Raw genomic sequence first — 56,450 nt, forward strand, 5'->3', positions numbered from 1 at the left:
GCCACCCACAAAGGTCGAGCCAAACCCGAAAGGGTCCTGCAGATAGAATGACGATTGCAGTGCCCAGCCCGCAGGCCAGTAGAAAAAGATGGCGATGATCATTAACTGCGGCAGCAGTAGCGCCACAGGCAGCCAGATATTGTCGAAGCCCGCACGTTTCATTGAGTGGTCCAGTAAGAAAAAGAGCGATGGCCGCGCCGTGACAGCGCGACCATCCCTGGGGGTGATACGGGTGCTTAGCCCTGGGTCTTGGCGAAGCGGGCCAGCAGTTCGTTGGCTTCCTCTTCGATGGTTTTGAACGCGGTTTCCACGTCAGTCTCACCTGTCAGGATACGGCCATATTCGCGGTTCATGATGTCGCGGATCTGAACGTAAAAGCCCATGCGGTAACCCTTGGTGTTGTCGCCCGCCTTGTCTTGTAGCTGGTTGACGCCAACTTCGGCAGCCGGGTAACGGTCATAGTGGCCGTCTTTCTTGGCAACTTCATAAGCGGCCTCGGTGATCGGCACGTAACCGGTTTCCTGATGCCAGAAATACTGGGTTTCAGGCGCGGTCAGGAAGCGGAAGAATTCGGCCGTGGCTTTGTTCTCCTCGTCCGATTGGCCGGACATGGCAAACAGAGCGGCACCACCGATGAAGGTCTGTGTGGGCTCGGCGGTCACTGCTTCCCAATAGGGCAACTCGGTCGCGCTGAATTCGAACGGCAGATCTTTCTGCAGCAGGCCGCCGAACGAGCCCGAAGAACCCAGCCACATGGCAACTTTGCCTTCCTCGAACGGCTTGGCGTTGTCGCCCCAGCCGGTGCCGTACCATTCGAACAGACCGTCGTCTTTCCACTCGGACACAGCGGTGAAATGCGCTTTGATCGCGTCGTTGTTCACCAAAATCTGCGTGTCGGTGCCGTCATAGCCGTTGTTGTTGGTCGCAAACGGCAGGTTGTGGCGCGACATGAAGTTTTCGGTGAAGATCCAGGGCAGGTGCGACTGGCTTAGCGCGATGTAGCCTGCGTCTTTCAGCGCGGGGGCGGTTGTCGCTTGGAACTCTTCCCAGGTTTTCGGCGGGGTAACGCCTGCCGCTTCCAGCGCGTCCACGTTGTAGTACAGGATCGGCGTGGAAGAGTTGAAGGGCATGCCGATCATCTTGCCGTCGCTGTCGGCATAGAAATAACGCACACCGGCGATATAGTCGTTGATGTCGAAGTCGACGCCATTGTTGGCCAGAAGGTCCTGAACCGGGATGGTTGCGCCCTTGGCTCCGATTACGGTCGCGGCACCGGCGTCGAACACCTGCATGACGTTGGGCTGTTCGCCCGCGCGGAAGGCGGCGATACCTGCGGTCAGGGTTTCTTCGTAGCTGCCTTTATAGACCGGAGTGATCTTGTATTCGTCTTGCGAGGCGTTGAAATCCTCGGCCAGTTTATTGACGGTTTCGCCCAGCTGGCCGCCCATGGCGTGCCACCATGTGATCTCGGTTTCGGCAAAGGCCGCGGTCGCGGAAAACGCGACAGCCGCAGCGGTTGCGCAGAATGTCAGGTTGGTCATGTCTCTCTCCGGTTTGGTGGTTGCCGCGCTTGCGGCCAACACACCAGTTCGCGGGGCTGGTGCCCCTTGCAGCATAAAAAAGCAGAGCAAACGGACACGGTCCGCTTGCGAATGCACAGTGTGTGCACACGTGGTCACATACGCAGTTCCTGTGACAGTTCGGTGAAAGATTTATTGCAATATTGACAAATTATATGGAAACGGAGGACAGCTTGGGGGTGGCTGACGACAACAGTAAACCTGCCGAAAGGCCCCGCCGTGTAACGGCGCAAACCGTCGCTGACGCCGCCGGGGTTTCGCGGTCTGCCGTGTCGCGCGCGTTTACTCCGGGCGCGTATCTTGATGCGGGTAAGCGGCGGAAAATTCAAGAAATTGCGACACATATGGGGTATCAACCAAATGCGTTGGCCGCAGGGTTGAAGGGCGGACGCTCGCATCTTGTGGCGGTGTTTATTGGCAATATGCGCAGCGCGTATGACTCGGAATTCGTGCATCGCTTGGTCGGTCGATTGAATGCTTTGAACAAGTGGCCGGTCCTGATTGATGGCGAAGATGATCGGGCCGGCTCCGCCATCGACCAGGTGCTCCGCTACCCGCTGGACGCTTTGATTCTGCGCGGCGGCAGTATGCCTGAGTCGTTAGTGACGCAATGCAGTAAATTCGGCGTCCCAATGATCTCATCAGGGCGCATCGTAGATGCATTGGGCGTAGACAATGTATGCTGCAGAAACGCGCGAGGTATGCAGATAGCGACTCGGGTTTTGGTTGATCGCGGTCGTCAACGATTTGGCTATATCGCGGGCGCAACAGGGTTTGGGTCCTCCGCTGACCGCAAAGCTGGCGTGATGCAAGCGCTGGGGGATGCCGGTCTTTCTTTGGTGGCAGAAGAGGTCGGAGAGTTCACAGTTGAAGCAGGATACCGTGCAGCGATGAGGATGCTTGAAGCCCACCAGCTGGACACGTTGATTTGCGCCAATGACGCAAGCGCCATCGGTGCCCTGACAGCGGCGCGAGAACTTGGCTTGGATGTTCCGGGATCTTTATCGATTGTAGGCTTCGATGACATTGAAATGGCGGGCTGGCCTATGTTTAATCTCAGCACAGTAAACAATCCAATTGACGAGGCTGTCGAGCAGGTCATCTGGCTGCTAGAGCGGCGTCTCGCCGACCCGGCAAAAGAAAGTGAGACAGTGTTGATTGACCCCTTCTTCGTTCCGCGCGGGACACACTGAAACGTGTGGGAAGAAATGGTAGCGGAGGTCCGTCTTGGACACAAACCCCACACATTAACACTCTGTAAAATATGCGTGCCGTGACCTTCAAGGGGTAAGCCGAAAGGTCAATTGTCGTAGCGGTGCCCTGACTGGCGAATTCGATCAAAAGAAATTCGCCTTCACCGGGGTGCTCTGCGTTGAAGGCTGTCGCTATTGCGGCAAGGGGAACGTCTTACATAGCCTCCAAGGTATGCTGGAGGCCATTTCGAATGTGATCTTCCAACAGCCTCTTCGCCGTGTCGGCGTCTCTGGCCAGCGCGGCATCGAACATGCCCTTGTGCTCCTTGACCGCCTCTTCGCCGCGATAAGTCAGCACAAGCATCTGATACCGCAAGTACTTGTCGTAGATGATGGAGTGCAGAGACAGAAGGTTTTTGGAGTTGCAGGCCGCGATCATCGCTTGGTGAAACTCCCAATCATATCGTTTCCAGGTTTCTTTCTCGGACTCGTCGCCCTTGAGAAGCTGCTGTTCCATCAGGTGCAGTTTGTGGTGTGCGGCAACGAGGTTGCCTTCCCAATCCGTGTCGCCATTCGCAATGGACAATTCCAACGCGTGGCATTCCAACAGGACCCGCAGCTCTGAAATCTCGGTCAGGTCTTCTCGTGAAACTGGTGTGACCAGGAAACCCCGTTGCTCGGGAGCTTCGACAAATCCGTCGCTGGCGAGCCTGTTCAGCGTTTCACGAAGTGTCGAAAGGCTTGCCGAGTAGCGTTCCTTCAAGGCGTCCAGCTTCAGTTTGGAGCCGGGTTGCAGCTCCCCGAAGATGATATCCCGCTTGATGCGCTGATAGGTGCTTGCACCTATCGTAGACGGCTGTTTCGCCATGCGTTTCACCCGATATTATCAGTTTCCTCGTTCAATTAGCATTTTTCAGAGACATCAGCAATCCAAACTGATGTATGGTAAAAATAAAAATATCATACATTATTGCGGAATCGCGAAAACCCCAATACGGTCGTGGCCAAGTTGGGCAAAGCAGCCCGATCGCAATCATCGGTTTCGGGATTTTCCGGACCCTCCGGAAGGAAGCAAAGTGTCTAAGAACTTTCGCATTGCCATTGTCGGCATTGGCCTTGTTGGACGCCGCCACGCAGACGCTATACGAGCGTTGCGCCATGTTGATCTCGTCGCGGTGGTCGACCCCAGCGATGAAGGTCGTGCTTACGCCGTTGAGCATGGGGTCGCATGTTTCGAAACCCTCGAGGAAATGTTTGCAAATCAGACGCCGGACGGAGCTGTTCTTGCGACCCCGACCACGCTTCATGTTGAACAAGGCCTCACGTGTGTTCGACATGGTTGTCCCCTTCTTGTCGAAAAACCGATCGCCGTGGAAGCCACCGCTGCACTTGAGCTTGTTCAAGCAGCGGAGAAGGCCAATGTGCCACTGATGGTCGGACATCATCGTCGACACAATCCTCTGATCCGGTCGGCTAAGGAAGCCATTGTCGGCGGGAAGATTGGCGATGTGCGCGCTGTCCATGCGAATTGCTGGTTCTATAAGCCAGACGAGTATTTTGATGCTGCGCCCTGGCGAAAGAAACCAGGTGCAGGGCCCATCTCAGTCAATCTGGTCCACGACGTCGATCTTCTGCGGTATTTGGCCGGAGAAGTCGTGACCGTTCAGGCTCAGTCGGCTGCATCGCAGCGGGGCTACGACAACGAAGATGTTGCCGGTGCTCTGTTGACGTTCGAAAGCGGAGCGATAGGGACCATAAGTGTGTCCGACAGCATCGTTGCTCCATGGAGCTGGGAGATGACGTCTCAGGAATATCCAATCTATCCTTCAACCACTGAGAGTAGCTACATGATAGGTGGCTCTCATGGTTCGTTGTCCGTTCCCGATCTTCGATTGTGGAGTTACCAGAGTGAGCAAAGGGACTGGTGGACGCCAATCTCATCAACCGCGCTGAAGAAGGGTGCCTCTGACCCTCTGGTCAATCAGCTTAGGCACTTTGTTGAAGTAGCTCGGCACGAAGCAGATCCGATTGTGTCTGGATGGGAAGGTTTTAGAACGCTTCAAGTTATTGAAGCTATTCAGAATTCCTGCAGGGCTGGCGAGACTGTTAGGATAAGAAGCCTTCAGGAAACGCAGCAGCAGAGATTGCAGGTAATGAAAAATATCTGATATTTTGTAAAAAATCTTGCAAAATGTCCAAAATAGGTCAAAACTCAGAATCGGAATAATGCATCATGATGTCTCAGGGAGGAGCAAAGTGATTACCAAACTTACCCGCCGGGCTGCTGTATCAGCCCTGGTTGCAACCGGTGTCCTGTTTAGCGCAACAAGCGGTGCGTTGGCGGAAGACAAAGTGCAACTTCGCCTCGCCACATCAGGATCGGAGACCGACCAGCGCTCGGTCGCTATGGCCGAGGTTTTCGCGCCCATGGTCGCTGATTTCGCAAGTTATGAGCCCAGCTATAACGGCACCATTTTCGCTCAGGGTACTGAGCTGGATGCCATCAGCCGGGGTAACCTGGAAATGTCGATTACCTCGGCGCAGGAACTGGCACAGTTCTTCCCCGAGTTTTCGATCTTTACCGCAGGCTATGTCCACCAGGACGCCGCGCATCAGGTGGCTGTCTTCAATGATCCCTTGATGGATGCCTTCAAGCAAAAAGCCGAAGAAGAGCTGGGCGTCAAACTGCTGTCGGTCATGTATCTGGGCCGTCGTCAGGTGAACCTGCGCCAACCCAAGGATGAACTGACCGTCAGCACTCCGGCTGATCTGGAAGGTGTGAACCTGCGGATGCCGGGCACAGATGCGTGGCAGTTCCTTGGCAAAGCGCTGGGTGCCGCCCCGACACCAATGGCGTTCTCAGAGGTTTACACAGCTCTGTCGACCGGTGCCGTTGACGGTCAGGACAACCCATTGCCGACCGTGGTTGATGCCAAGTTTTACGAAGTGACCAATCAGATCATCCTGACATCGCACTTGGTCGACTTGAACTATATCGCCATCGGCAAAGAGGTTTGGGACGGGCTGACACCGGAACAGCAAGCCAAGGTTCAGGAAGCTGCGGACGCAGCAGCTGAATCAGGCCGCCAGAAGCAGCTTCAGAAAGAAGAGGACCTTGTCAGTTTCCTAAAAGAGCAGGGCATGGAGGTCTACGAGCCCGACCTGGCGGCGTTCCGCGATCGGGTACAGTCGATGTATCTGGACAGCGAGTTCGCCGGATCATGGCCGGACGGCGTTCTGGAGCAGATCAACGCCCTGGGCAACTAAGTTCGTCTACACAAGGGAGGGAGAACCACAATGAAAGGCTTCATAAAGGGGTTCTCCCGACTGACCGAAGCGATTGCCGGCGGGATGCTGGCGGCAATCTTCCTGATCTTCCTTCTCCAAATTCTTCTGCGGTACTTCTTTACCCCCGCTGGCTGGACGCTTGAACTCATCGGCATCCTCTGGGTCTGGGTGATCTTTTTTAGCTGCGCCTTCATCGTGCGCGAGAGGGATCACGTGAAGTTCGACATCATCTATCTTTCGGTGCCGATGCGCGTGCGTCAGGTCTTTGCGATGCTGGCGGCCGCGGCGATTGTGGTCGGGATGCTCTACAGTTTCCTGCCGACGTGGGACTACATCGACTGGATGAAAATCCGCAAAACCTCGACTGTGCGCAATCCGTTCTCGGGTGAGAAGATACCGCTGCGCACAGTATTCTCGATTTACGCGGTATTCATGTTGGTCGTCGCAGCGCGCTACGCTTGGCTATTCTTCGACGTCATGCGCAATGGCCCCCCAAAGACAGAGTTGGAACTGGTTGTTGGCTACAACGTGGTTGACGACCATCCACGTGTCGACGTCGAAGAGGACGAGGAAGTTAAGAAATGAGTTTTGAACTTCTTTCCTGCCTGCTCGCTCTCTTTCTTCTGGCAGGCATCGGGACACCTATTGGCTATTCCATCCTATTGGCCTCATTAGTGTACCTGGGCACGGCCGGATTGGACGTCGCACTCGCAGGCGAGAAGATCCTGCAGGGCTTCTACAAAAGCACGATCCTGCTTGCCGTGCCGTTGTTCATCGTCGCCGCGAATATCATGAATGCTGGTTCGATCACGGACCGTCTGCTGAACTTCTGCGTAGCCGCTGTCGGTCGTTTCAAGGGCGGCCTCGGGCACGTCAACGTGGTAGCGTCCCTGATCTTTTCCGGTATGTCCGGCTCGGCTGTCGCGGATGCCGCGGGGATCGGCAAGATCATCATTGAGATGATGACCAAGGATGGCCGCTACAGCCGAGGTTATGCTGCTGCTATTACCGCGGCGTCGGCGACGATTGGCCCGATCATTCCGCCCTCGATCCCAATGGTTTTGTACGCGCTCGTTTCCAAGGCCTCCATCGGATCTCTGTTCTTAGCCGGTATTCTGCCGGGCCTGATCATGGGCGTCGTCCTCATGGCGATGAACTACTATCTGGCCGGAAAGCGGAACTTTGCATTGGAAGAACCTGTTCCTCTGCGCGAATTGCCGGCTAAAACCGCCAACGCGTTTCCGGCACTGCTGATGCCCGCAATCCTGCTGTACGGTATATATGGCGGCGTCACCACTCCGACCGAAGCCGCCGCAGTTGCTGCATTCTACGCTCTGCTACTGGCAGCGTTGTTCTACCGCGCGCTGACCTTCCGTGGCCTTTATCAAGTGTTCGTCGACAGCGCGCGCTCCTCCGCCGCCGTCGGGGTGGTCATTGGTGGCGCGTTCATTCTGAACTTCATCGTCATTCAGGAACAGATTCCACAGTCGATCTCGGCACTGCTGGAGGGTTCGGATGTTAGCCCGATTGTATTCCTGATCCTCGTAAACCTGCTGATCCTCGCGCTGGGATGCGTGTTAGACGCAACAACGATCATCCTGGTGATCGTGCCTCTGTTCATTCCAACCTGCGAAGCGCTCGGGATTGATCTGGTGCATTTCGGAGTGCTGGTCGTCGTGAACTCAATGATCGGTTTGATCACGCCGCCCTATGGCATTCTACTCTTTGTGATCAACGCCGTGACGGACATTCCGCTGCGCGAAATCATCTCCGAAATCTGGGCCTTCCTCGCGGTTCTCATCTTCGCCTTGGTGATAATGATGCTGATGCCGGATCTGGTCCTGTGGTTGCCGCGTATGTTTGGATATCAGGGATAATGTGCCTGTCGGTTTCGACAACGTCGATCCCCGGTGATCTGGCTGAAAAGCTGAGTGCTATCGCTGACGCGGGATTCGGGGGTGTCGAATTACACGAACCGGATTTGACCGCTTTTGACGGACCGCCATCGCAAGTCCGCAAGATTGCATCGGACCTCGGCCTGAAGATATGCCTGTTACAACCCTTCCATAATATTGAAGGCCAGCCCGAAGCCGGACGTGAGCGCGCCTTTGATCGACTGAAGCGCAAACTCGACCTGATGAGCGAGCTGGGAACGGAATTGCTGCTTATCGGGTCTGCCTTCGAGGTCGATGTCGCTGCGACCGAAGAACAGGTAATCGCAGATCTTGGCGAGGCGGCCCAAATCGCTAAAGAAATGGGGATGCGTCTGGCCTATATGGGCTTGCCATGGTCGGATCTTATTCACTCGGATGAACAGGCGTTAGGCGTCGTTGATGCTGTCGACAGCCCTAATCTGGGGTTGGCTTTGAATTCCTTCTTCTCGCTTGCCGACGGATCCAAACCAGCCCGCCTTCGGGACATTCCCGGAGAGCGGCTGTTCCATGTGCAACTGTCCGATGCACCCCGGCTTGAGATGGATATACGTCGGCTCAAGCGGCACTTTGGGCTTCTGCCGGGGCTTGGGTCGCTGAACCTTGCGGGCTTCGTTCGCGTGTTGTCCCGCGCCGGATACAAAGGGTCTTGGTCGGTTGCACGCGTCAACGAAGCAGCTCCTCAACCCGGTGGCCGAACACTGGCCCGAGACAGCTACAGGTCGCTGGTGAACCTCCTGGATGAGGTATCCCGGACCGAGCCGGGAACCGATTTCGGCATCCCGGACCTGCCGGAACGCGTCTATGCGTCAGGCTTCGAATTCGTCGAATTTACAGCCGACGAAACAAGCGGCGCGCAGCTGGCAGATATGTTGTCAGCAATGTGTTTTCGAATGGAGCGAAAACACGTATCCAAGTCCGTCGAGCTGTGGCGGCAGGGCGCGATAAACATCGTTGTGAATACCGAAAAGGAAGGATTTGCCCATTCGGCGTTCCTGGGTCACGGCCCCTCCGTTTGTGACATGGGGTTGCGTGTCAAAGATGCGGATCAGACGGTTCAGCGGGCGACCGCGTTGGGCGCGCCGAATTTCTCACAACCGGTGGGAACAGGGGAACTGGATATCCCGGCCATTCGGGGCGTTGGTGGCAACGTCGTTCATTTCATCGATGAGAAATCCGATCTCCATCGGGTATGGGACATTGAGTTCGAGCCGGTTGCGAAAACCAAAGCCACCCAACCTGCCGGTCTGCGTCGTATCGACCATCTGGCCCAGACGATGCGTCACGATGAGATGCAAAGCTGGCTACTCTACTACATTTCGACTTTCGAGATGGCAAAATCCCCTATCGTGAACGTCGCCGACCCGTCTGGTGTCGTGCAAAGCCAGGCTATCGAAAGTCCCGAAGGCGAAGTGCGCTTAAACCTGAATGGGGCAGTTGGGCGTCGAACACTGGCGGCGTCATTCCTTGAAGATGGCTTTGGGGCTGGTGTTCAGCACATTGCCTTCCAGTCGGATGATATTTTTGAAACTTCAGCCCAGTTGCTCAAGTCTGGCTTTCCCAGCCTGTCCATCCCGGAGAACTACTACGCTGATCTGCAAGCGACATTCGGATTGGATGACGATTTGGTCGCCCAATTGCGCAGGGGGAACATTCTCTACGATCGGGCGGCGGGTGCTGAGTATTTTCAGATATACAGCCGCCCCATCTTTAACGGCTTCTTCTTCGAAATTGTTGAACGCCGTATGGGCTATGCCGGTTATGGCGCGCGCAATGCACCCATTCGCCTTGCTGCGCAAAGCAAAACCCAGCCGGTGAAAGAGGTGCAGACGCAATGACCGCGCAGACGACAGACGATGAGCGCGCCGTTCGCCAATGGTGGCGTACCTCCATCATCGACATGAAACCCGGACAGATCTCTTTTCGTGGCAACGCCATAGAGGACCTGATCGGAAACGTATCTTTCCCGCAGATGATCTGGCTTATGGTGCGGGGCGATCTACCCAGCGACGCGCAAGCGCGCCTGTTCGAAGCCGCTTTGGTCGCAGGCGTGGATCACGGCCCACAGGCTCCCTCAATCGCGGCTGCGCGTATGGCCGCCACCTGCGGGGTAGGTCTCAATAACGCGATGGCGACTGCGGTGAACATGCTGGGCGACGTGCACGGCGGGGCAGGAGAGCAGTGTGCAGAGCTGTACTATGATATCGCAGCTCGCATGGATTGCGGAGCATCGTTGAATGACGCAGTGAAGGACGGTTTGGACAGCTGGCGCGAGACCTATGGCAAGATCGTCTCGGGCTTTGGTCACAGGTTTCACAAACCTGTCGATCCACGCGCACCCCGATTGATGCAACTTGTTCGAGATGCGGCGGCAGAATGCACAGTTTCTGGCCGGTTTGCCGATATCGGAGAAGAGGTTCAAGCCGAACTCGGTCGTCAACGAGGCGGTCGGCCAATTGCCATGAATATTGACGGCGCGACAGCTGTGATCTTCTGCGAACTTGGCTTTCCTGCGCCCTTGTCGCGAGGGCTGTTCTGCCTGTCCCGCTCGGTCGGAATACTCGCTCACGCTTGGGAACAGATGAACCAGGGTGGCCGCAACAAAGGGCCGATGCCCCCTAATTACTTACCCCTCTACGAAGACAGGAATGATGACACGTGAGACATCGAAATCCTTCCGGGTCGGCCTTATCGGCTGTGGTCGTATCAGCGATATTTATCTAAAAACACTATCCAAATTCTCAAACGTTGAGGTCGTGGCTTGCGCAAGCCTTGACCCTTCGGAAAGCCGCACCAAGGCAGATCAATACGGTATCGCCAAGGCCTGTGCGCCAGATGGGGTGTTTGACGATCCGACGATTGACTGCGTTCTGAATCTGACAATTCCGGCGGCGCATGCCGAAATCAGCCTGCGTGCGTTGGAGGCGGGCAAGCACGTCTATTCCGAGAAGCCGCTGGTTATGGATCGAACGGATGGTAAGACGATTCTGCACATGGCCTCTGAAAAGGGGCTGCTGGTCGGTTGCGCACCCGACACATTTCTGGGCGGTCGTTGGCAAACCGTTCGGCGCTTGATCGATGAGGGTGCCATTGGCAAACCGACAGGGGTTTTTGCCCATGTCGGTACCCACGGGACGGAACGCCACCATCCCAACCCGGATTTCTACTACCAGGCCGGTGGCGGGCCCTTGCTGGACCTTGGGCCATATTACCTGACCGCCATGGTTTGCTGCCTTGGTCCGGTTGACCGGGTCGCCGGAATGGCTCGGCGCACGTTCGACAAAAGGATGATCGAAAACGGCCCTCGCAACGGTGAATGGATGGATGTCGAGGTCGACACGCATTCCCTAAGCCTGCTGCAGTTCTCTTCCGGGGCTATAGGGTCGATGACCATGAGCTTTGACGTCTGGGATAGCGAAACGCCGCGGTTCGAGATCTACGGTGAAAAAGGCACCATCAGCATCCCAGACCCTGACCCGGTACATGGTGCCAACATCTTTCAGGGGGATGTCTGGCTGAAAACGCGGGAGACCTCGCGCTGGTCTCATCAGCCGCGCCCATCCGGTCGCGAAGGCTGGCAGGTGGTCGTCAACAAACACGGGTTCAATGAGGACAGCCGTGGTCTCGGCCTTTTGGATCTGGCCCTGGCGGCGCAAGAAGGACGCCAACCCCGTGCAAGTGGAGCGCTCGCCTACCACGTTTTCGAGGTCATGGACGCGATCGAACGGGCACCAAAATTTGGCGCCTATCAGACGATAGAAAGCCGTTGCGCGGCTCCGGAGCCTTTGCCGGTCGATTTCCTTAACGATGAGAGGAAGGAATTGGTTCATGCCGATTGAGACACTCGACTTTGCTCAGCCATTCTTTCGCGTCCAGCACATAACTGACGAGCGCAGAATTTCTATCGAGGGTCGCGCCATCGTCCTTAACCTTGGGGGGCGAAATCTCTCTGTCGAGGATCAGACCATTGCACCGCTTTCCTCTGTGATCGTGCAAGACAGCACGCTTAGCGGCGTGGAACGTGCAGTCATTGTCCACGATTTCGACGCCCATGCCGATGACAACGAGTTGTTCGCATGGGTGAAAGATACATGGCCATCTGCTTTTGATGTTCGCCAAGAGGAGCGTTTACGCGGTGTCAGCCACTACATGTCGCCAAAGGTCTTTGTGGGTAACGTTGGGCTGACCATGTACCATTCCGGCTCGGTGCCGCTGAATGTCGGATTGCACAAGGATCATCCGTTCTGCCCGGTACCGGGGTTTCGCGAAGTGCATACACAAATCGTAGGCTTTGGGAAAATGCAGCAATGCCGTGAGCGGGATGTTGAATCCCTTTACCTCGAAGAATTCATGGCCCCCGGCACGACGCACAAACCGATGTATGACGCCGAAGGCAACTATCCCTGGCATCAGTACGAGACGATTACCCCCAGCATTTTCATGGCGGTGGAAATGCTGCCGGAAGGCGTACGGGTCCCGGAAATGGAGATTCAGAATGGCTGAGAGACTTTTTTCCGAAGACCTGAACTTTGACGGACCTTTCCCCCGATTGTCTCGCCGTTTGCGGCTGGGTGTTGTTGGCGGCGGACGTATCTCTGTCACGCAGGCAACGGCCGCGCGGATGACCGACCGGTGGGAGGTCGTCGCAGGAGCGCTCAGTTCTGACGCCATGCGAAGCAAGGCGCGCGGGGCCGAGTGGTTCCTGCCGGCCGACCGGTGCTATGCGTCCTTCGACGAGATGGCAAAGGCCGAGGCGGCACGCCCGGATGGCGTAGATGCCGTCATGATCACCACCCCGAACCACGTTCATTTCGAAGCGGCCAAAGCCTTTCTGGAGGCGGGCATTGACGTGCTGTGCGATAAGCCCCTGACCAACGAAGTCGCGGAGGCCGAAGGGATTGAGGAGATTACCGCGCGCACGGGACACATCTTTGCTGTCGGCTATGCGATGTCATGTTTTCCAGTAATCCGTCAGGCCAAACAAATCGTGGCGGAAGGCGGCATCGGTAAAATCAACCAAATCCACGTCGAGTTCATGCAAGACTGGATGACGCCCGATGATGTGGCTGATGCGCCCCACGTCAAATGGCGGCTGGACCCAAAGATTTCTGGTCCGACCAGCTGTGTCGGCGATATCGGCACCCATGCCGCGCATCTCGCCAGTTTTGTCTCGGGCCTGCCCTTGACCGACCTACGGGCTGAGTTTCATGTCTGCGGCGCGCCAAAGCCTTTGGAAGACACAGCATTCATGTTCACCCGCTATCAAAACGAGGTTCCGGGAACCCTGATGGCGACACGCCTTGCCCCCGGGAATCGGGGAGGGTTGCGGTTGCGCATATTCGGGAACGAAGGAGGTCTCGAGTGGGACCTGGAGAATTCGGAACAGCTGAAGTTCAATCGGTTCGGTGAGCCGGATCGTATCATCAGCCGAGGTCACGGGCATGGCATCGGCCCCGGCGCAGAACGTCTAATCCGGACCGCGCGCGGCTTCCCAGAAGGGATTATCGAAGCCTGGGCCAACCTCTATACGGAATTTGCTATGGCCGTAGCCGCGCGTCGGGATGGCGTTACCGTTCCGGATGATTGGCTTACTTATCCCAGTGTCGAACAAGGTGCAGATGGCGTCCGGTTTATTGAAGCCTCCGTGCGCTCTCACCAGTCCGGAGGTGACTGGGTCACTCTCTAAGGCTCTGCCAACAAGAATGAAAAACACGCCCGGGCAGTTGCCCGGGCGCTTTCATTTCCTGCTCAGTATTAAAAGTTGATATTTTAAAAAATATCAGATATTTTTTACTACGTGTGATGAATTTGAGATTCGCAGACACGTGGAGCTGCCGTTCATGGTGAAACCCGAAGAGGCTGGCGCAAGCCCCTCTCTCTATTCCTTGGCGCATCTGACGCTGATTGGCTGTACGCCGCCCGAGTTGGTCTATATCGCAGCGCGGGCCGGTTACGATGCCGTCAGCCCCCGCTTCATTCCGATGCATGTGCCCGGTGAATTCACTCAATCTCCAATCGACAAGGCACAGGTGCATGCCACCAAAACTGCTCTCTCTACCACTGGCTTGAAAGTCCTCGATGTCGAACTTGCGCGCATCACAGAAGATGTCGATCCGCGCAGTTTTGAGCCTTCTCTTGAGATCGGTGGGGAATTGGGTGCCAAGCGCATGATCATGAGCGCGTGGACCAATACCCGCGATGATCGTGACTTCCTGATCGACGTCTATTCGGAAACCTGCGAACTGGCGGCACCCTACGGGCTAACAGTGGACCTGGAGTTCCCAAGCTTTTCCCGCCTTCGTACTCTGGATGAGGCGCTTGACATTGTCCGCGCCTCCGATCAGCCGAATGGCGGTATTCTGGTTGATACGCTTTATCTGCATCTCAGCCGCGTGGATTTGGGAGAGTTGCTACACGTCCCCTCGGACCTGTTTCACTTCCTGCATATCTCTGATTGCCTGCCCGGCATCGCCGATACGCGTGAGGGCATGATCCAACTGGCCCGCGATGCGCGGCTATATCCCGGTGAGGGATGGATCGATTTCACCGGCATCATCGAACGGATGCCGCCCGTCGACTATTCCATCGAACTGCCCAACCAAAGCCGCGTTGCCGAGTTGGGATATGAAGAACACGCGCGTCGCTGTCTCAGCCACGCCAAGCGAACATTTGGCGAGGCGCGGTCACAGCGTCGTATGCCCGATGCTACAATTCCAAAACACCAAGAGGATCATCATGGGCAAAGAGCTCACTGAAAACGACCGCAACATGGCGGCAGATATGCTGGCACGCGCCCGCGCTGCCATGGCCGAGATCGAGGATTGGGATCAGGACAGGCTGGACCGCCTGTCTCAGGCCATTGCGTGGTATGCCGGTAATGAGAAAACCTTCACGCGTCTGGCTCAACAAGGCGTGGATGAGAGCGGTATCGGAGATCGCGAAGGCCGCCCAGCGAAGCGCTTCAAGATTCACATGGTGCTGCGAGATGTCTTGCGCACACCCTCGACCGGCATCGTCGAGGTTGATGAGGAAAAAGGTCTGGTGAAATATGCCAAACCTGCTGGCGTCATCGCATCCCTGATCCCAATGACTAACCCAGCGATGACACCACCGGTGACCGGCGTTTCCGCCGCCAACGCCCGGAATGCCGTCATTTTCAGCCCGCACCCGCGAACCGCTCATACGACCTTCGAAATGGTCGAGGTTATGCGTGCAGCTTGTCGTGCTGCCGGTGCCCCCGAGGACTTGTTTCAATCCATTCGCAAACCCTCGATCCCATTGACGCAACATCTGATGGAGATCTGCGACTTGACTTTGGCGACGGGCGGCAAACCCATGGTCAAAGCGGCGTACAGTTCAGGGCGTCCAGCCTATGGTGTCGGCGCAGGCAATTCATCCATTGTCATTGATGAGACTGCCGATCTGGATATCGCCGCGCAGAATACCCGTATTTCAAAGACCTCCGACTTTGGGTCGGGCTGCTCGGCCGACGGCAACATCATCATCCAGCGCTCAGTTTACGACGATATGGTCAAGGCGCTTCAAGCCGAGGGAGGCTACCTGTGTTCGGATGAAGAGAAGGCCATGCTCGAAGCGGCCATGTGGGATGAAAAGGGAAACCGTACGTTTCCGACCATTGCCTGTCCGCCGCAGCAAACGGCCAAGGTCGCCGGTTTTAGCATCCCCGAAGATCGCAAGTTTCTGATGGTTGAAAATCAGGGGCAAATCGGGCCGCAGCACAAGTTCTCCAAGGAAAAACTGACCACGCTGATGGCGCTTTATCACTTCGAAACGTTCGATGATGCGCTGGAAACGGTCAGCCAGATCTACAACACCGGGGGCAAGGGCCATTCCTGCGGCATCTACAGCCACAATGACGATCACATCGACCGGTTGGCGCGTCTGGCTCCGGTCAGCCGTATGATGGTGCGACAGCCTCAATCCAAGGCCAATGCGGGTGCCTGGACAAATGGCATGCCTATGACCAGCAGCCTGGGCTGCGGCATCTGGGGCGGCAACATCACCAACGAAAACGTCACCATGAAACACATGATGAACTACACCTGGGTCAGTCGTCCGATCCCTGAGGATCGCCCCTCGGAGCCGGACCTGTTCGGTGAGTTCTACGGACAGGAGGTCGCGTGATGGACGGAGCGAAACTGGACGGCAAAACCGTTGCCGAACATATCGTTGACTTTCTCGAACGCCGTGAGGTCAAGCACGTTTTCGGCCTGTGCGGGCACACGAACATTGCGGTTCTGGCTGCGCTGGCGGAAAGTCCCATCGATTTCGTCACAGTACGACACGAACAAATCGCCAGCCACGCGGCGGATGCATATGCCCGCGTGACGGGCAAGGCCTCGGTGGTGCTGTCCCATCTCTCCCCGGGGCTGACCAATTGCGCCACCGGGGTCGCCAACGCCGCACTGGACTGTATCCCGATGGTCGTGATCGCGGGTGACATTCCCACGCATTACTACGGTAAACATCCGCATCAGGAAGTGAACCTGCATGCAGACGCAGCCCAATGGGAGATTTACCGACCCTTCGTGAAGCGCGCGTGGCGCGTGGATCGCGCCGACCTGATGGCCGAGATTCTGGAGAAGGCGTTTCACCTCGCGGAAAGCGGTCAGCCTGGCCCCGTGTTGGTCAATGTGCCGATGGACATCTTCTCGGAAGTCATCCCGTCGGACAGCTTTGATCGTATTCTCGGTAACACGAACGCGCTCAAGAAACCATCGATCGACGACAAAACCGCGCGTGAGATTGTCGAGGCACTTGCTAAGGCCGAAAACCCAGTAGCTTATGTCGGAGGTGGTATTCTTCTGGCACAGGCCAGCGAGGAGTTGCGAGAATTTGTTGAACATATGGGCCTTCCAGTCGCGCATTCCCTGATGGGTAAAGGCGCGTTGCGAGACGACCATCCGCTTGTGCTGGGAATGACCGGGTTTTGGGGCACCGAATTGGTCAACCAGTCCTGCTTGAATGCGGACTACATCTTTGCCGTGGGCACTCGGTTCAAAGAGGCTGATTGTTCAAGTTGGTACCCTGGCTACACGTTCAACATTCCCGGATCGAAGGTCATTCATATCGACATTGAGCCGCAGGAGATCGGTCGGAACTATCCCACCGAGATCGGAGTCTTTGCTGACGCCAAGGCCGCTTTGTGCGTCCTCAACCGGGTCGCCCGCGAGATGTATCCGGACGGCTTCAAGCGCCCCACGCTGGAGCAGAAAATCGCTGGCTTCCGGACGGACTTCAAAGCGCGCAACGAGGAAATGGCGACTTCATCGGCCTTTCCAATGATGCCCGAGCGTATTCTGGCAGATACCCGCAAGGCACTGCCCGAGGATGCCATCATCACAACGGACGTTGGGTGGAACAAGAACGGTGTCGGGCAACAGTTCGACATTTTGACGCCGGGTTCAATCCTGACCCCCGGCGGGTTCGCGACGATGGGTTTCGGTCCTCCGGGCGCGATCGGCGCGAAACTGGCGGCACCTGATCGCATTGTCCTCAGTCTGGTGGGCGATGGTGGCTTCGGTCAAAACCCGTCGATGCTCGCGACTGCCGTCGAACTCGATCTGGGCATCATCTGGCTGGTTATGAACAACAACGCCTTCGGAACTATCGCCGGCCTTCAAAAAGCGCACTACGGTCTGACCTATGGAACGACGTTCCCCGGATCAGCCGCCGCACCCGCAAACGGACCGGGCTATGCCGACATAGCGCGAGCCTACGGCGCGGAAGGGCACAGACTCAGCGCTGCTGACGAGTTGTTGCCTGCATTGGAAGCGGCAATCGCCAGCGGCAAACCAACCGTGCTGGATGTGCCAATGATCAACAACCCGACACCAACGACCGGTCATTGGAACATCCTGGACATTTATTCGCCGGACAAGGATGTTTCTCACGTCGCGACCTGACGATACTGAGCGCGGTAAGCCGCGCCAGTTTTTTTCTTTCAATAGGCCCAAGTCAGCCAAACCTTCTGAGAGCGTGCAGTGCCTCAAGAAGATCTAACTGGGTTTACAGCCCTAACAGCTCTCGATCTGAGTCGCGTGAGATACTTTCGTGCAGAAGCTTGAGCAACCGATCAGCTTTGTCTCTCTCAATTTCCTCGAGAAGCTTCAAAACAGCAGCGCCATAGATAATCTTTTTGCGCGTTTCATCGCGACGCCGTTGTTTGCTCGCCCGGGCCTGAAGGTCTCTGAGCCTCACGCGCGCCTGCTCGATTTGTTGATCCAGATCCGCCATTTCGTCCTCCCTTACTTGAAGTGGTCGAACAGGAAATGCGGCCCGGATCCCGGCTTCGCCACTCGGGCGCGAAAATGTGGCTCCGCCAAGCCGCCGTGTGAGCGGCCGTCCGCATGCCCGCTGGGCAATGCGCGCAGTTACGCAAACTTGGGGTTTGCCTGCGCGCCTGCCGCGGGCTTTTTTGTGCGGAGATCGGGTTGGTGCCCGATGTCCTTTACATGATACACCCCGCCAGCAGACTCGAAGTCATCCTGCATTCTCGTGCCGACGGTCGCTCCGCCGTCAAATCCGCCGCTTACACCGCGCGCACCACCTTCCGGGATGCGCGGGTTGGACGACGGTTTTCGCCGGGCAGAAAGGGTGGCCTCCTGTCGCATGAATTGATCAACTGGACAGGAAACGCCGAGGAGCTCTGGAACGCAGCCGAGCATTCTGAGCGCCGAAGGAATGCAAGAGTCATCCGCGAACTGCGCCCATCCTTGCCACGCGAGCTACCGCTTCTCGAGCAGGTTGGGCTTGTCCGCGGCTTTTGCCTCTGGCTTCGCGATGAATACGGCGTTGCCGTTCAAGCCGACATTCACGCGCCGCGTTTCTTGTGCCCTGAGGAAGAGAAACGGCACAGCGCGGGCAAACTCGAACTGACGCGAGAAGACTACGAGCAGAGGCTCTTCAATCCATCGAAGACCAACCTGAATTTCCACGCCCACATCCTGATGACGACGCGGAAGGTTGATAGGATCACTGGCGATTTTGGTGAGAAAACGCGTGTTCTTGACGACAGAACCTCAGGCCCCGGAGAAATCAAGCGTATCCGCGGAGAATGGGAAAAGCGGACCAACGCGGCCCTGCGCAAGATTGGCTCCCACGCGCGGGTTGATCTTCGTTCGTATGCCGAGATGGTCGAGACAGGCGATGCACCGCAAGGCCTGGCAAGACAAGATCATGTCGGGCCACGCAGATCCGCCAGGTCGCGCCGCAGACTGCAAGAAAGCGGAAACGACGACACAGTTGCCGGAGTGCGGCGCCAGGCTGTCCAAGAACACAATTCAACACTCTGGCACTCGTGGTTGCAGCTGCGCGCCCTGGAGCGTCAGAGAGACGACCTCGAAGCGGAGCGTATCGCGCGGGTGAGAGAGGCTGCCCGCAAGAAAACGGCCAGCGATGAGAAACGTCGAATGCTGGAGGCGAGATCCGAGCGCGAAGTGAAAGCAGCGCTGGAAGCTTCGTCGCAAATAGAATGTCTCAGAACTGAGACAGCATACCAGCAAGCGGTGCGATGGGCGACAGAAGGCATAGACGCCGATCCATCAGATATCCTCGATGAGGAATTCTCCTCTGATGTCGACCTTGAGGCGTATCACCCACCTCAGCTCCAGCGGAATGATCGGGTTTCCAACATACCGCGTGTAAGAACGCGCAAGCCGCGTCAGCGTACGCGATGACACCGATGCCAGTTTTTGCAGGGCGCAACACTTGATGCGATCTACAATGTTTGGACTCGAGCCGTTGATCGGTTGACGGGCATGGGGCGTCACCCGGGCCTTGCCTTTCTTTGCTTGGATTTTTCTGTGCCAACAACCGTAGAGCCAATTCCCGCGGATGAAGCACACCGATCCGCGCGACTTTGCCCCGCATTCAGATGATATCCACACCGTTTCGCCAGAGGAATACGTTCAACTCCTCCATCCGCAAGGAGTGATTGGGAATCCTGCCGTTCTGATCAAGAATTCCGAGAAGCCAAGCCAACAATTTTCACGTTGTCCGGATGGGATTGTAGCGTGTCTTCATGCGCTGCTGGATCGGACATCGTTTATCTCGCTGAACCGGTTTAAGGGCACACGCTGCAATTCAGGATTGGTCAGCCTGAATTCGCTTTATGTCGATCTGGACTATCACAATGATCCCGGCTGGCGCGCTGAGGGTGAAGAAGACGTTCAGGCAGCCGTCGCGGGCCATCTTCTGATGCGCGGTGTCTCTGAGCCATCATTCTATTTGCGAACGGGACGAGGACTGGCCGCAATCTGGCTGATCCATTCGATGCCACCTGCTGCACTATCCCGCTGGCAGGCGGCAATCAGGGCATTGATGGATCTGCTTGCTCACTTTGGTTCGGATCGTTCTTGCAATGACCCAGCTCGCGTCTTCCGCATTCCCGGCACTCGAAACGAGAAATCGGGCCGGGTCGTTCAGGTGTCTGGTGGGAATTGCCAACGCCAGGATTTTGATGTCCTTGCCGATCAGATTTTTGCCGCCGTCGGGCGGCCCACCCGTTCCGAACTCGCAGAGCGCCGCAAGCAGCGTCAGGATCGGGAGCCGGGTAGTCAGACAATGCCGCGGGGATTGACCCAAGCTGAGCGATTTGAACAGATCCTGAAAGATCTCGAGGCTTACCGGATTTACCACGGTGGGGTGATCCCGGTGGGGTACCGAAACACATGGCTGCACTTCTATGCCACCTGCCTGACCCATCAGTCAGACACCCAGGGTATCGAAGGTCACATTCAACGAGCGGCAGACATGGCAACGCCCGGGCTATGCCAGAACGAAACGAACGCCATTATCAAGCAGGCTCTTGCGAAGTCAAAGCTGCAAGCTTGCGACAATGCACGCGAGAGCGAGAGATATTGTTACCGCGGCTCGACTGTTGCGGAGCGTCTCGACGTATCAGCGGATATGGCGCGTCAGTTGAGCATGCGTCAGGTGATGCCAGCGGAAGAGCGCCACCGCAGAAAAGCTGAACGGGAACGAGCACGGCGTGCTGTTCAGGGGAGTACCTCGCGAGATCAATACCTGCTCGAAAACAGCGCATCGAGAAACAAGCCCTGGCTGAACTATGGTCTTGGTAGGTCCCAGTATTACGCGCGCAAGAAGGCAGGAACACTCCCAGAGCTGCCCGTTGCTCCGGACCGGACAGGTCCATGTCCACTACAGGGGAACCATTCTGGACACAGAGAACTCTGTGGCCCTCCAAAAGAGGCACAGCATTCGGAAACACCCGTCAACCGACCCATTGGAAACACTTCGAACACTCTGGCGGCAGATCGGAAAGCTGCAACAGACCAAACAACAGCGCACGGACGAGAACCGAAACAGCGGAAAAGGCAGGTCGCCCACCTTCGACTGCGCAGTCCGGATGTCGCGCAGCCGAAAGTGGGAACCAGCCCAAACACGGTGGAAGACGCGGCTCTTTTCAACTTCGATGAAGGATGTCTCATGACACTTCAAACTGAAATCGCGCTGCCCTCCGAGAACTGGAAATCCCGTTTGAAAGTTGGCGATGTCGTCGCGTTTCGCTTCCCCCATGAAACGATGGGAGAGGATGATCCCAAAGTTCGGCCGTCGCTGGTTATTGATGTCGAGGAAATGGCCGGTGAGCGCTTTGCGGTTCTGGCTTACGGCACAACGAACCCCTGTCCACGCAAGCAGGCCTATTGCGTCGATGTGCGTTCGGAAGAGGAGCGGGAACAGGCTTCTTTGAGGGCGCCAACACGCTTCAATGCGGCTCGACGTGTTTCCGTATCTGTCAACAACAGCGGCTTCGACAGAAACTCCGATGGAACGCCCGTATTGGGTGAACTCGCCGACGCAGCGCTGGATCGACTTCATCGCGTTCGCGCACGAATACATGCAGAACGCGATATCCGGCGCTCCCGTAGGTTCGGCAGCAGAGGCTCGGGTCGAAAGATACGCGCCGTCACGGTTGAAACGCGGCGCAAGGGACGGCCGGATACGCGGGAGGTGCGCTATGTATGATAGCATCGCACAGCAGCTATTGCCCATCGAGGCAGCGATCCTCGATGCGCTCAACATGGTGCCCTCAGCGTCGAAGGCACTCGACACGCTAATCGACAATCTGGAGCCCAGTGGCGCGCGCATTGCTTATCGTTTTGGCTCACGCCTCCGTGCGGGTGAAATGTTCGGTGATCGCGATCTCAATGATCTCGAATCCCTGCTCCAACCTGTCTTGGCTGAGATAGAAGCCGGATGGGTGAGCGAGGTGATTGCAGACGAGCATTGCCCGGGCGGTGCTTGGATCAACAAGCGGCTGACAAATCGAGCAGCCGAATTGAACCGGACCGTTGAACCTTTGGTGGCGCTTCAAAGATGTCTTCAACTCATCCAGAACCTGCGTCGAGCCGACCGAATAACACGTCGAGTGATCGCTGAAACGCAGACTTAGCCTGCAGCCTTCGGAGAGCGTTTCTCGCTCTCCGAACCGTTCGGATTAAACTGCGTTTCTAAATTTTCCAAAGGAGACCGATCTCACGCTCGTTGAAACATAAAGCGAGCACCATGACAGTTCAAAAACCGATCCAAACCGATTTTTCGATTTGTGAAGAGATCACCAAGTCCCCAGCAGCAAAGCAAAACCCGACGCCAGATGTTGGTTTGCTTGAGCTCGTCCGGGAATTGGCCCGGGCGGCAGCACAACAAGACGCGAGGAACTCGAGAGAATGCAACGCCGCGCTGCGATCTACGCCCGCTATTCGACCACGCTCCAGTCGGAGCGCTCCATTGAAGATCAGGTGGAGCTCTGCCGACGCTACCTGACAAGTGAAGGCTATAGGGAGGTCCGGACATTCGAAGACAGGGCCAAAACCTCTGAGACTCTGATTGGGCGAGTTGGTTTTGCTAATCTTCTCGAAGCGGCGAGTGCGGGGGAAATTGATGCACTGGTCGTGGAGTGTGTTGATCGGATCAGCCGGGACGCAGGTGATCTTCATAAGGTGCATAAACTGCTTAGCTACGCTGGCGTCGAAATCATTTCAGCCAGCGAGGGGGTACAGTCGGAACTCCAGATTGGCCTTCGCGGCTTCGTCGGTACGGTTTTCCTCAAAGATCTGCGTGAAAAAGTGCATCGCGGAATGTCAGGCAACATAGCCAAAGGTTTGAGTGCCGGCGGTAAGGCTTATGGTTACTCACCTATTGCGGGAAAACCCGGGGAGCTCCAGGTCAAGGCACACGAAGCGGAAGTTATTTGCCAAATCTATAAGGCCTACGCAGAAGGAGCCTCCCCGCGAGATATTGCTCATGATCTCAACGCTCGCGGTGAGTTACCGCCTCGTGGGACGAAGTGGAACGCGTCAACGCTGAATGGAAACGGCAAGCGCGGCTACGGTATTCTCAGAAATTCCCTTTATGCTGGCATACTCGTTTGGGATCGCGTCAAAATGGTACGAAACCCGACAACAGGCAAAAGGGTCAGCCGTGAAAAGCCGGTCAAAGACTGGAAATTTGCGGAAGTTCCGCACCTTCGTATTGTCGAAGAGGAACTTTGGGACGCAGTTCAGCGGCGTTTGGCCACGCAGTCTGCGGCCAAGCGATCGGGAAAATCGACCCGAAACCCTGTGCGCCCGTTCTCGGGGCTGATCAAATGCGGGTGCTGCGGTGGCGGCATGTCGATTCATGACAGAAACGGCAATACCATCCGCATCCGTTGCTCAACGGCCAAAGAGAGTGGCTCCTGCAACAATAACGGGAAGGTTCGCCTCGACAAGATCGAGAGCGCTCTGCTGACCGAACTGCGAAAGGAGTTGTCTGAGCCAACCTACATCGATGAGTTCATCCGCACCTACAATGAAGAACGTCGCAAACTCAACGCAGCGGACAAACCGGACAGGAAGAAGCTCGAACGCGCGGTAGCAGAAGCTAACAAGCTGCTATCGCGCCGTATTGAACTTTTCGAGATGGGAATTCTTGAAGGAGTTGAAGGAGAGGCAAAGTTGACTGAGGCCAAACAACGCGTTTCGGTTGTCACGGACGTATTGGCCAGCTTTGACGAGAAGGAGAAGGCGCTCGAATTCAATCCAGCGACAGCATCCAGGTATGTCACTGCACTGGATGAAATGATCTCTTCCATGCAGGCACATGACGGCAATCCGAACCCAAAAGCGCGTGACGCGGTGCGCGGCTTGATTTCGGAGATCGTTGTGTCTCCAACCGAGAAAGACGGCGTGCCAGTCGAGGTGAAGGGCCGCCTTAGCGCCTTGGTATCAAATCGTTCCAAAAAGCTGGGGGGTTTGGTGGTAGCGGAGGAGGGACTTGAACCCCCGACACGCGGATTATGATTCCGCTGCTCTAACCAACTGAGCTACTCCGCCATGAGTGAGAGGCGATTTAAGCGAGGGGCCCAAGAGGGTCAAGAGGGAAATGGCCCCGGTGCGAGATTCTTTTTTAACCCAGTCTCACGTCGTTCCGGTATCGGAGTTATCCGCTTCCGCTGTGCTTTTCGCTATGCGGCGAATGAAGTCGGCGCAGGTGTCGGGTGCGGTTATCGGGATCATGTGACCCAGCCCCTCAAGCCGCTCTTCGGCCAGGCCGAATTGAGCCATCGGAGCGCCATGTGCCTCGGGTGAAAGGATCGCGTCCTGTGCGCCATACAGGATGCCTCCGGGGGTTTTGAGGTCACCGTAGCGGGCCACTTGTCCCTCAAGGCTTTCGTCAATGCCGACAATGTCCTGCGAGGCGGTTATGAATGCCGAAGCGCGCAGGCCCAAAGCCCCACCAGCGCGGTCGAGAAAATCACTGGGTGCCGGTTCGGGATCAAACACCGCGCTAAGTGTATGTGGGGCAGTTTTTGCGGCAATTGGAACGGCAATGGTGTTGCCGATAAAGGTGCGCAGCCATTGGGTGCGGATCTCTAGCGGTTTAAACACAGCGGGCGGCCCGGGCATCACCTGTGTCAGCGGGGCCAGCAGGGCCAATGCTTTTGTTTTTTCAGGATAGTCCAATGCCATGGCCAATGAGACCGCCCCCCCGAGCGAATGCCCAACAAGGATTGCATCAGACACGCCTTTGTTGTCCAGAAACGCCTGTATCATGCGGCCCTGTTCCGGTAGTCGGCCCAGTTCAGCAGTATCGCGGGTCGAGTAGCCGCAGCCGGGGCGGTCCACAGCGAGGACGTGGTAATCATCGGCCAGCAGGTCGACCATCGCATAAGTATAGTGTTGCAGCTGCCCACCGAGGCCATGAATCAGCACAAGCGTCTGTTTGGAAGGGTCGCCTTTTTCGACATAGTGGATATTGCCTCCACGCACAGGAGTGATCTGACCCAGTTGAGGAACACGGACAAGCCCGTCGCGGGTCAGTTTTCGGGTCCAGACATTCATGACCACGAAAAATGCGGCGATCAGAAGGACAAGGATCAGAATTACGTTCATCTCAATTCTCCGCGTGTTGGGAAGGAAGGGGTTGGTAATGTTCTAACCCGGAGCGCGCCATACGCTTTTCAAATTCGGATACAGTGCCGGGCCATAGCGTGGTGTTGCGGCCTTTGGCGTCCTGATACCATGACGTACATCCGCCCGCCTGCCAAACGCTGTCCGTGTGCCGGTTCTGCATCTCTTGAGTGAAGGCTGCCTGTTTTTCGGGGTCGGGCGTTACAACCTGCAGACCGTCGCGCTGCATTTCGTCCAAAACGCGGCCGATATGGCGAACCTGTGCTTCGATCATCAGTACCACAGAATTGTGCCCCAATCCCGTATGGGGCCCAAGCAGAATGAAGAAGTTCGGGAAGCCTGCAATCGCAGTGCCCAGATTGGCTTTCATTCCGTCAGCCCATGCGTCGCGTAGGCTTACACCGTCGTCGCCCGAGATATTCAGGTATTCGACCATATCGGTGACGTGAAAGCCGGTGCCCCAGATCAGTATATCGGCCTGTGATTGGGATCCATCCGCAGCCGTGATCTGATCGCCCTCGATTGAGGTCACGCCCTGCGGCACAACAGACACGTTGGAACGCGCAAGAGTTGGATACCAGTCGTTCGAGCTGAGGATACGCTTGCAGCCAATTTGGTAGTCGGGCGTGAGCTTGGCGCGCTCGTCCGGGTCACTGATCGCCTTTTCCATGGCAGAGCGCCACATCTTCATGGCAAAGTTCACAGCGCCTTTTTCTCCGCGAAATACCCGGTGGCGGTATTCGAACACCATGTAGATCAGCTTGCGGCGCAATTTGGGTAACATGGGAACACGCTGATACAGCCTGCGGACCCATGGCGCGATTGGGCCATCCGGGCGCGGCAGAACATATGGGGCGCTGCGTTGGTAGATTGTAACATGCCCCGCCATTTTCGCGATCTCGGGGACGAATTGGACTGTGGAGGCTCCGGTGCCGATCACCGCGATACGTTTACCCGACAAAGAGACGTCGTGATTCCACTGGGCAGAGTGGAAACTTGGCCCGGTAAAACTGTCCGCGCCGGGGATGTCTGGAATGCTGGGCACGTGCAGTGCGCCTATGGCGGAAACCAATATCCGCGACGACCAATGCTGCCCGTCTTCGGTTTCAACCTGCCATTGGGCTCCGTCCCACCGCGCGGACTTAAGCTGTTGATGAAAATGGCAAAGATCGTACAAGTCCTCGTCTTGTGCGACCCTACGCAGATAAGCCTGGATTTCCGCCCCGCCTGCGTATGCGCGGCTCCAGTCAGGGTTCAGATGAGTGGCCATTGAATAAAGATGCGAAGGCACATCGCAGGCAACGCCGGGATAGGTGTTTTCACGCCATGTGCCGCCGATATCGCCCGCTTTTTCAAGGATCGCGATATCGGTTATCCCGCGCTTACGGGCCTCAATCGCCATGATCAGCCCCGAGAACCCGGCACCAATAATCAGCATGTCGGTCTTATGTTCCACGCGCCCCGCCCCTCCCAAAACGATCCAGATGGTATGTGAAGGATATAGGCAGGGCAGGGCGCGTGGATAGGGTCTCGTAGGGTCAGGGGTAGATCACGGTTCAATCAGGCGCGCAGTTTTTCACCTTTTGCATCGAACGGAGGCTCTTGCAGGATGGTGGCCTTGTGCGGCCGGCCCAGCACCATCACTTCGACCTCATCACCGGGTTGAGCGTTTTTGACATACCCAAGCGCCAGTGACATGCCGACCGTGTAGCCATAAGTGCCCGAGGTCACACGGCCGATCCCTTTTCCGTCCTTGAAGATCGGCTCACCACCGGTTGCGTCGGCATTGGACGCGGTCACGTCGACCTCATCCAGATGCAGCAGGATCAGCTGCTCTCGGGCAGGGTTTTCAAGAACCTTTTGCGCGGCCTCCTTGTTCAGGAAGTCTTTGTCGAACTTGCACAAACGATCCAGCCCAACTTCGTGCGGCCAGTATTCGGGGCTGTATTCGCGGCTCCATGACCCATAGCCTTTTTCGACCCGCAGCGACATCAATGCGCGACTGCCCACGGGGCCTGCACCGAACTCTTTGCCAGCTTTCAGCAGCGCCTCATAAAGCTGCGCCTGATCTTCGGTCTTGCAATGCAACTCCCACCCCAAGTCACCGGTGAAGGACACGCGGAGGGCCAGAACCTTGATCCCGGCCATCTCGATTCTGGCCGATCGCATGAACGGGAAGTCCTCAGTCGCCAACGATGTGTTAGTCAGGCGTTGCAGGATCTCACGCGATTTCGGACCGGCGACGTTGAAGCCGCACATGGCTTCGGTGTGGCTGTCGAATGTGGTGCCTTTGGGCAGCGGAACCTGCTTGAAGAAACGCTTGTGATATCGCTCGGCCATGCCCGAGCCGATGATCCAGAATTCGTCCTCGGTCACGCGGGTGACAGTAAAGTCCCCGGCAATGCCCCCGCGTTTCGAGATCAGTGGCGTCAAGCAAGACCGGCCAACCGCCTTGGGCATGGTGTTGGCGAAGACCGCATTCAGCCAATCCGCCGCGCCGGGACCTTTGCAGATATATTTGGCAAAGTTCGAGATATCGATGATGCCCGCCCGCTCGCGCAGCATCCTGCATTCTTCGCCCACAGGTCCCCACCAGTTCTGGCGGGTAAAGCCGTTGGTATCCACCGTGCCCGGCTCATCCGCGAACCAAAGCGGATGTTCCCAGCCGACATTCAGGCCGAATACCGCACCCATGGCCTTTTGGGTCTCATAGATCGGGCGCACGCGGGCAGGGCGGCCTGCGCTGCGCTCCTCGTTCGGGAAGTGGATTGCAAAGCGGTGGGCGTATTGGTCGCGCACCTTGGTTTTGGTGAATTCCTTTGTCGCCCATGTGTCGAACCGGGCCATATCCCAGGCGAACATGTCGTATTGGGTTTCGCCTTCGATGATCCACTGCGCGGCCATAAGGCCCATGCCACCGGATTGCGAAAAGCCGGGGATGATGCCGTTGCAGCAGAAATAGCCATCAACCTCGGGCACCGGCCCCATCAAGACATTCGAATCCGGCGACCAGATCATCGGGCCGTTGATGACACGCTTGATCCCGGCCTCACCTACGGCAGGCAGGCGCTCGATGGCGTTCATCATGTTCTCTTCGATCCGCTCAAGATCGTCGGGGAACAGGTCATGGGCAAAATCCAGCGGCGTGCCGTCTTCGGCCCAGAATTTCATGTCTTTCTCATAAGCACCGACCAGCAGGCCGTTGCCCTCTTGCCGCAGATAATATTCTCCATCCCGATCACTGACCGAGGGCAGGCGGGTGCCATGCGCCTGCACGTCTGCCATCGCTTCGGTCACGAAATACTGGTGTTCGGTGGGCTGCAGAGGCAGCTCGATTCCCGCCAGCCGCGCCACTTCGCGGCCCCACAGACCGGCGGCATTCACCACCCAGGGCGTTTTGATGTCACCCTTGGGCGTGCGCACGATCCAGCTGCCATCCTCTTGCTGATCGGTTGCCGTAACCGGAGTGAAACGATGAATCTCGGCCCCGCGCTGGCGCGCGCCCACCGCATAGGCATTGGTCACGCCCGACGGGTCCACATTGCCGCCATCGGGTTCGAACATCACGCAGCGGATGCCGTCATAGTTGACCAGAGGGTTCAGGCGTTGGGCCTCTTCAATGCTTATCTCATAGAAATTCATGCCATAGAGCTTGGCCTTGGCCGCCTGCAGGCGAAGCTGATGCTCGCGCTCTTGGGTCTGCGCCAGATAGAGCGAGCCGGGCTGGAACACGCCGCAGCTCTGGCCTGTTTCGGCCTCAAGCTCTTTGTACAGGGTCATGGTATAGTGCTGAATACGGCTGATATTGGTGCTGTCATGCAGCCCGTGGATGTTCGCCGCCGCGTGCCAGGTTGAGCCCGAGGTCAACTCGTCCCGTTCCAGCAGCACCACATCTGACCACCCTAATTTGGTCAGATGATACAGGATAGAACACCCGATCACCCCGCCGCCAATTACCACCGCCTGTGCATTCGTTTTCATGAGCCTGCCATATCCAAGTTGGGTTCTTCGCGCTTTGTGTCACCAAGGGTGTTGCGCGGACAACGGACATAAATTTCAAGTTGAGTTGAGCGAGTTTAACTTGACGCTAACCTCAGAATTCCAACCGATGAGCGCGCCCGTAGGCGGCCAGTCGTGCGTTCAGGGTCTTTGCCTCAGGCGCGCCGGATTCCAGAGCGAACACAAAGGCATGGGTCAGATAGAAACAGGCCGCGTCGATATCCTGCACCGCTTCGCGTTCGTCTGCGGCCATCGTATAATAGCGAATGAGGGCGCCATGATCGTTGTGATCATGGGCTTCAAGCAGCAGGCGATCCAGATCGGTCTTGTCCATCGGGTCTCCATCAGGGCCGATCAGCAAAAAGCCGACCAGCCCGCTATCTTACTCTGCGCGACCGTTTTCGATCTGCGAGGCAACCCAATGGTGGAAGTTATGGGTCGGACCGTCCATCGCGGGCGAAAAACGACCTCCGTCGAACAGCACGCCGTGGCGGCCTTTCTGCATCCCTTCGACCACGAAGACGTCTTCTTCGAATACGGTCTTCCACAGTTGCGCATTCGAGGCGCGCAGGCCGTCGTGCTGTGGTGTCTCGTCGATGCTTTTCGCATAGTAGAGCTCGATGTGTTCGACCGTATTTTCCTGGTCGACCGGCTCCAGCACAATTGCGAAGGCGTGGTCGCGCTGCACGCCCAGCAGGACATTCGGGTACAGCGCCACATATTCCGCGCCCTCATTCCATTTGTCGCTCAGGCCGTCAAAATCATCAAAGGTAGCGCCGTCTTGGTCGGTCAGCTGTCGATAGACCAATGTGCCCTGACCCGAGTAATGCCCGCGCTCTTCGATATTGTAATGGTCTTCCAGCCGGGAATAGCTGTTCAGGCCGGGGTGAACCCAAGGCAGGTGATAGCTTTCGCAATAGTTTTCGACTGCCAGCTTCCAGTTGGTCTTGACCTCAAGCTTGAACGAGGAGGTCTCGCCACCGTGATGCACCGGTTTGTCGAACTCTTTCCAACGTTCCATTAGCGCGGCGTGGGCGTCCTCGAATGCGGGGGCGTTGCCGTCCACGTTAACAAAAATCACGTCACGCCAGACATACGAGCGGACGCGGACAAGACCCAGATCTTTGCGGTCAACATCCTTGTGTGTGTTGTGGCCGGGGCCGCCCACATGGGGTGTCGCGCGTAGCTCGCCTTTCAGGCTGTAGCACCAGCTGTGGTAGGGGCAGCGGATCGCGCCGCCGATCTTGCGGGGGGTGTCGACCAGTATCATGCCCCTGTGGCGACATGTGTTCTGGAATACACCGATTTCACCATCCCGGTCGCGCACGATCAACAGGGGCATGCCCAGAAAATCGACCGGTTTGGCATCGCCTTCCTCGGGAACGTCCTTGCCGAACCCGATCCCTGACCAGTTCGCATATAAGACGGACTTGCGTTCCTCGGCAAAGACGACCGGGTCGATGTAATGCTCGTTCGGCAGACCGTTGGCCACATTCACATCGGCCAGAACCGAGGACAGCGGGCTATATTTGTTCATCGGGCTCTCCTGAGGGTATTGCTGGATGCGTTTCATCCGTTTTGGCGGAAGGGCCTGCCTTTTCTCAATACCAGAAAACCTCATCACTGGGTGACTTCACCTAAACCGAACCATCCCGTACCTCTTGAAGAATCCAGTTTTTCAACGCGCGTGCGCTTTCAGACAGTTCGTCATCCGGCCGCCCTACAAGGTAGAATTGGTTAGGCGCGGTCAGGTGATGCGGCCCAAGGGTCACCAGTTTTCCCGATTGCAGCATGGGTTGAATAAGGCGCTGCCAACCAAGCACCAGGCCCGCCCCTTTGCGCGCCAGCTGCAACGCGACCGAATAGCTGTTCACGCGGGATACGATCGGGATTTTACCGGGGTAGCCAAGCTGCTGGAACCATTCGGGCCACGTGGTCCAACTGCGGTCATCCGATTCAAGATGAATCAGGCGCTGCGCGGCAAGCTGTTCCAGATCGGCGCCGGTCAGTTTCCGGGCCAGTTCAGGGCTCGCCACGGGGGTCAAGTGGTCGCGAAACAATGGTGTATGCGATAGGCTCGGGTCACTATCGCGACCATAGCGTATGAAAAAGTCGATATCCGGCCGGTCACGGAATGGTCTGTCCTGCGCAATTTGATCCACGTTGACCTCGGGCATCTCGCGCCAGAATCGGATCACAGCCGGCGACAGCCACAGGGCTGCTACGGCGGTCGTGGATCCGACAGTGACCTTACCCACCGACACGCGACCACGAATTGTGGCCAGAGTCTTTGAGATGTTGGAAAATGAAGATGACAGTGCCTCGAACAAGGCTTTTCCGTCTTCTGTCAGTTCAACCCCGCGATGCTTGCGTTGGAAAAGGGCCGTTTCCAAATCGCCTTCCAACGCCTTGATCTGGTGACTGACAGCACCGGGCGTCACCGATAGCTCTTCTGCCGCATCCTTGAAACTCAGATGCCGCGCGGCGGCTTCGAAAGCGGCAAGCGTTGTCAGCGGGGGTAGGTTGTAGTGACGTCTGGACATAATCGCAGGGACCTTGAGTGATGCATTCGCATGAGTTTGGTTCATGTCAGTATCAGGACATCCGTGCAAGAAAACCAGTGTTCTCAGGTTTTTTGAAAGCGATTGGACAAACCGATCAACCGGCTTGCGGCCCCGCACGGACGCCCGGGGTGACGGTATTCAAAGCAGGCATCTGTGTCGTTTCCTGCAAACAGGTTTCGCAATCAGTGACGTAGGACGCCTCCGAATCCCTCAATCTGGACCACAAGATCGGAGGACCGCCCAATGAACATTCGCACCGCAACCCGCGCCGGAGGCCGTCAGGCCCGTCGCGCCCTGCGCACCGCGCCGAACTTTGACATGCTGCCTGGCCTGACCCGAGGCATTCCCTTGTGCGAAGTTATGGATGGTGCGCAAGTAGACCGTATCGATGCGGCCTCGATGGACATTCTGGAAAATGTGGGTGTTCAGTTTCGCGACCCTATCGCGTTAGAGGATTGGAAACGGGTTGGGGCCAAGGTCGAAGGAGAGCTGGTCTATCTGGACCGCGGGTTGGTGCGTCAGCTGATTTCCTCGATCCCAAGCGATTTCACCTATCACGCGCGCGATCCGCAAAAGAATGTGCGCTTGGGCGGACCGCATTCGATCTTTGTGCCAATGACCGGGGCGCCGTTTTTGCGCGATCTCAATGATGTGCGCCGCAATCCGACGCTGGACGATTTGGCGATGTTTCACAAATTGTCGCATATGTTGCCTGCGTTGCATTCCAGCGCGCACCACATCGTCGAACCCTATGACCACCCGATCAGCCAGCGCCATCTGCGGATCACCTATTCGTCGATGAAACATTCCGACAAGACTTTCATGGGCATGACCACCAGCCCCAAAAACGCCGAGGACGTGATGGAGATGTGCGCCATTCTGTTCGGCGAAGACTATCTTGAGGATCACCCCGTCACGACCGGCAATTGCAACGGCAACTCGCCACTGGTCTGGGATGAGACGATGTTAGGCGCGATGCGGGCATTCTGCCGTCGCAATCAGCCGGTTCTGTGTTCGCCCTTCGTCTTGGGCGGCGCAAACACGCCTGCCAGCGTTCCCGCCACCGTGGCGCAGTTGAACGCCGAGGCGTTAAGCGCGCTGGCTTATACGCAAGTCATTCGTAAGGGCGCGCCCGCAATCTACGGGCATTACCTGTCAACCGTTTCGATGAAATCCGGCGCGCCGATGGCGGGCACACCCGAGATCAGCCTGATGAATTTCATGATCGGCCAGATGGCGCGGCATTACGGGGTGCCGTGGCGGACCTCGAACACACTGGGCGGGGCCAAGACCTTTGACGCGCAGGCCGGATACGAATCCGCTACTACTTTGCAAGCGGTGATCCATGCGGGGGCCAACTATATCTGGCATTCGGCGGGCTGGAATGAGGCCGGGATGCACTGTTCCGTGGCCAAGTTCATCGTCGATGCCGAACAATGCGCCATGGCCTATCGTATGGCCGAGGGGCCGAAGTGGGGTGATTTCGATCAGGCTTTGGCGGCTGTGCCGGATGTTGGCCCCGGCGGGCATTACCTCGGCCACCCGCACACGCAGGACAATTTTCAAAGCGCCTTTTTCATGCCCGAACTGTTCGACAACAACTCGATCGAGCAGTGGCAGGCCGAAGGCAGCATCGAGGTTACGGAACGCGCCCTGAATCGCGCCAAAACTCTGCTGGACGAATATCAGGAACCGAAACTGGACGAGGCGAAGGATGAAGCCCTGTTGGACTATATCGCCCGGCGCGAACGCGAAATCCCGGCCGCTGACGAGTTGAATCAAAGCTACTGAAATCATCTCCCCCGAAACTCGCCCGCCCGTCCCCTCGGGTGGGCTTTTTCAAACCAGAGGTACTATGGACCTGACAGGAAAAACCGCCCTTGTGACCGGGGCCGCCGGCGGGATCGGAGCCGCCATCGTGCAACGCTTGCGCGCCGCCGGGGCACAGGTTGCCGTGGCTGACCGCGACGTGGCCGGGATCGCTGCCGACGCCCACTTGCCCGGAGACCTGCTTGACGCATCTTATGCCGACACGCTGCCGCACGCCGCCTCGGATGCGCTGGGCGGGTTGGACATCGTGATCAATAACGCAGGTGTCATCACGCGCGGGGCCGTGACCGAGACGACGGACCCGGATTGGGTGCTGTCGCTGGGCGTGAATGTCGAGGCCCCGTTCCGCATCTGCCGTGCTGCCATTCCGATCATGGCTGCAGCGGGGGGCGGGGCCATCGTGAACACTGCGTCTTGCTGGGGTTTGCGCCCCGGCCCGAACCACGCTGTCTATTGTATGACCAAGGCCGCCATTGCCTCGCTGACGCAATGTATGGGGATGGATCATGCTCATCAGGGTATCCGCATCAACGCGGTTTGTCCGAATGAGGTGAACACGCCGATGTTGCGCTCGGGCTTTGAAAAACGCGGTTTCGATCCCGACAGCGCCGTTGCCGAGTTGGGCCAGACCGTCCCGCTGGGCCGCATCGCCGAGCCCGAGGACATTGCGGATGTGGTGATGTTTCTGGTCTCGGATGCGGCGCGATATATCTGCGGGGCCTTATTGGAAGTGAACGGAGGCAAACCCGTCGCATGACCCGTTTTGAAGGAAAAACCGCCTTGGTGACAGGCGGGCGCAGCGGGATCGGGCGCGCCATTGCCCAGCGTTTGCTGGATGAGGGCGCGCAGGTGTTCACCGCGCAGCGCGGCGCGGATGCCAATGGGCTCGAGGCCGATTTCAGCGACCCGAACAGCCCGCAAGCCGTGGTCGATCAGGTCGTCGACAGGGCGGGGCGGCTGGATATCCTGATCAACAACGCAGGCATGATGCAGGAGGCCCACGTTGATGAAATGAGCCTTGAGGATTGGCAGCGCACTCTGACCGTCAATCTGACCGCGCCGTTTCTGCTGATCAAAGCCGCGCTGCCGCATTTGCGAAAGGAAGGGGGCAGCATCGTCAATATCGGCTCGATCGAGGGTTTGGGTAGCAATCCTGGCCACGCCGCCTATTGCGCCTCAAAGGCCGGGCTGCATGGTTTGACCCGCGCCGTTGCCGTGGATCACGGGGCCGAGGGCATTCGCTGCAATGCCGTTGCACCCGGTTGGATCGACACGGAACTGAACGTGGATTTCATCGCCTCGATGCCTGACCCCGAGGGGTTTTCCGAGGATATCAAACGCATCCATCCCGTCGCACGCACTGGCCAACCCGCCGAGGTTGCGGCGTTGGTCGCGTTTCTGGCGTCGGACGAGGCCAGCTTCATCACCGGCCAGATCTATACGGTTGACGGTGGGCGTATGGCGAAGCTGAGCTTGCCGTAATCACTCTTTCCGTGCCTTCCATTCTTTCCACCGCAACACCGCATTCGCGCCCAGTTCTCGGAAGGGTTGAGGCGGCAGGCGTTTCGGGGGCTGTTCCGCCTCAAAATGACGGGTGATGTCCGAGCTGTGTCCGCAGGCCCGTTCGGCTGCCGCAATCCCGGTAAGCGTCCCGCGCGCGGTGCCTAGCCCATTCTGGACGCAGCCGGAATAGACACCGGGTTCAATCTCGCGCGCGACGGATACACCGTTGAGGCTCAGGCACAGATGACCAGCCCATTGGTATTGCATTTGCAGACCCGCCAACTGCGGAAACCGCTGATCGAACTTGCCTTGCATGACGCGGGCGGCCCGGTTTAGATCGCGCGCTTTCGCCGCCATACCGGGGCGCAGCGCGGCGCAGGTGCGGGTAACGATCCGGTTGCCGCCCTGACCGCTATCAATCCTACGCATCGTGGTTCCCATCGGGTCGGACGGGGTCACACCCCAGCGTGACTGCCCGCCGATATGGGCCATCTGCTCGGCGTCCAACTCGGGCGTCATGGCGGCAAAGAGGAACAGTTGCATCAGCCGGTCGGTCTCGATCCCGAAACCTTCAAGATGACCGTTCACCGTCAGGATCACCGTGCCCGTGCTGACCGACCCGCGGGCCGTTTGCACCTGCCACGCGCTGCCCTGCTTCGCGAACCCGGTGACGGCTGAGTTTTCAAACACCGCGACCCCATCTCCGACCAGCCCCGCCGCCAAGCCGCGCACATAGCCCGCCGGTTGCAGCATCGCCGTCCCCGGCGTGTACAGCCCCGAGCGATAGTGGCGAGACCCGGTCAACTCATGCATCTGCTGTGGGTCCAGCATTTCACTGGTCTCGCCTAGTGAGGCCAGATGCTGCGCGTAGCTTTCATTGTGTGCGTGACCAGCTGCGCTGACCGCGCCGTTTACCTTGCCCGCCGGGTCGAAATAGTTCGGGTCGATTTGGTATTGCGCGACGGCCTCACGCGCAAAACCGATGGCCTGCCGGTTCAGCGCGATCATCGTCCGGTCATCGCCCGCGCCCGCATAATCATCCGAGGCCAGATCATGCGGCAGGTCGATCATAAAGCCCGAGTTCCGCCCCGCAGCCCCCTCGGCGACACGCCCGGCTTCCAGCACCACGATCTTGGCGTCGGGCTGCAATTGGGTCAGCCGCCGCGCCGCTGACAACCCGGCAAACCCGGCGCCGATGATGGTGAAATCGGCGGTAATTTGGGTGTCCAGTTCCCGCGCGGGCGGGGGATCGCCAAGAAGGACGCTCCACGCCGCAGGCCCACGGTGCCGGGGCAGGGTGCGGGCGGTGTAGCTGCTCAATCCACCGCCTCATCCGCGTCATCGGCCAGATCAATCCAGATGGTTTTGAGCTGGGTGTATTGATCATGCGCGTGAACGGAATTATCGCGCCCGCCAAAGCCTGATTGCTTGTAGCCGCCGAAGGGCGTGGTTATGTCACCCTCGCCAAAGCTGTTCACCGTGACCGTGCCCGCCCGGATCGCCCGCGCGCCGCGAATGGCGCGTTTGACATTGGCCGTGAAGATCGAGGCGCACAGGCCGTACTCGGTGTCATTGGCGATCTTGATGGCCTCATCGAAACCGGACACCTCGATCACCGACAGCACCGGGCCAAAGATCTCTTCGCGCGCCAGCATCGCGTCGTTGCCGGGCACCTCGACCACCGTGGCCTCGACAAACCCGTCCTTGGCGGTGCCGCCGATCACCACGTTTTCAGCCTGTTCCAGATAGCCGCAGACCTTGGAGTAGTGCCCCTCGCTGACCAGTGCGCCCATGCGGGTTTCCGGGTTCAGAGGGTTGCCGATATTCCACTGTTTCGCGTGATGGGCGATGCGGTCCAGCAGTTCGGCCTTCACGTCCTTATGCACGATCAGGCGGGACGAGGCCGAGCAGTTCTCGCCCATATTCCAGAACGCGCCATTGACGATATGAGCGGCCACACGGTCCAGATTTTCGGCATCATCCATCACGATGGCGGGGTTCTTGCCGCCCATCTCAAGCACGACCTCTTTGGCGTTGCTTTCCGCCGAATAGGTCAGGAACCGCTTGCCGGTGACGGTCGAGCCGGTGAAAGACACCATGTCGATATCCATATGCCGTCCGATGGGCTCTCCCACTTCCGCGCCGCCACCCGGAACGATATTCAGCACACCGCGCGGCACCCCGGCTTCCATCGCCAGTTCGGCCAGTCGCAGGGCGGTCAGCGTCGTTTCAGCCGCCGGTTTCACCACCACCGAACAGCCCGCCGCCAAGGCAGGCCCGATCTTCCACGCCAGCATCAGCAAGGGAAAGTTCCAGGGCAGCACCAGACCCACGACGCCAATCGGCTCACGCACCACCATGGCGATGTGATCGTCGCTGGCGGGTGAGACCTGATCATAGATCTTGTCGATCGCCTCGGCATGCCATTTCAGGCAGTGGATCGTCTCGGGCACGTCCACGGTTTCGCAGTCATAGATGGTCTTACCGCTGTCGATGCTCTCCATCACCGCCAGTTCACGGGCGTTGCGCGTCATCAGTTTGCACAGACGGATCAGCACGTCCTTGCGCTCGGACGGGTGAAGCTTCGACCACCGCCCATCGTCAAACGCCTCGCGCGCTTTTTCGACGGCAAAATCTACATCCGCTGCGTCGCAAGAGGCGATATCTGTCAGTTTCGCGCCGGTTGCGGGGTTCGCGGTCTCAAATGTCTGGCCCGAGATCGCGGGTCGATAGCCACCGTCGATGAAGGCCCCAGTGGGCAGGTCCAGCCCTGCGGCGATGGATGTGTATTCGTCCTGTGTCAGCAGTTCCATGCTTTATCCCTCCGCCACGATATCAGCGATTGTCTTTTTCAGCACCCGCGTCACCTGTTCCAGCGCGCGCTTGTCGTCTTTGTTCAAGCCCTTCAGCGGAGGCCGCATCCCCCCCGCGTCAATCCCGTTCATTGTGACGCCGTGCTTGATCGTCTGAATGAACTTGCCGCCCTGTTCCAACACCCGCATCAGGGGCATCATCGCCGACATAATCCGGCGACCCTTGGCGAAATCGCCTTCGACCACGCAGGCCTGATACAGAGCCACATGCTCGGCAGGCAGAAAATTCGATCCGCCGCAAACCCAGAAGGGCGCGCCCCAAGCGAAGAACTCCAGCGCCTGATCGTCCATTCCACAGCCCAGCTGGATATGCGGATAGTCTCGCGCCAGCAGATGCACCCGGTTGATATCGCCCGAGCTTTCCTTGATGCCGCAGAAATTGCGGCTGCGGCCCACGCGGTCGAGGAACTCTTCTCCCATCATCGTGCCGGTGCGGTGCGGGTAGTTGTACAGCATCACCGGCAGGTTGGCGGCCTTGTCGATGGCCAGCGCGTTCAGCGCGTTTTCCCGATCAGTGGGCACCGCATAGGGCGGGCTGGCCAGCAGGATCGCATCCGCGCCAATCTCGCGCGCACCCGAGGCCAGAGCGATCGAATCCGCCGTCAGCATTGCGCCTGTGCCGACCACCAAGGGCAGACGGCCTTGCAACTGCTGATGCGTAAAGCGCGCCAGTTCCAACCGTTCTTCGACCGTTTGGGCATAGTTCTCACCCGTCGACCCGCCCGAGATCAGCCCATGCACGCCACGGTCGATCAGAAACTCGATCACCTGCGCCAAGGCGTCCCAATTCACGGACCCACCGGCGTGGTGGGGCGTGACTACGGGGGTATAGATCCCCTCAAATTTGAAAATCGGGTTCATTGCGTCCTCATGCAGGTTTCGACAGGGGCGCGCCCATGGGCACGTCCAGCGCGTCAGGCATCACGAACAGCTCGATCTGATCGCGTGACAGGTTCCAGTGGTCCTCGGCCAGCTGCGCAGCAGCCGCCTCATCGCCCGCCTCGATGGCGGCGATGATGGCGTCGTGCTGGGTGCTGGCTTGGGACAGGTTTTCGGTCATTTTGGCTGTTTGAGGCCGGTAAAACGTCATCCCGATACGGGCGTGATCAATCAAAAGCCGATTGAACGATGGCAACAAGTAGACATTGCCCGACATCTCGCCGGTCACGTCATGGAACCGATTGTTGGCCAGCGCGCGATCTTCGGCGGACCCAGCACGCAAAGCCGCCTTGAACGCCTGCTGCGCATCCTTCAGGGCGTCGATCTGCGTTCCTGTGGCGTTCTGCGCAGCCAGCCGCAGGATGGCGCCGTAAACCATCGGTGCGGCCAGAAAGAAATCGCGTAGGGTGGTATATGACATCTCGGACACGCGCGCGGATCGGTTGGTGCGCAGGTCCAGATAACCCTCACCGGCCAGTTGCCGGAACACCTCGCGCAGTGGCGTGCGGGACAGGCCGAACGCATCAGACAGATGTGCCTCATCCAGATCGGTTCCAGGCTGCAGGCGCAGGGTCAAAATACCAACCTTCAGATGTTCGGTCAGGTCCGCTTTGCGGGATTTGCTGTCGTCTTTCACCTGGTCCGCCCCATTCTTGATCGATTCGTGTCTGGTCTTTCATTCTGTATTCTATAAAAATACAAGTTGTATACAGAAAAGAATCGTGCAGCATAGCGCCCCATAGAAACCGGATCTGTTCATGCGCAAAACGCGGCACATCACCTTCATCTTGATCGAGGAATTCTCGCACCTCGCATTCTCCTGCGCGGTCGAACCCTTGCGGATCGCCAACCTGGTAAGTGAGCAGACGCTTTATGATTGGACGTTAATTTCAGAAGACGGAGAGAGGGCTGTTTGCTCGAACGAACTTGTGACGCTGGTGCATGGTGGTTTGGGCGATCTGCCAAAGACGGATCAGTTGTTCGTTTTGTCCGGCATTCACATGCGCAACCACGTCACCCGTTCGCTTTTGTCTACTCTTCGCCGGGAACGGGCGCGGGGAACCGCCATTGGCGCCTTGTGTTCCGGCGCGTGGCTGCTGGCCGAGGCGGGGTTTCTAGACGGAATGCAGGCCGCGATCCATTGGGAGTACCATGACGCCTTTATGGAAGCATTCCCCGAGGTGAATCTTGTTCGAAGTGTCTTTGTGGCGGATGAAAAGCACATAACCGCATCCGGAGGCACAGCGACTGCGGACCTGATGCTGCACCTGATTGAGCGGGATCACGGCGAAGAGCTGGCTGTCGCTGTGGCCGACCAGATGGTTTACAACGCCGTGCGAAATGCGACCGCTAAACAACGCGTATCGCTGCAATCGCGCAACGGGATGCGCAATGCCCATCTGGCCAAGGCGATCCACATAATGCGCGATTGTATCGAGTCTCCGATTTCTCCATCGCAGATCGCCGATGGGCTTGGCATTTCAACCCGACAGTTGGAGCGTTTGTTCGGCAAATACCTAAACACCTCACCTAAGAAGTATTTCATGGAACTGCGGCTGGAAAAGGCGCAAAGGCTATTGCTGCAGACCGAAGCCTCGGTCACAGAAGTTGCCATGGCATGTGGTTTCGAAAGCCCCGGTCATTTTTCGCGGGTGTATCGCTCAAGTTTCGGGGTCACGCCTCATGCGCAGAAAAGCAAGATCGATTGATCTGTGGTGACGGGGGGAGCCGCTCTGTCAATTGGCGAGGTGGGCTGGACATGCGCTCACCCCCGTGTTCCCGCTTGTACCCCCTCGTTAAAATCCAACTGGTCAACAATTCCGCGAGATTGACTGTGTTTAAACCGTAATATGGGCGTAACTATTGCCAGAACATGTCATCTCCGCGCTGTTTTTTGGCGCGGAAGCGATCATCCTGCCTCATTTCAAATGCCTCTTCTGGGCCACAGTTTGGCCCTTAAAGATAAGTTAATCTTAGGCATGTTTGCCTTAAGCGCGAGTTTGTGGCACTTTTGTAAAGTCAGAAATCAGGCTGACATGTTAATTTATGGCAGAAAATCACATTCGAATGGCCTTGAAGTTTCCCATGTCCTTCTCAGGAGTTAAAGCTGGAGGACCGAAATGAATTTAGAAACTCAAGAAACTGCAATTTTCTCGGGTTTGCACGGCTTGCCTGTCGAACAGCGCGAGGCGCAGATTTGTGAAGCGGCACAGTTAGCCCAAACAGCATTCGAACAGATTTCCCAAAGCGCATCCTGCAACATGGAAGCGAGTGGTGATTTCCAGAAGCGGGTTTTCAAAATCTTTCGGTGGTATTTCTTGTCTGCCTTCTGCACCCGGTTGTTGTCCGAATCCGTCCATCGGCTTGAGCATCAGACCCTGCAGGTATCTATGGATATATGCAGCGCGGTCAAAATGATCCTGTCCGAAAGCGATGTGGAAGAGTCGATGGCGCTGGTTCGGGTTGAAAAGACTTCTCCGATGGTGGTCAGGGCCAACGACATCGGTGCGCGCGGACATACTGTGGGATGGGTCGCCGCTGGGCTGCACGAAAAAGGCCGGAGCTTTCCGGGCGAGATTGAAAATGCTCTGGCAGGAGCGTTGGCTGCGTCCCGCCGTCTGAACTAATTTATAGCTCTGAAGTGTTCAATTGCGCGGCAAATGGCGGTGATGCTGCGCAATAACGCTTTGTCGGCGCAGGGACATTAGACTTAATATCCGCACATCTACATATTGTATTGTAAGGTGGTGCTGCTGGAGAGAATTGAACTCTCGACCTCTCCCTTACCAAGGGAGTGCTCTACCTCTGAGCTACAGCAGCGCTGTGGGCGGGTGATTAGACTCAAACGAAACGCGGCGCAAGGGTGTCTGGACGGTTTTTTTCGCCTCCTGTAGAGAAAGATCATGGCAGACAAAGATACACCAAAAAAACACGGCAAATCCGGCGATCCGCGCGAGGAGCGACTGAAGGCTGCGCTTAAAGCGAATATGGCGCGACGTAAGGCGCAAGCCAAGGCGCGGGCGGTATCCGGAGAGAAGACCGATAAGGACGAGGGATAAGAGCACATGGATTCGATTCTGGTTACGGGCAATGGTCCGTTGAACGGTCAGATACCGATTGCGGGGGCCAAGAACGCATGTCTGACGCTTATGCCAGCGACGCTGCTAAGCGAAGAGCCGCTTACGCTGACAAACGCACCCCGGCTGAGCGACATCAAGACGATGACTGCCTTGCTGCAATCGCTGGGGGCCGAAGTGTCGGCGCTGCAGGACGGACAAGTGCTGGCCATGTCCAGCCACAACCTGACCAGCCATACCGCTGATTACGAGATAGTGCGCAAGATGCGCGCCTCGAATCTGGTGCTTGGTCCGCTGCTGGCGCGGTTTGGTGAGGCCGTGGTCTCGTTGCCCGGTGGCTGCGCGATTGGTGCGCGCCCTATGGATCTGCATGTCGAGGGACTTGAGGCGCTGGGCGCTGAGATCGAGTTGAAGGACGGGTATCTGCACGCCAAAACGTCGGGCGGGTTGAAAGGGGCCGTGCATGAGATGCGGTTTGCCTCTGTCGGCGCGACCGAGAACATCGTCATGGCCGCCACGCTGGCCAAAGGCACCACCGTGCTGAAAAACGCCGCGCGTGAGCCCGAGATCGTCGATCTGGTAGAGTGTCTGCGGAAGATGGGTGCGCAGATCTCGGGCGAAGGGACTTCGACAATCGAGATTCAAGGCGTCGACCGGTTGCACGGTGCGACCCATCAGGTTGTAACGGATCGGATCGAACTGGGCACTTATATGTTGGCACCGGCGATCTGTGGCGGCGAGGTTGAGCTACTGGGCGGACGGATGTCTCTTGTCGACTCTTTCGCCGCCAAGCTGGATGCTGCAGGCATTGATGTCACGGAAACCGCAAACGGGTTGAAAGTTGCGCGCAAGAACGGACGCGTACGGTCTGTCGATGTTGTCACCGAACCCTTCCCCGGATTTCCGACCGATTTGCAGGCGCAGATGATGGCGCTGATGTGCACTGCCGAAGGCGTGTCCGTTCTTGAAGAGCGGATTTTCGAAAATCGGTTTATGCACGCTCCTGAACTGGTACGTATGGGGGCCAATATCGAGGTCCATGGCGGTACCGCTACGGTTACGGGCGTCGAGCGTCTGAAAGGTGCACCGGTGATGGCGACGGATCTTCGCGCCTCGGTCTCGTTGATTCTGGCCGGTTTGGCGGCCGAAGGTGAGACGACTGTAAGCAGGGTCTATCATTTGGACCGGGGATATGAACATGTGGTGCGCAAGCTGGAAGGCGTGGGTGCAAAGATTGAACGGATCAAGGGCCAGTAATGACAGACGCAAGTTTCCACGACGGTCGTGAGGCCCCGCTGAACCTGGGGGCAGAGGATGCGGATGACCTTCAGGTGATTTCGACCCTGACGCAGGACGCGGTGTTCCCCATCACCGAGATGACATGGCGTCCGTCGGAGCGTCGCTTTGGTCTTTTGCTGAACCGGTTCCGCTGGGAAGACAAAGATGCTGCGAGCCAACGTGACCGTCCGTTTGAACGGGTCCAAGCGCTGCTTGTTTTCGATTCCGTCCTGTCGGTTGCCAGCCAGGGGGTGGACCGCAGCGACAAGGACATGGTTATGTCCCTGCTGTCAGTTGATTTCGAGCCCGGCGAAGATGGCGCCGGTCATATTGTTTTGACGCTGGCCGGGGACGGAGCGATCCGTTTGACGGTCGAGGCTCTGGGCGTCACCCTCAAGGATGTGACCCGGCCCTATCAGGCGCCTTCTGGTCAGGCTCCGCATCATCCGGAATAAACGGGGCATAGCACAAGCCTTTGCCGGACCCTCAACGGGTCTGGTTTTGCGTTCGGCGACCGTGTTCGACGTGTTTCAGGTCAGTCAGGTGTTGATCCGGTCGATTACCTACCTTGGTGCAGCAGATCATCGGAAAGATCCCGATCTGCTGGCGGCATGGAGTGCGAACAAAGACCCCCAGACGATCCGACGCTGGTTGCAATCGGGAACCGAACTTTGGTTGGCCGAAATGGACGGCCAAGTCTCGGGCGTCGGGGCTCTGCGCTTCGGGTCGGAAATCGCGTCGTTGTATGTCGATCCGGCCTATGTTCGGCGCGGTGTCGGGTTGGCCCTGCTGGTTCGAATGGAGCACGAGCTTGCGCAGCAAGGCTGCACAATTGCGCATCTGAACGCCACCGCAACAGCGCGTGCATTCTATCGCCGATATGGTTGGCAGGATGCGGCTGCGCCCGAACATTGGTGCGGAATGCGACATTATCCTATGCGCAAATCGTTGCACCCACCCGACGAAGGGTTGAGACCATCTGCTGCGGGCGATATGTCCCGGTAAAATCCCGTTCGGAGTGCCTGCTCATGCCCGTTTTCCTTGATACGACCTCGCCCGAGTTCGAGCTCGCCTTTCAGGCATTGTTGTCAGCAAAACGCGAGGACAGCCCGGATGTAGACGCGATTGTGGCTGAGATCATCGAAGATGTTCGCAATCGGGGCGATGCCGCGGTGATCGAGCTGACCACGAAATTCGACCGGCTTGAGTTGACGCCTGACACTCTGGCCTTTTCTGCCGAAGAAGTCGCGGCTGCGGTGGCGCAGGTCTCGGATGAGGATCGCGCCGCGCTGGAGCTGGCCGCCGCGCGCATCCGCGCCTATCACGAAAAGCAGTTGCCCGAGGATCACGAATGGACGGATGAAGCAGGGGCGACTTTGGGCTGGCGCTGGTCGGCGGTGTCTGCTGCGGGGCTTTATGTGCCCGGCGGGCTGGCGTCTTACCCGTCCTCGGTTTTGATGAATGCGATTCCGGCCAAGGTGGCGGGGGTTGAAAGGCTGGCCATTGCGGTGCCGACGCCGGATGGGGTGGTGAACCCGCTTGTCCTGCTGGCGGCGCAGCTTTCAGGTGTGGATACGATCTATCGCATCGGTGGTGCTCAGGCGATTGCAGCGCTGGCTTACGGCACTGACTCGGTCGCGCCGGTGGACAAGATTACCGGCCCCGGCAACGCTTTTGTCGCTGCTGCAAAACGTCGTGTGTTCGGCAAGGTGGGCATCGACATGATTGCGGGCCCGTCCGAGATTCTGGTCATCGCCGACAAGGACAACGACCCAGACTGGATCGCGCTGGATTTGCTAAGCCAAGCCGAACATGACGAAAGTGCACAGTCGATCCTGATCACCGATAATGCGGCGTTCGGGCAGGCGGTGGCCGAGGCCGTGGACAAGCGGCTTGAGACAATACAACGCCGCGCAATAGCCGGCCCCAGCTGGCGTGATTTTGGTGCGGTGATCACTGTGCGTGATCTGGACGAGGCAGCAGCCCTGTCCAACCGGATCGCTCCGGAACATCTTGAGCTTTGCGTGGGCGACCCTGTGGCGCTCAGCAAGAAAACCGTTCACGCGGGCGCAATTTTTCTGGGTCAATACACTCCTGAGGCCATCGGCGATTATGTGGGTGGTCCTAACCATGTTCTGCCCACGGCGCGCTCGGCGCGGTTTTCCTCGGGGCTGAGCGTGATGGACTTTCTCAAACGCACGACACTCAGCCAGATGACACCTGCTGCGCTGCGGGCCATCGGCCCTGCGGCCGAACAACTTGCGAAATCGGAAAGCCTTGAGGCACATGGCTTGTCGGTCACTGCAAGATTGAAACGCTTGAACGACTAATTGGCTATGGTTTGAGGGTCACAACGCCCTGCGCCATTCTCATTCATTAAACAATATGTCTTGATCTTACTCACGGAACGGAGGCGTCTTGCTGACGTGACAACGTCGGAAGAAGTAAGTTTGGAACGTGTAGCAACACTGTGGATCGGCAAGCGGTTCAGCTATCTGGAGCACCTTTGCCTGAAGTCCTTTGCGGATGTCGACCAGACGCCCATTGTTTACCACTATGGCGAGCTTGAAGACATTCCGGACTACGTCGAAGCGCGCGATGCGCGGGAAATCTTTGATGTTTCTGAAATCTACCGTGACCCGATCACGCGATCAGTTGCCGTTCACGCCGATCTTTTTCGTCTAAAGCTCATGCAACAGACCGACTATATCTGGGTCGATGCGGATGCCTATGCCCTTCGGCCATTCGAAACCAACGCAGGATATCTTTTTCCAAAAGCGAATTTGGCGCGGCAGCGCATGATGAACGGCGTTGTCGCCTTGCCGTGCGACAGTTCCGCGCTGCAAAAGATGTGTCGCTTTGCCTTTGATAGCGATCTTGTTCCATTCTGGTGGTCGGAGGATCATCAGAAGGTGTATCGCGAACTCTACGGCCGTTCCTCATATTGGAGCCTCCCATTGTCAACTCTGGGACCACCACTTTTTTTCCATTGCATTTATGGCTCGCCAGAACACGACATGAATTCTGCCCGAACCGAGCTGTATGCCGTACCTTTAAGGCATCGCAGGTTGTGGAATGACCCGGATATGTCAAAGCTCGATTTTTTGGAGTGGCAAAACAAAATGTCGATCCATTTCTTTGGTTCGTGGTTCCGAAAGATGTTTCGTGAAATGGAGATCAACCGGGGGTCTTTGGTCGATACACTCCTGTCAAAGCACGGGATTGACCCCGCCAAACATCCTTTGTGACGAATTGGCCTAGACCGATTTTCTGCGCGTTGCCCATTCACTTTTCTTACGATATGGCTGTCTCAACCCTTATGGACCAGACACCCATGACCCGTATTTCGCATATCGAACTGGACGACCGAAACCTGCCTCCGCCGACGCCTGAGATCGAACAGGAGCGCAAGGTCGCGATCTATGATCTGCTTGAGGATAACAGCTTCGCGCTGCCCAAACGCGATGACCGTGTCGTGCCTGATGGCCCCTACCACCTGCAGTTGTCGATCCGCGACAAACGGTTGGTTTTTGACGTTGCCACTGAGGCTGAAGAGAAGGCGGCCGAGTTTCACCTTTCGCTGGGGCCCTTCAAGCAAGTGGTCAAAGACTATTTCCAGATTTGCGAAAGCTACTTTGATGCGGTGAAGTCGCTGCCACCCAGTCAGATCGAAACCATCGACATGGCGCGGCGCGGCATACACAACGAAGGCAGCCGAGTCCTGCAGGAAAGGCTTGATGGCAAGGCCGAAGTGGACACCGATACCGCCCGCCGCCTGTTCACGCTGATTTGCGTATTGCACTTTGGGGGCTGACGGGTGACGTCTCTGCCGCAGTCCATTCTGTTCTGTTGCGACCACAACTCGGTTCGGTCCCCGATGGCCGAAGGCATCATGAAAAAGTTCTACGGCACCGGTACCTATGTGCAATCTGCCGGTGTCCATAACGATCTGGAGATCGACGGTTTCTGCGTCGCGGTCTGCCAGGAAATCGGCGTTGAGCTTTCGCGACACAGGTCGCGTTCCTTCGACGAGATGCAGGAATGGGGCGATGACCTCAGCTCGTTCGACCTGATCGTCGCATTGTCACCCGCCAGCCAAAGGCGAGCGTTGGATTTGACCCGTATTTTTCATCTGGATGTCGATTATTGGCCAATAATGGACCCTACCGGACTGGGCGAAAGTCGTGAAGACAAGCTAACTCACTACCGACAGACCCGCGATCAGATCATCAAACATCTGAAGGACCGCTGGGGCGAACCGACGGAGTGACCATGAACCAGACCGTGAAAACCTATTTCGATGCCTTCAATGCAGGCGATGTCGATGGCATGTTGGCCTGCCTGTCCGATGACATTGCCCATCACGTGAATGAAGGGCAGATTCGTGTGGGCAAAGAGAAGTTTGCTGCCTTCTGTGCCCATATGAACCGCTGCTACCGCGAGAACCTGACCGATATCGTGGTGTTCGACGCCGAAGGTGGCACGCGCGCTGCGGCCGAGTTCATCGTGAACGGTACCTATCTTGAAACTGACGACGGCCTACCCGAAGCGCATGGTCAAACCTACCGTCTGCCCGCCGGGTCGTTCTTTGACCTGAAGGACGGGAAAATCACCCGGGTCACTACCTTCTACAATCTGGCTGATTGGACCAAGCAGGTCTCGAATGGCTGAGGTCTCAGCGGTCCACCCCCTGACCGGAGCGGCGCTTGAGGCCGCGCTGGACGATGTGGCCCGGTTGCGCATCAAGGTGTTTCACGCGTGGCCCTATCTCTATGATGGGGATCTGAGCTACGAGCGGAAATACCTGCAAGCCTACCGCGAGAGTGCCCGATCCATCGTGGTAGGGGCGTTTGACGGCGACCGCCTGATCGGAGCCTCAACCGGTGCGCCTCTGGCCGATCATGCCGAAGATTTTGCTGCGGCCTTTGACGGGTCAGGTGTGGGTTTGTCGGATGTTTTCTATTGCGCCGAATCTGTTCTGCTGCCGGACTATCGGGGGCAGGGGGTTGGCCATAAATTCTTCGACCAGCGCGAATCTCATGCTCGCGCTTTGGGCTTTACGAAATGCGCCTTTTGCAGTGTGCAGCGCCCTGTCGACCATCCGATGCGACCAGAAACCTATAGGCCTTTGGATGCGTTTTGGCGGGCACGCGGGTATGAACCCTTACCCGGTGTCGTGGCGCAGTTTTCGTGGAAGGATATCGGAGAAGACGGCGAGACGCAGAAACCGTTGCAGTTCTGGATCAGGGATCTGAACGCGTAGCTGCGCCTTTCGGTGTCAGTGTGTCTGTTTGCGGCTGAGAAGGCCGTACTTCACCGCCCATCCGCGAAAGGACCGGCGTTTGGGTTTTTCCAGTCGAACCTCGGATTTTGTCTGTGCCCCGCCTTTGCGATTGAATTCGAAAACGTCAATGACACGTTCGGCGCAGCCGCAGGCCTCACCCATACCGACCTTGGCGAAATAGAACTTTTCGAAGCTTTCGGGGTTTTGCATGGTGATCCTCCTGACCCTATTGAACCAAGTCTGGATCGGTAAGCCAATTCACTTTCCCGTCGGGTCTCGGCGGGGTCTATACATATCGCGCGATCCTGTCCTAGGGTCGCTTCAATCCAATGCTGAAGGACGCAGCCCATGAAAGTCGCAACCGCCGCCTATGACCTCGACTGGCTCGACAGTTGGGCGCAGTATGAGGACAAGCTGAACCGCTGGGTCAGTGAGGCCGCTGGGGAGGGGGCCGAGTTGCTGGTCTTTCCCGAATATGGCGCGATGGAGCTGTCGACGTTGGACGGGGCCGATGTGGCAGGCGATCTGGAACGTTCGATCCGCGCGGTGTCGGACCGGATGGCAGATGCGCAGGCCCTGCATCAACGGCTGGCACGCGAATATGGCACCTATATTCTGGGCGCGTCTGCGCCGGTTGTGGATGGGCCGGGCCGCCCGTTGAACCGAGCGGCGCTTTATGCGCCCGATGGCCAGCACGATCACCAAGACAAGCAAATCATGACCCGGTTTGAGCGTGAGGCTTGGGATATAGCCCCCGGCGGACCGTTGAAACTGTTCGACACCAAACTGGGCAAGATCGGCGTTCTTATCTGCTATGACAGTGAATTTCCCCTGCTGGGTCGCGCGCTGAGTGAGGCTGACCTGATCCTTGTACCTTCATGCACCGAGGCGCTCTCGGGCTATTGGCGGGTGCGGATCGGCGCGATGGCGCGCGCGCTGGAAAACCAATGCGTGACGGTTATGGCTTCGCTGGTCGGCAGCAACGAGTGGTCCGATGCCGTGGATATGAACACCGGCACGGGCGGTATCTTCGGCCCGCCTGACAAAGGGTTCCCCGGCACCGGCGTGTTGGCCGAAGGACAGTTGAACCAACCCGGCTGGACTTACGCCAATATCGACCTGTCGACCATTGCCGAGGTCCGCGCTGATGGCCATGTGCTGAACCGAACCCATTGGGATGAGCAAACGCCCCGAGTCGAATCGGTCACAATCTCTGCTCTTTCGTGATTCCGGCCTTGAAATAAGCCCGAAATAGGCTCATTTAAGCGCACATCCTCGCAGATTCTGCGAGTGCAACGTAAATGTGGAGACAACATGGCCAAGGAAGATACGCTCGAATTTCCCGGTGTCGTGAAGGAACTCCTGCCTAATGCGACGTTTCGGGTCGAGCTGGAAAACGGCCATGAGATCATCGCACATACGGCAGGCAAGATGCGCAAGAACCGCATCCGTGTTCTGGCTGGCGACAAAGTTCAGGTCGAGATGACCCCCTATGATCTGACCAAGGGTCGGATCAACTACCGTTTCAAGTAACGCCTTTTCTCATGGCGTTTATCCTCGGATCGGGCAGCCCAAGGCGGCTGGACCTGTTGGCTCAGCTTGGCGTGCAGCCCGATGCGATCCGCCCCCCTGACATCGACGAAACGCCCCTGAAGGGCGAACTTCCGGTTCCCTATTGCAGCCGCATCACGCGCGAAAAAGTGCAGGCGGTGCAGGCGGATGGCGACGATATCACGCTGTGTGCCGATACCACCGTGGCGCTGGGTCGCCGCATTCTGGGCAAGCCCGAACATGCAGGCCAAGCGGCCGAGTTTCTGTACGCCCTGTCCGGGCGTCGCCACCGGGTAATTACCTCGGTCGCGGTGCGACGCGGGGATCGGGTGCTGCAACGCGACGTGGTCTCACAGGTCAAGGTCAAGCGTCTATCGGATGTTGAGATCAACGCCTATCTGGCGACTGGAGACTGGCAGGGAAAGGCGGGCGCCTATGCTATTCAGGGCCCTGCCGGTGCGTTCATCCCGTGGATTTCGGGATCGTTCACCGGTATCGTCGGTCTGCCCCTGTCTGAAACCGCCGCCCTTTTGCAAGGTATCGGCTATCCCCTGTATCGTGAGGCATCATGAAGGGTCGTACTATCGTTCTGGATCACATCAACGACCGCGAGGCGGCCGCGTTGATGGTCGACGGCAAGCTGGATGATTTCCTGATCGCCGCCGATGCGCCTGCACCGGGCACAATCTACCGTGCTCGCGCAGATCGGCCCGTAAAAGGGCAGGGCGGCATGTTCCTGTCGACACCCGACGGCCCCGCGTTTCTGCGGCAGGTCAAGGGGCTTGCCCCCGGTGCGCTGCTGCTGGTGCAGGTGACGGGCTATGCCGAGCCGGGCAAAGCCCTGCCCGTGACCGATCGTGTCCTGTTCAAAAGCCGTTATGCGATTGTCACCCCCGACGCGCCCGGTCTGAACATCTCGCGCTCGATCCGCGATGACGATGAGCGTGACCGCCTGCTTGAGATCGCGCACGAGGTGATGGAAGGCAGCGATTACGGCCTGATCCTGCGCTCGTGCTGCGCGGGTGAGGATGCAGGTGAGATTGCTGAAGATATCAGCACCATGCTGGCCCACGCGGACGCTGTGGTGAATGACCCCGGAACCGAGCCGGAACTGCTTCTTGAAGGCGACGGGCCTCATGTTCTGGCCTGGCGCGACTGGACCGACCCGGCCGAGGTCGAAACCCGCGCAGGTAGTTTCGGCGCCCATGGCGTGCTGGAGGCATTGGACACGGCCCGCGGTATCTCTGAGCCTTTGCCTGGCGGAGGGCACCTCTACATTCAGCCTACACGCGCATTGGTCGCCGTCGATGTTAACACTGGTGCCGATACATCTCTGGCGGCGGGTACGAAGGCCAACTTTGCCTGCGCCAAAGCGCTTGCCCGCGCGTTGCGTGTGCGGGGTTTAGGAGGGCAGATCACGCTTGACCTGGCGCCGATGCCCAAGAAGGACCGCAGAGGATTCGAATCTGCGCTACGCTCGGCCTTCAAGACCGACCCGATCGAAACAACACTGGCAGGCTGGACGCCGCTAGGGCATTTTGAATTGCAGCGCAGACGGGCTCGGTTGCCGCTGAGCGAGGTGCTGAAATGACCTGTCCGATTTGTGCTGAAGACACTGTTCAGGCGTACCGCCCGTTTTGCTCAAAACGTTGTGCCGATCTGGACCTTGCTAAGTGGTTGAACGGTTCATATGCGGTCCCGTCTCAGAGGGAGGAAGACGCTGAGGCCGATGTTGAGGGCGAAGAAACCGCTCATTCGCGTCCGCATTGAAAAAATGTAAAAAAGGCTCTGGACACTGCCAGTGGCAAGTCATAGAACGCCTCCACCCAACGGCAGCAGCCGTTCCCGTGCCCGGGTAGCTCAGGGGTAGAGCAGTGGATTGAAAATCCTCGTGTCGGTGGTTCGATTCCGCCCCCGGGCACCATTAAATCACTGAAATATTTGTAAAATTTTTCGGCGGGTATCGCTTGCTTTCACCGGAATCAGTCTGTGTACCATTCCTGTACCATTTGACCCCATATTAAGATGTTTTTCTGATTGCTTAACGCCTTATTCTCAATGCAGCTGTAGTCCATTTCAGTCAGGACAGCCGGCCAAGTCTTTTTAGAAAATACTGGTCCGCGTCGTAGGCAAGGATAAATGGCCACTGTCTGAAAAGGATAGAGAGGCGATATGTTGCCGGTTGGCAACACTCTATTCTTGAAACTATTCTTGCCTATCCTTGAGAAATTCAGACTATCCTTGAAAGTTAATTAAAACAATGACTTGAAGAGATTTCTGGCTTGAGTGCCGGATCCGTGGTGCCTACCCTTGGGGGCATCTTCAACTGCCACCAAGGTGTATAAATGACGAAAAGATACGAAACGTTTCAGATCCACAAGACTGGCGTCATGAATGACTTGTTCGAAAATGGGCCGACGAAACCCGACCTATTGTACCCGTTCAAGTACAGCCAAGCCTCAATGTTCGGAGAGTTCCGACCGAAAGAACGTGATTTCATCCCGCCGCACGATATCGTGCAACGAATGGCAGAACGCTTTTTGAATTGTGTTCGCTGCGAATTTCCTCTCCTTCCAGAAGGCCTTTGGGTATGCTTTCTGAAGGCCGGTTCCTCGCGCACTGAGCTAACGCTGGCAGAAATCGAGTTCCTGATTGAAGATGGCTTTGAGAACTATACGAACGCAGTGAAGCCAGTTCTGTCCTCAATCCAAAAAACGGCAATTTCAATGGTCTTGGAGAACTATTGGAGTGTGGCAAACGAAATGGATGCGGATCTGCGCAAAGTCGTTTCTAGTTTGTCTGGGAGACCCGAGTTTTCAGTCTTTTCGAACGACCCCGCAACGATTGATTGCTGGATTCTACAATCAGTTGAATTGGAGGAGTGTGGGACTTTGGGAGTTGTTTGGGTGACACACACGCACATTTCAGATCTTAAGTCGAAGTTCCGAGTGTCATGTCTAAATCAAGGGCGGGATGTGAAAGTGGAACGTTTGAGAGGTGCTTGGGACGACCGCGTTGCGTCGGCAGAACCTTTCGGTGGCGAAGATTGGACCGAGATTAGGCGGAGGGTGGGCAGACACTTCCTTGGAGAGCTGAAAACGTTTGAGCGACAGGAAAAGGAGTCCAAGGTTCAATGAGTCGAATTGAATAACGGCGTCGGCCAATAGAACTATCATCTCAAGATGCTTGAAACTTAAGAATGAAGAGGGATGGCACGCGTCTTGTTTCGGATTTCCTGAAACTTGACGCAGGCACCCGCTGCCAGTTCTGAGGAACTGACCCAACTTCTTTGGGCCAATACAACAAAGGCTGAGTAACAGCGCTAAGTGTATCGTCATGTTACAGGTGTCCAGAATTGGAGGCGCAGTCTTTGTCGGCTTTGCCTGGGTTACTTGAGTGGAAACTGGCCAAGTGGTGCGATCTATTGATGAAGAGATCTCTTTTTGCCTTCTCGGACGCACCCCATGGAAGGGATCCAGAGTTTTACAGCCACGCGGTAAAACTATTGGTAGCCACAGTTTCTTTGAGATAACTACTCGAACTTCGGAATTCGAATGTTGGCGCTTATTAGACTCTGAGTAAACGACTTGAGGTCTGGACCTTCAAGGTCAAACTCTAAGCCGTCAAGCATTTGAACTTGTTCATCAAAGTGTTTCTGCCGTTCGAAATGAGGGTGTTCAGTTCGCAGGTATTCCGACCGCAAAAATAGAAGCTTCACTTCTTCTCTTGCGATGTGGTCCACCGGAACAACGTCGAAGCTTCTGAAGTCTACCTTTGTTCGTTTGCTAAGCTTAGGAAGCGCGGAGCTGTCGAAGTCGTCATAATAGAGAGCTGTTAGTTTCTTTGATTCAATGTGGATCCTAAGAATTGGAGCACCTGATAAATCACCAGCCAAGAGTTCGGCAATTGCAACAAAACCTCTCAGTCTTATAGAGAGATTTGGTAGGTCAACCTTGTGAAATTGGAACTTATCATCAACCAACCTACCTATGCCTTCTGTTATAGCGACTTCAACATCTTTAAAAAGTTGTTCAGCGTCACCAATCGAAAAAAGCAAAGCTTGACCTTCTGTAGTTGCACGTTGATGTGATCCAAAAAAAGCTTTGACATCACGCTGCAGCTCGGGCGCGAGCTCATTGTAAGGTGGTCGCTTCGAGAACGCGTTGAGCGCAAAAAACAGCTTAAGTTCATCTATTTTGGTCTCGGCAATAAATTCCAGTTCACCAGGGGCAAACTTAGCTGCGGCTTGGTTGACGAAGTAAGAAAGCGAGCGCTTAGACCCCGCGATCCTCGTTGCAATTCTTTTGGGAACTTCGCTTTCGTGTGGGGCCCTTCCGAGCTCAGTAACGAGTTCTTTTATATCTCGCGAAATGTTCCGATCATCTTTGGAAAGCTCAGATGAGGGAACAAAACGTTCTGTCTTTTCCAGTCCGTTAATCAACGCAGTCGTATGGCGAACTCCGATTTGTCGACGAAAAAGGAAACGTTGTTCGGCAGTCTGATCTTTAAAGACAAAGAATATGCCGGGGCCAGCTGCTACAGGCGCTATCTCCAAAGATGAAGTGATGAAGTCGCGAAGCTCCGATTGTGAATAATACTTCTGGAATGTGTTTCGTGATGTCAAAAAACCGTCTTTGTAAGGTCGCACGTGGTTTAGGCTTCCACGCCCGACTAACATCACTGCCACCGCTAAACACGACCGAGCGTAGCTGAAAGCAGTTTGCAGAGCATTAAGACGTTCTGCCTCGTCTTCAATGACGTTAAGCACGAAACCCAAATTTACGACGTCGGCTTCAGCCAACGCGTCTGGATTTGGAGCAAAGTGTGGGTCCCATCCAATTGCGTTGAACCCCGCTTGGGTGAGTGCGCACACGTCGTCACCTTTACCACACCCATAATCGAGAACAGAAGTTCTTGGGGAAATTATTCCGGCAGATTGCAGCGCGTACATGGGCGCGGATAACATGGACCGTCCAATTGCAGTCTTGTAGCGATCAACTTGTTCCAACTCCCTCCAGGCCTCCGTTACCGAGACAACTTTTATTCTAGTATTATTCAATCATCTAATTTGTTGGGCAGTTTCTCTACGCTCAAACAACCTCAGCAGAGCCATTTCTATCTAGTCCTGCGCGCTTCAGTGCTACCTGCCATTGGATTCGGCGGCCCATTTTGTGCATGTCTTTAAAAAGGCCCAAGTTCTCTATGCGCTTTGTGAGCGCCGCAAATTCGAACCGGCGCGGATCATCATTGGACAAAAGGAGTTCCTTTCGATGAAGGATCGGCGGGTTTCTTTGTGAAAACACTGAGGTCTTCACCTGGCCATTCGACAAATCCACGCGGAAACTCTGTCTTAGAGCTGGAAACGCGACGGTTTCGAAGGGCTCGTAGTCTAGAAATGAAACTCCATTTCTACGCCTATCGATTTTCAAAACCGACCAAGCCACTTCTGAAGGAACAAAAGAAATTGCCTGTTTGTACATTCTAGCGTCTTTAGGAGACAACTCGTCAATAGCGCTGCATTCTATGTAAAGCACACCTGCAACTAGTTTTCCGACTTTCTGTTTCATAGAGCTAGCGTCCACCAATACGCCACTAATCGATCCTTATCGAAACCTTTTCATTTGGCCACAAATTCCATTGAGTATCCAGCCCCGCCTGATGGGTGAAGAACTGCTACCAGTTCGTGCTTAGCTCGCCGAAGCGCTCGCGGTTGTTCTTGCTTAACTTGGATACGAGGCAAGTTTTCTGCGGTCAGCAACAAAAGTGTCGGCTGAATTTCTAAAGAGGCTTCAATCCAAGTTGAGGCGGCTTGCAGCGACATTCATTTTAGTGAAATCGATTTCTTTGGAGTTGAGAGGGTTCGCCGTCCGGGGTAGTTCGGGTGCGCGCCTGAACGACGAGAGCTTCTCGCCAAGTGTAAGACAAATCTGTTTAACGCTGAATTCACCAACAGAGGCGAGAGTAGTCGAGAAGGTCTAGCACAGTAATCACATTTCTAAGATGCCGCTTCCGTATGCTGAGTGTAGTCTACCAGCTCCAAAAACCAAACTAAAATGGCGCGAAAAACGTTCCTATGCTGGCACACAAGTTGGACCATCCAAAACACGCACTTCCGAACGAACCAT

General features: G+C 56.9%; 56 protein-coding genes and 3 tRNA genes (1 of these 59 cut by a window edge). 39 read left to right on the top strand and 20 right to left on the bottom strand.

Translation table 11 applies throughout. From position 1 onward, the window contains the following. Together ACR0DX_RS06475 and ACR0DX_RS06480 are read right to left on the bottom strand one after the other, a co-directional pair. A protein-coding gene (locus tag ACR0DX_RS06475; RefSeq protein WP_170353343.1) for an ABC transporter permease subunit crosses the window boundary here: on the bottom strand, positions 1 to 162 show its beginning. The gene continues 720 nt to the left of window position 1, outside the view; only the first 162 of its 882 coding nucleotides appear in the window; its start codon is at positions 160 to 162; its stop codon lies beyond the left edge, outside the window. Between the two features lie 74 nt (positions 163 to 236). Further along, complete coding sequence (locus ACR0DX_RS06480; RefSeq protein WP_170353342.1) at positions 237 to 1,541, bottom strand: extracellular solute-binding protein; 1,305 nt, start codon at positions 1,539 to 1,541, stop codon at positions 237 to 239. Between the two features lie 218 nt (positions 1,542 to 1,759). Here ACR0DX_RS06480 and ACR0DX_RS06485 point away from each other — a divergent pair, with 218 nt between their 5' ends. Then, the gene (locus ACR0DX_RS06485; RefSeq protein ID WP_480845538.1) at positions 1,760 to 2,773 is read left to right on the top strand and encodes a LacI family DNA-binding transcriptional regulator; all 1,014 of its coding nucleotides are present in this window, start codon (positions 1,760 to 1,762) and stop codon (positions 2,771 to 2,773) included. Between the two features lie 214 nt (positions 2,774 to 2,987). On the opposite strand, the gene ACR0DX_RS06490 is transcribed toward ACR0DX_RS06485, so the two are convergent. Next, entirely contained in the window at positions 2,988 to 3,641 is a 654-nt protein-coding gene (locus ACR0DX_RS06490) for a GntR family transcriptional regulator (RefSeq protein ID WP_170353340.1), read from the bottom strand. Here ACR0DX_RS06490 and ACR0DX_RS06495 point away from each other — a divergent pair. From ACR0DX_RS06495 to ACR0DX_RS06550, 12 genes are all read left to right on the top strand, one after another. Further along, positions 3,640 to 4,941: a Gfo/Idh/MocA family protein gene (locus ACR0DX_RS06495; RefSeq protein WP_480602901.1), complete on the top strand. Its 1,302-nt coding sequence runs from the start codon at positions 3,640 to 3,642 to the stop codon at positions 4,939 to 4,941. The genes ACR0DX_RS06490 and ACR0DX_RS06495 overlap by 2 nt on opposite strands. 88 nt (positions 4,942 to 5,029) lie before the next feature. Next, positions 5,030 to 6,040 carry a TRAP transporter substrate-binding protein DctP gene (gene dctP, locus ACR0DX_RS06500; RefSeq protein ID WP_170353339.1) on the top strand — a complete coding sequence of 337 codons (1,011 nt, stop codon included), beginning with the start codon at positions 5,030 to 5,032 and terminating at the stop codon, positions 6,038 to 6,040. 30 nt (positions 6,041 to 6,070) lie between these two features. Beyond that, complete coding sequence (locus ACR0DX_RS06505) at positions 6,071 to 6,646, top strand: TRAP transporter small permease subunit (protein ID WP_170353338.1); 576 nt, start codon at positions 6,071 to 6,073, stop codon at positions 6,644 to 6,646. Then, the gene (locus ACR0DX_RS06510; RefSeq protein WP_170328647.1) at positions 6,643 to 7,938 is read left to right on the top strand and encodes a TRAP transporter large permease; all 1,296 of its coding nucleotides are present in this window, start codon (positions 6,643 to 6,645) and stop codon (positions 7,936 to 7,938) included. Before ACR0DX_RS06505 ends, ACR0DX_RS06510 begins: the two co-directional genes overlap by 4 nt. Continuing rightward, complete coding sequence (locus tag ACR0DX_RS06515; RefSeq protein ID WP_170353337.1) at positions 7,938 to 9,830, top strand: sugar phosphate isomerase/epimerase and 4-hydroxyphenylpyruvate domain-containing protein; 1,893 nt, start codon at positions 7,938 to 7,940, stop codon at positions 9,828 to 9,830. The genes ACR0DX_RS06510 and ACR0DX_RS06515 overlap by 1 nt, the downstream gene beginning before the upstream one ends. Next, a complete protein-coding gene (locus ACR0DX_RS06520) occupies positions 9,827 to 10,654 on the top strand; it encodes a citryl-CoA lyase (RefSeq protein WP_480845542.1) in 828 nt (275 codons plus the stop codon). The genes ACR0DX_RS06515 and ACR0DX_RS06520 overlap by 4 nt, the downstream gene beginning before the upstream one ends. Further along, positions 10,644 to 11,831 carry a Gfo/Idh/MocA family protein gene (locus tag ACR0DX_RS06525; RefSeq protein WP_247748107.1) on the top strand — a complete coding sequence of 396 codons (1,188 nt, stop codon included), beginning with the start codon at positions 10,644 to 10,646 and terminating at the stop codon, positions 11,829 to 11,831. The genes ACR0DX_RS06520 and ACR0DX_RS06525 overlap by 11 nt, the downstream gene beginning before the upstream one ends. Continuing rightward, positions 11,821 to 12,495 (top strand): hypothetical protein, encoded by a 675-nt coding sequence (locus ACR0DX_RS06530; RefSeq protein WP_170353334.1) that lies wholly within the window; start codon positions 11,821 to 11,823, stop codon positions 12,493 to 12,495. The genes ACR0DX_RS06525 and ACR0DX_RS06530 overlap by 11 nt, the downstream gene beginning before the upstream one ends. Further along, positions 12,488 to 13,678: a Gfo/Idh/MocA family protein gene (locus ACR0DX_RS06535; protein ID WP_170353333.1), complete on the top strand. Its 1,191-nt coding sequence runs from the start codon at positions 12,488 to 12,490 to the stop codon at positions 13,676 to 13,678. The genes ACR0DX_RS06530 and ACR0DX_RS06535 overlap by 8 nt, the downstream gene beginning before the upstream one ends. 139 nt (positions 13,679 to 13,817) lie before the next feature. Continuing rightward, a complete protein-coding gene (locus ACR0DX_RS06540; protein WP_480845545.1) occupies positions 13,818 to 14,747 on the top strand; it encodes a sugar phosphate isomerase/epimerase family protein in 930 nt (309 codons plus the stop codon). Beyond that, entirely contained in the window at positions 14,728 to 16,137 is a 1,410-nt protein-coding gene (locus tag ACR0DX_RS06545; RefSeq protein WP_170353332.1) for an aldehyde dehydrogenase family protein, read from the top strand. Before ACR0DX_RS06540 ends, ACR0DX_RS06545 begins: the two co-directional genes overlap by 20 nt. After that, positions 16,137 to 17,918 carry a thiamine pyrophosphate-binding protein gene (locus ACR0DX_RS06550; RefSeq protein WP_170353331.1) on the top strand — a complete coding sequence of 594 codons (1,782 nt, stop codon included), beginning with the start codon at positions 16,137 to 16,139 and terminating at the stop codon, positions 17,916 to 17,918. The genes ACR0DX_RS06545 and ACR0DX_RS06550 overlap by 1 nt, the downstream gene beginning before the upstream one ends. Before the next feature lie 103 nt (positions 17,919 to 18,021). On the opposite strand, the gene ACR0DX_RS06555 is transcribed toward ACR0DX_RS06550, so the two are convergent. After that, positions 18,022 to 18,249, bottom strand: coding sequence for a hypothetical protein (locus tag ACR0DX_RS06555; RefSeq protein WP_480845547.1), 228 nt, complete (start codon positions 18,247 to 18,249; stop codon positions 18,022 to 18,024). A gap of 200 nt (positions 18,250 to 18,449) precedes the next feature. Between ACR0DX_RS06555 and ACR0DX_RS06560 the strand changes: the two genes are divergently transcribed. The 4 genes from ACR0DX_RS06560 (at position 18,450) to ACR0DX_RS06575 (ending at position 24,317) form a co-directional block, all read left to right on the top strand. Beyond that, the gene (locus ACR0DX_RS06560; RefSeq protein ID WP_480602909.1) at positions 18,450 to 19,691 is read left to right on the top strand and encodes a MobA/MobL family protein; all 1,242 of its coding nucleotides are present in this window, start codon (positions 18,450 to 18,452) and stop codon (positions 19,689 to 19,691) included. 157 nt (positions 19,692 to 19,848) lie between these two features. Further along, positions 19,849 to 22,002, top strand: coding sequence for a hypothetical protein (locus tag ACR0DX_RS06565; protein WP_480602911.1), 2,154 nt, complete (start codon positions 19,849 to 19,851; stop codon positions 22,000 to 22,002). Continuing rightward, complete coding sequence (locus ACR0DX_RS06570) at positions 21,995 to 22,429, top strand: hypothetical protein (protein ID WP_170353328.1); 435 nt, start codon at positions 21,995 to 21,997, stop codon at positions 22,427 to 22,429. Before ACR0DX_RS06565 ends, ACR0DX_RS06570 begins: the two co-directional genes overlap by 8 nt. 274 nt (positions 22,430 to 22,703) lie before the next feature. Continuing rightward, a complete protein-coding gene (locus tag ACR0DX_RS06575) occupies positions 22,704 to 24,317 on the top strand; it encodes a recombinase family protein (protein WP_170527244.1) in 1,614 nt (537 codons plus the stop codon). On the opposite strand, the gene ACR0DX_RS06580 is transcribed toward ACR0DX_RS06575, so the two are convergent. From ACR0DX_RS06580 to ACR0DX_RS06610, 7 genes are all read right to left on the bottom strand, one after another. Then, a tRNA-Met gene (locus ACR0DX_RS06580) sits at positions 24,274 to 24,350 on the bottom strand. The two genes, ACR0DX_RS06575 and ACR0DX_RS06580, sit on opposite strands and share 44 nt — an antisense overlap. An 84-nt stretch (positions 24,351 to 24,434) precedes the next feature. After that, entirely contained in the window at positions 24,435 to 25,409 is a 975-nt protein-coding gene (locus ACR0DX_RS06585) for an alpha/beta fold hydrolase (protein WP_170353327.1), read from the bottom strand. 1 nt (position 25,410) lies between these two features. After that, entirely contained in the window at positions 25,411 to 26,883 is a 1,473-nt protein-coding gene (locus ACR0DX_RS06590) for a flavin-containing monooxygenase (RefSeq protein ID WP_170353326.1), read from the bottom strand. Positions 26,884 to 26,987: 104 nt separating this feature from the next. Further along, positions 26,988 to 29,408, bottom strand: coding sequence for an FAD-dependent oxidoreductase (locus tag ACR0DX_RS06595; protein ID WP_170353325.1), 2,421 nt, complete (start codon positions 29,406 to 29,408; stop codon positions 26,988 to 26,990). Between the two features lie 112 nt (positions 29,409 to 29,520). Further along, positions 29,521 to 29,760 carry a hypothetical protein gene (locus tag ACR0DX_RS06600; RefSeq protein ID WP_170353324.1) on the bottom strand — a complete coding sequence of 80 codons (240 nt, stop codon included), beginning with the start codon at positions 29,758 to 29,760 and terminating at the stop codon, positions 29,521 to 29,523. A 48-nt stretch (positions 29,761 to 29,808) separates the two neighbouring features. Then, complete coding sequence (locus ACR0DX_RS06605) at positions 29,809 to 30,963, bottom strand: aromatic ring-hydroxylating oxygenase subunit alpha (RefSeq protein ID WP_170353323.1); 1,155 nt, start codon at positions 30,961 to 30,963, stop codon at positions 29,809 to 29,811. A gap of 100 nt (positions 30,964 to 31,063) precedes the next feature. Then, positions 31,064 to 31,969, bottom strand: coding sequence for a LysR substrate-binding domain-containing protein (locus ACR0DX_RS06610; protein WP_480845589.1), 906 nt, complete (start codon positions 31,967 to 31,969; stop codon positions 31,064 to 31,066). A 264-nt stretch (positions 31,970 to 32,233) separates the two neighbouring features. Here ACR0DX_RS06610 and ACR0DX_RS06615 point away from each other — a divergent pair, with 264 nt between their 5' ends. The 3 genes from ACR0DX_RS06615 to ACR0DX_RS06625 all read left to right on the top strand — a co-directional run bounded on the left by ACR0DX_RS06615 (position 32,234) and on the right by ACR0DX_RS06625 (position 35,302). Then, entirely contained in the window at positions 32,234 to 33,781 is a 1,548-nt protein-coding gene (locus ACR0DX_RS06615; protein WP_170353322.1) for a trimethylamine methyltransferase family protein, read from the top strand. 64 nt (positions 33,782 to 33,845) lie between these two features. Then, a complete protein-coding gene (locus ACR0DX_RS06620; protein WP_170353321.1) occupies positions 33,846 to 34,577 on the top strand; it encodes an SDR family oxidoreductase in 732 nt (243 codons plus the stop codon). Beyond that, positions 34,574 to 35,302, top strand: a complete 729-nt coding sequence (locus ACR0DX_RS06625) for an SDR family oxidoreductase (RefSeq protein ID WP_170353320.1) — start codon at positions 34,574 to 34,576, stop codon at positions 35,300 to 35,302. Before ACR0DX_RS06620 ends, ACR0DX_RS06625 begins: the two co-directional genes overlap by 4 nt. Here ACR0DX_RS06625 and ACR0DX_RS06630 read toward each other — a convergent pair whose 3' ends face one another. The 4 genes from ACR0DX_RS06630 to ACR0DX_RS06645 are packed head-to-tail and all read right to left on the bottom strand — an operon-like array spanning position 35,303 to position 39,772. After that, positions 35,303 to 36,643, bottom strand: a complete 1,341-nt coding sequence (locus ACR0DX_RS06630) for an NAD(P)/FAD-dependent oxidoreductase (protein ID WP_170353319.1) — start codon at positions 36,641 to 36,643, stop codon at positions 35,303 to 35,305. Further along, positions 36,640 to 38,136, bottom strand: coding sequence for an aldehyde dehydrogenase (locus ACR0DX_RS06635; RefSeq protein WP_170353318.1), 1,497 nt, complete (start codon positions 38,134 to 38,136; stop codon positions 36,640 to 36,642). Before ACR0DX_RS06635 ends, ACR0DX_RS06630 begins: the two co-directional genes overlap by 4 nt. Positions 38,137 to 38,139: 3 nt before the next feature. Then, the gene (locus tag ACR0DX_RS06640; protein ID WP_170353317.1) at positions 38,140 to 39,057 is read right to left on the bottom strand and encodes a dihydrodipicolinate synthase family protein; all 918 of its coding nucleotides are present in this window, start codon (positions 39,055 to 39,057) and stop codon (positions 38,140 to 38,142) included. A 7-nt stretch (positions 39,058 to 39,064) separates the two neighbouring features. Next, the gene (locus ACR0DX_RS06645) at positions 39,065 to 39,772 is read right to left on the bottom strand and encodes a GntR family transcriptional regulator (RefSeq protein ID WP_170353316.1); all 708 of its coding nucleotides are present in this window, start codon (positions 39,770 to 39,772) and stop codon (positions 39,065 to 39,067) included. Between the two features lie 121 nt (positions 39,773 to 39,893). Between ACR0DX_RS06645 and ACR0DX_RS06650 the strand changes: the two genes are divergently transcribed. Next, positions 39,894 to 40,844, top strand: coding sequence for a GlxA family transcriptional regulator (locus tag ACR0DX_RS06650; protein ID WP_480845554.1), 951 nt, complete (start codon positions 39,894 to 39,896; stop codon positions 40,842 to 40,844). Positions 40,845 to 41,255: 411 nt separating this feature from the next. After that, positions 41,256 to 41,762 (top strand): hypothetical protein, encoded by a 507-nt coding sequence (locus ACR0DX_RS06655; protein WP_170353314.1) that lies wholly within the window; start codon positions 41,256 to 41,258, stop codon positions 41,760 to 41,762. A gap of 118 nt (positions 41,763 to 41,880) precedes the next feature. Here the strand turns inward: ACR0DX_RS06655 and ACR0DX_RS06660 are convergent. Further along, a tRNA-Thr gene (locus tag ACR0DX_RS06660) sits at positions 41,881 to 41,955 on the bottom strand. A gap of 83 nt (positions 41,956 to 42,038) precedes the next feature. On the opposite strand from ACR0DX_RS06660, the gene ACR0DX_RS06665 reads away from it, so the two are divergent. From ACR0DX_RS06665 to ACR0DX_RS06710, 10 genes are all read left to right on the top strand, one after another. Beyond that, positions 42,039 to 42,194: a hypothetical protein gene (locus ACR0DX_RS06665; protein ID WP_170353278.1), complete on the top strand. Its 156-nt coding sequence runs from the start codon at positions 42,039 to 42,041 to the stop codon at positions 42,192 to 42,194. A 6-nt stretch (positions 42,195 to 42,200) separates the two neighbouring features. Next, complete coding sequence (gene murA, locus ACR0DX_RS06670; protein ID WP_170353277.1) at positions 42,201 to 43,469, top strand: UDP-N-acetylglucosamine 1-carboxyvinyltransferase; 1,269 nt, start codon at positions 42,201 to 42,203, stop codon at positions 43,467 to 43,469. Then, positions 43,469 to 43,945, top strand: coding sequence for a DUF2948 family protein (locus ACR0DX_RS06675; RefSeq protein WP_170353276.1), 477 nt, complete (start codon positions 43,469 to 43,471; stop codon positions 43,943 to 43,945). The genes murA and ACR0DX_RS06675 overlap by 1 nt, the downstream gene beginning before the upstream one ends. Before the next feature lie 46 nt (positions 43,946 to 43,991). Further along, on the top strand, positions 43,992 to 44,495 hold the full coding sequence (locus ACR0DX_RS06680; protein WP_480845557.1) for a GNAT family N-acetyltransferase: 504 nt from the start codon (positions 43,992 to 43,994) through the stop codon (positions 44,493 to 44,495). Positions 44,496 to 44,518: 23 nt separating this feature from the next. Continuing rightward, positions 44,519 to 45,820 carry a histidinol dehydrogenase gene (hisD, locus tag ACR0DX_RS06685; RefSeq protein WP_170353275.1) on the top strand — a complete coding sequence of 434 codons (1,302 nt, stop codon included), beginning with the start codon at positions 44,519 to 44,521 and terminating at the stop codon, positions 45,818 to 45,820. A 96-nt stretch (positions 45,821 to 45,916) separates the two neighbouring features. Next, positions 45,917 to 46,738, top strand: a complete 822-nt coding sequence (locus ACR0DX_RS06690; protein ID WP_170353274.1) for a hypothetical protein — start codon at positions 45,917 to 45,919, stop codon at positions 46,736 to 46,738. An 86-nt stretch (positions 46,739 to 46,824) separates the two neighbouring features. Continuing rightward, positions 46,825 to 47,304 carry a UPF0262 family protein gene (locus ACR0DX_RS06695; protein WP_170353926.1) on the top strand — a complete coding sequence of 160 codons (480 nt, stop codon included), beginning with the start codon at positions 46,825 to 46,827 and terminating at the stop codon, positions 47,302 to 47,304. 3 nt (positions 47,305 to 47,307) lie between these two features. Beyond that, complete coding sequence (locus ACR0DX_RS06700; RefSeq protein ID WP_170353273.1) at positions 47,308 to 47,760, top strand: arsenate-mycothiol transferase ArsC; 453 nt, start codon at positions 47,308 to 47,310, stop codon at positions 47,758 to 47,760. A 2-nt stretch (positions 47,761 to 47,762) separates the two neighbouring features. Further along, positions 47,763 to 48,161, top strand: coding sequence for a ketosteroid isomerase-related protein (locus ACR0DX_RS06705; protein WP_170353272.1), 399 nt, complete (start codon positions 47,763 to 47,765; stop codon positions 48,159 to 48,161). Continuing rightward, the gene (locus ACR0DX_RS06710) at positions 48,154 to 48,753 is read left to right on the top strand and encodes a GNAT family N-acetyltransferase (protein ID WP_170353271.1); all 600 of its coding nucleotides are present in this window, start codon (positions 48,154 to 48,156) and stop codon (positions 48,751 to 48,753) included. Before ACR0DX_RS06705 ends, ACR0DX_RS06710 begins: the two co-directional genes overlap by 8 nt. Before the next feature lie 15 nt (positions 48,754 to 48,768). On the opposite strand, the gene ACR0DX_RS06715 is transcribed toward ACR0DX_RS06710, so the two are convergent. Next, positions 48,769 to 48,984, bottom strand: coding sequence for a hypothetical protein (locus ACR0DX_RS06715; RefSeq protein WP_170353270.1), 216 nt, complete (start codon positions 48,982 to 48,984; stop codon positions 48,769 to 48,771). A gap of 138 nt (positions 48,985 to 49,122) precedes the next feature. On the opposite strand from ACR0DX_RS06715, the gene ACR0DX_RS06720 reads away from it, so the two are divergent. From ACR0DX_RS06720 to ACR0DX_RS06750, 7 genes are all read left to right on the top strand, one after another. Further along, entirely contained in the window at positions 49,123 to 50,001 is an 879-nt protein-coding gene (locus ACR0DX_RS06720; RefSeq protein WP_170724112.1) for a carbon-nitrogen hydrolase family protein, read from the top strand. 87 nt (positions 50,002 to 50,088) lie between these two features. Next, positions 50,089 to 50,307: a translation initiation factor IF-1 gene (gene infA / locus ACR0DX_RS06725; RefSeq protein ID WP_005978431.1), complete on the top strand. Its 219-nt coding sequence runs from the start codon at positions 50,089 to 50,091 to the stop codon at positions 50,305 to 50,307. Between the two features lie 11 nt (positions 50,308 to 50,318). Beyond that, positions 50,319 to 50,897: a Maf family protein gene (locus ACR0DX_RS06730; RefSeq protein ID WP_170724113.1), complete on the top strand. Its 579-nt coding sequence runs from the start codon at positions 50,319 to 50,321 to the stop codon at positions 50,895 to 50,897. Beyond that, positions 50,894 to 51,916 (top strand): ribonuclease E/G, encoded by a 1,023-nt coding sequence (locus tag ACR0DX_RS06735; RefSeq protein ID WP_170353267.1) that lies wholly within the window; start codon positions 50,894 to 50,896, stop codon positions 51,914 to 51,916. Before ACR0DX_RS06730 ends, ACR0DX_RS06735 begins: the two co-directional genes overlap by 4 nt. Next, a complete protein-coding gene (locus tag ACR0DX_RS06740) occupies positions 51,913 to 52,095 on the top strand; it encodes a DNA gyrase inhibitor YacG (RefSeq protein WP_170353266.1) in 183 nt (60 codons plus the stop codon). The genes ACR0DX_RS06735 and ACR0DX_RS06740 overlap by 4 nt, the downstream gene beginning before the upstream one ends. A gap of 79 nt (positions 52,096 to 52,174) precedes the next feature. Further along, positions 52,175 to 52,249 (top strand) — tRNA-Phe (locus tag ACR0DX_RS06745). A 421-nt stretch (positions 52,250 to 52,670) separates the two neighbouring features. Then, positions 52,671 to 53,462, top strand: a complete 792-nt coding sequence (locus tag ACR0DX_RS06750) for a hypothetical protein (RefSeq protein WP_480845563.1) — start codon at positions 52,671 to 52,673, stop codon at positions 53,460 to 53,462. A gap of 395 nt (positions 53,463 to 53,857) precedes the next feature. Here the strand turns inward: ACR0DX_RS06750 and ACR0DX_RS06755 are convergent, their stop codons facing one another. Genes ACR0DX_RS06755 through ACR0DX_RS06765 form a run of 3 tightly spaced genes read right to left on the bottom strand, consistent with a single transcriptional unit; the run spans position 53,858 to position 56,146 of the window. Next, positions 53,858 to 55,384, bottom strand: a complete 1,527-nt coding sequence (locus ACR0DX_RS06755) for a DNA phosphorothioation-associated putative methyltransferase (protein ID WP_480845565.1) — start codon at positions 55,382 to 55,384, stop codon at positions 53,858 to 53,860. Positions 55,385 to 55,415: 31 nt separating this feature from the next. Beyond that, a complete protein-coding gene (locus ACR0DX_RS06760; RefSeq protein WP_170576965.1) occupies positions 55,416 to 55,892 on the bottom strand; it encodes a class I SAM-dependent methyltransferase in 477 nt (158 codons plus the stop codon). Positions 55,893 to 55,942: 50 nt separating this feature from the next. After that, a complete protein-coding gene (locus ACR0DX_RS06765; protein WP_480845567.1) occupies positions 55,943 to 56,146 on the bottom strand; it encodes a hypothetical protein in 204 nt (67 codons plus the stop codon). Positions 56,147 to 56,450 lie beyond the last annotated feature (304 nt).

The sequence above is a fragment of the Ruegeria sp. D3 genome, assembly GCF_056534465.1.

Excerpts from the sequence above, each read along its gene's own strand:
- ACR0DX_RS06480 (WP_170353342.1), bottom strand. The coding sequence starts at position 1,541 with ATGACCAACCTGACATTCTGCGCAACCGCTGCGGCTGTCGCGTTTTCC.
- ACR0DX_RS06495 (WP_480602901.1), top strand. The coding sequence starts at position 3,640 with ATGCGTTTCACCCGATATTATCAGTTTCCTCGTTCAATTAGCATTTTT.
- ACR0DX_RS06490 (WP_170353340.1), bottom strand. The coding sequence starts at position 3,641 with ATGGCGAAACAGCCGTCTACGATAGGTGCAAGCACCTATCAGCGCATC.
- ACR0DX_RS06505 (WP_170353338.1), top strand. The coding sequence starts at position 6,071 with ATGAAAGGCTTCATAAAGGGGTTCTCCCGACTGACCGAAGCGATTGCC.
- ACR0DX_RS06510 (WP_170328647.1), top strand. The coding sequence starts at position 6,643 with ATGAGTTTTGAACTTCTTTCCTGCCTGCTCGCTCTCTTTCTTCTGGCA.
- ACR0DX_RS06515 (WP_170353337.1), top strand. The coding sequence starts at position 7,938 with ATGTGCCTGTCGGTTTCGACAACGTCGATCCCCGGTGATCTGGCTGAA.
- ACR0DX_RS06520 (WP_480845542.1), top strand. The coding sequence starts at position 9,827 with ATGACCGCGCAGACGACAGACGATGAGCGCGCCGTTCGCCAATGGTGG.
- ACR0DX_RS06525 (WP_247748107.1), top strand. The coding sequence starts at position 10,644 with ATGACACGTGAGACATCGAAATCCTTCCGGGTCGGCCTTATCGGCTGT.
- ACR0DX_RS06530 (WP_170353334.1), top strand. The coding sequence starts at position 11,821 with ATGCCGATTGAGACACTCGACTTTGCTCAGCCATTCTTTCGCGTCCAG.
- ACR0DX_RS06535 (WP_170353333.1), top strand. The coding sequence starts at position 12,488 with ATGGCTGAGAGACTTTTTTCCGAAGACCTGAACTTTGACGGACCTTTC.
- ACR0DX_RS06545 (WP_170353332.1), top strand. The coding sequence starts at position 14,728 with ATGGGCAAAGAGCTCACTGAAAACGACCGCAACATGGCGGCAGATATG.
- ACR0DX_RS06550 (WP_170353331.1), top strand. The coding sequence starts at position 16,137 with ATGGACGGAGCGAAACTGGACGGCAAAACCGTTGCCGAACATATCGTT.
- ACR0DX_RS06555 (WP_480845547.1), bottom strand. The coding sequence starts at position 18,249 with ATGGCGGATCTGGATCAACAAATCGAGCAGGCGCGCGTGAGGCTCAGA.
- ACR0DX_RS06565 (WP_480602911.1), top strand. The coding sequence starts at position 19,849 with ATGAAGCACACCGATCCGCGCGACTTTGCCCCGCATTCAGATGATATC.
- ACR0DX_RS06570 (WP_170353328.1), top strand. The coding sequence starts at position 21,995 with ATGTATGATAGCATCGCACAGCAGCTATTGCCCATCGAGGCAGCGATC.
- ACR0DX_RS06575 (WP_170527244.1), top strand. The coding sequence starts at position 22,704 with ATGCAACGCCGCGCTGCGATCTACGCCCGCTATTCGACCACGCTCCAG.
- ACR0DX_RS06585 (WP_170353327.1), bottom strand. The coding sequence starts at position 25,409 with ATGAACGTAATTCTGATCCTTGTCCTTCTGATCGCCGCATTTTTCGTG.
- ACR0DX_RS06595 (WP_170353325.1), bottom strand. The coding sequence starts at position 29,408 with ATGAAAACGAATGCACAGGCGGTGGTAATTGGCGGCGGGGTGATCGGG.
- ACR0DX_RS06600 (WP_170353324.1), bottom strand. The coding sequence starts at position 29,760 with ATGGACAAGACCGATCTGGATCGCCTGCTGCTTGAAGCCCATGATCAC.
- ACR0DX_RS06605 (WP_170353323.1), bottom strand. The coding sequence starts at position 30,963 with ATGAACAAATATAGCCCGCTGTCCTCGGTTCTGGCCGATGTGAATGTG.
- ACR0DX_RS06610 (WP_480845589.1), bottom strand. The coding sequence starts at position 31,969 with ATGTCCAGACGTCACTACAACCTACCCCCGCTGACAACGCTTGCCGCT.
- ACR0DX_RS06615 (WP_170353322.1), top strand. The coding sequence starts at position 32,234 with ATGAACATTCGCACCGCAACCCGCGCCGGAGGCCGTCAGGCCCGTCGC.
- ACR0DX_RS06620 (WP_170353321.1), top strand. The coding sequence starts at position 33,846 with ATGGACCTGACAGGAAAAACCGCCCTTGTGACCGGGGCCGCCGGCGGG.
- ACR0DX_RS06625 (WP_170353320.1), top strand. The coding sequence starts at position 34,574 with ATGACCCGTTTTGAAGGAAAAACCGCCTTGGTGACAGGCGGGCGCAGC.
- ACR0DX_RS06635 (WP_170353318.1), bottom strand. The coding sequence starts at position 38,136 with ATGGAACTGCTGACACAGGACGAATACACATCCATCGCCGCAGGGCTG.
- ACR0DX_RS06640 (WP_170353317.1), bottom strand. The coding sequence starts at position 39,057 with ATGAACCCGATTTTCAAATTTGAGGGGATCTATACCCCCGTAGTCACG.
- ACR0DX_RS06650 (WP_480845554.1), top strand. The coding sequence starts at position 39,894 with ATGCGCAAAACGCGGCACATCACCTTCATCTTGATCGAGGAATTCTCG.
- ACR0DX_RS06655 (WP_170353314.1), top strand. The coding sequence starts at position 41,256 with ATGAATTTAGAAACTCAAGAAACTGCAATTTTCTCGGGTTTGCACGGC.
- ACR0DX_RS06665 (WP_170353278.1), top strand. The coding sequence starts at position 42,039 with ATGGCAGACAAAGATACACCAAAAAAACACGGCAAATCCGGCGATCCG.
- murA (WP_170353277.1), top strand. The coding sequence starts at position 42,201 with ATGGATTCGATTCTGGTTACGGGCAATGGTCCGTTGAACGGTCAGATA.
- ACR0DX_RS06675 (WP_170353276.1), top strand. The coding sequence starts at position 43,469 with ATGACAGACGCAAGTTTCCACGACGGTCGTGAGGCCCCGCTGAACCTG.
- hisD (WP_170353275.1), top strand. The coding sequence starts at position 44,519 with ATGCCCGTTTTCCTTGATACGACCTCGCCCGAGTTCGAGCTCGCCTTT.
- ACR0DX_RS06695 (WP_170353926.1), top strand. The coding sequence starts at position 46,825 with ATGACCCGTATTTCGCATATCGAACTGGACGACCGAAACCTGCCTCCG.
- ACR0DX_RS06705 (WP_170353272.1), top strand. The coding sequence starts at position 47,763 with ATGAACCAGACCGTGAAAACCTATTTCGATGCCTTCAATGCAGGCGAT.
- ACR0DX_RS06710 (WP_170353271.1), top strand. The coding sequence starts at position 48,154 with ATGGCTGAGGTCTCAGCGGTCCACCCCCTGACCGGAGCGGCGCTTGAG.
- ACR0DX_RS06715 (WP_170353270.1), bottom strand. The coding sequence starts at position 48,984 with ATGCAAAACCCCGAAAGCTTCGAAAAGTTCTATTTCGCCAAGGTCGGT.
- ACR0DX_RS06720 (WP_170724112.1), top strand. The coding sequence starts at position 49,123 with ATGAAAGTCGCAACCGCCGCCTATGACCTCGACTGGCTCGACAGTTGG.
- infA (WP_005978431.1), top strand. The coding sequence starts at position 50,089 with ATGGCCAAGGAAGATACGCTCGAATTTCCCGGTGTCGTGAAGGAACTC.
- ACR0DX_RS06730 (WP_170724113.1), top strand. The coding sequence starts at position 50,319 with ATGGCGTTTATCCTCGGATCGGGCAGCCCAAGGCGGCTGGACCTGTTG.
- ACR0DX_RS06735 (WP_170353267.1), top strand. The coding sequence starts at position 50,894 with ATGAAGGGTCGTACTATCGTTCTGGATCACATCAACGACCGCGAGGCG.
- ACR0DX_RS06740 (WP_170353266.1), top strand. The coding sequence starts at position 51,913 with ATGACCTGTCCGATTTGTGCTGAAGACACTGTTCAGGCGTACCGCCCG.
- ACR0DX_RS06750 (WP_480845563.1), top strand. The coding sequence starts at position 52,671 with ATGACGAAAAGATACGAAACGTTTCAGATCCACAAGACTGGCGTCATG.
- ACR0DX_RS06760 (WP_170576965.1), bottom strand. The coding sequence starts at position 55,892 with ATGAAACAGAAAGTCGGAAAACTAGTTGCAGGTGTGCTTTACATAGAA.
- ACR0DX_RS06765 (WP_480845567.1), bottom strand. The coding sequence starts at position 56,146 with ATGTCGCTGCAAGCCGCCTCAACTTGGATTGAAGCCTCTTTAGAAATT.